Origin of the sequence: Ellagibacter isourolithinifaciens, from assembly GCF_008831035.1 — a bacterium.
Taxonomy (GTDB): Bacteria; Actinomycetota; Coriobacteriia; order Coriobacteriales; family Eggerthellaceae; genus Ellagibacter; species Ellagibacter isourolithinifaciens.
The window spans coordinates 1-40,971 of sequence record NZ_WAJR01000020.1; the positions used below are offsets into that span (position 1 = coordinate 1).

The window sequence follows — 40,971 nt, forward strand, 5'->3', positions numbered from 1 at the left end:
CTTAGCAATCATAGGCGGATGACGCGGAAACGGCCCCTCCCGGGGCCGTTTCAGTTCCAGATCGTTGTTTTCGCCCGCTGAGCTGGGCCTATGCCGGAATCTCTCCCACAGAAACCACCGAAGAGCCCCAAAATGTCCCCCTTGAAAAGGTTGTTCACGATATCGCAACCGTTCACCTCGTTTTCACCTTATATAATGTCGCTCAGAGGAAAGTTGTTCAATCTGTAGCAGGAAAGGCATTTTATGAACACCATTGCGAAAAATACCTTTATCGCGATGGTTTCGCTCGCGCTCTTCTACTTCATTTTTCTCGAGAGCAACTCGTTTTACCTCTCAAGCATGTCGTCCTTTTCGCTTGAGTCAAAAATCGCTACAACGATTGTCCCTATAATGGGACTCAATGCCCTGGGATTCCTCTGCTATCCGCTCTACAGCTTGAAGCTTTCTCGAAGAAAGCGGCGAGGCACGGCTCTCGTTTTCGCCATCCTCTGGATCGTCTGCCTCATCATCGCGGCAACAGTTTCTTCGCCCATCGCCATTGTCGGAGCTGGCTACCTTTCGTTTTTCATTATGGGCGTACTCGGCGGCAACGCCTATTTCGGTGTGGCGATGATGCTCGCGCAGAGCAATCGACTGATTACGAGTGTCGCGCTCGCGCACGCCGCAGGAATCCTCCTCCATCTGATTTGCTTTCACATTCCGCTGGGAAGGGCGGGAGACGCTGCTTTGCTAGGCCTCGGCATCATCGCCTTCTCGCTCGTGGCGCTCTTCGGCTGGCCATCGCTTCAGGTACCCCGCGAGGGGGCAGCGGTGGACCGCATGGGCAACCCGATATATCCTCGCAAGATTCTCGATCTTCAGGGAGCCGTCGCACCGCCCAATCTTCAGGAACCGCGAGGGTTCGCTATCCAGCTTGTCGCGCTTACCATTCTGCTCGCGGTGCTATTTAACGTCCTCAACAGCGTAACTTCACTCGGAACCCCCTGGGTCAACCAGTACGCCGAAGTCTGGCCGCGACTTGTTGTTGCGGTCTGCGGAGTCGCTGCAGGCGTTTTCTTCGATATTGATCGCCGTCGCCATATGGGAACGGTGGTTCTTTGCGTCGCATTCCTCGCAATGGCCGCAGCGCTCGCCGCGGGGTCAGGCTTGAATATCACGGTCTGCCGCGTTGTGTTCTACGCAGGATCGGGGATCTTCGCCGTTTTCTACCTATCACTGTTCATCTGGCTCGCGGCTTATATGCGAGTTCCCCAACTTTGGGCGGGAATGGGGAAAGTTATCAGCAACGTTGTCGCGCTGGTCGTCACGATTCCTTCGGCCGCCCTCGCGCAAGCCAATGACCAGGCGCTCACTTCGCTCGCCTTTGTGCTGTTCGCGGCTGTTCTCATCTTGATGACGCGCGCAGGAATGCTCGCCCCCGACTATGAAGAACGCATCTCATCGTATTCCGAAAAATCAACAGACGCCGAAGAAACGCCCGACCATGAGAGTGCGGAGAAGCCCGACCAAGAATCCCCCGAACAGGCTTCCCCGCGAAGCCCCGAGGAGGCCCTTGCGGCGTTTTGCGAATCGTATGGACTCACGAAGCGGGAAAGCGACGTTCTCGCTGCAGTGGTCTCGGATGAGCGGCCGCTCAAGCACGTCGCAGCAGAGCTGGGCGTGGGCTTGCGCACTGTTCAGCACCATCTCACCTCGCTGTACAAGAAGACGGGCACCCAAACGCGCACCGGCCTGACCGCGCTTTTCATCGAGGAGTCGCAAAACGGCGCGCAAGCAAGGGAGAGCCACGAGGAGCAGCCCAGCGAGGCAACGAGGGGAGCGAGCACAGAAGGTGCCAGCGGCGAATAACGCAACCTGCGAAAGTTCCGCATCGTAAACGACCCTCCCCCTTCGCAAGGAATCGGCGAATTGCTTACGCGGGGATTTGGAAGTTTTGCTTCTCTTCAGCGTCGGAAACTTTTTTCGCATGTGCCAGCGCTCGGTCTCGAGGATGCCGGAGCGTCATCACGGAATCAATTCCCCACTAAAAAAGCCTGACGGCATTAACCATCAGGCCTTTCATTTTGGAATCAGTTGGGTCCGAAGCGTGTTCGCACCCGTTTCGCGCTAGCCGATCTTGCAGACCCAGCCGTGCTTGTCCTCGAGGGCGCCGTCCTGAATGCCCGTGAGCGTTTCGCGAAGCTTCTTCATCACCGGGCCGATCTCGGTGCAACCAGCAGGGAAGACAACTTCTTGGTCGGCGCCGTTGACCTTGTTGTCGATCTGACCGACTGGGGAGATAACCGCCGCGGTGCCGCACAGGCCGCACTCAACGAACTCGCCGCCAGCGACTTCTTCCCAAGTGACATAGCGCTCGTCGACCGTCATGCCCAAATCCTTCGCAACCTGAACAAGGCTGCGACGCGTGATGGAAGGCAAGATGGAGTCGGTGTGGGACTTCGGCACCACGAGCGTGCCGTCCTCCTTCACGAACAGCACGTTTGCGCCGCCCGTTTCCTCAACGTAGGTGCGCGACTCGGAGTCGAGATAGAGGTTCTCGGCATAACCGCCGCGGTGCGCCTCCATCGTCGGGCGCAGCGACATGGCATAGTTCAAGCCCGCCTTGATGTTGCCCGTGCCATGCGGTGCGGCGCGGTCGTACTCGGAGACACGCAGCTTGATCGGCTTCAGGCCGCCCTTGAAGTACGGACCGACCGGCGTGACCAGGATGCGGAAGGTGTACTCGGGAGCCGGGGCAACGCCGATGACCTCGCCCGAACCGATCATGAACGGACGCACATAGAGCGTAGCACCCGAACCAAACGGCGGCACCCAAGCGGCGTTCGCACTCACAACGGCCTTCACGGCCTCGACGAACTTGTCCTTCGGGAAGCCGGGCATCTCGAGACGCTCGGCAGAATTGAACATGCGCTCGGCGTTCATGTCGGGGCGGAAGCAGACGATTGAGCCATCTTCGGTGGTGTAGGCCTTCAGACCCTCGAAGACCTCCTGGCAATAGTGGAAAATGCCCGCACACTCGGAAAGGTGCAGGTCGTGATCGGTAGTCAGGCCACCCTCGTCCCATTCACCATCTTTCCAATGCGCTTCAAAGCTGTAGTCGGTCTTATGGTAGCCGAAATCGAGGCTGCCCCAATCCAGGTCTTTTTTCTCGACGGTCATCGTTTGCTCCTCATAAATACTGGCGCGAATTCATATACGCATTTTGCACGATACAACGAACTTTAGCCGCGTAAAGCAAAATTTGCCGAACGGACATATTGAACCGCTATGAATTGCAATGATAAAGCGAGCGTGGCGCAGGGCGTCCCGAGCGCGGGCGAAGGCGAGACGCTGGGGGGCGGGAGCGCAAAGGCGGGGGGCGCCGCCGCGGACGCTGAACGCGGGCCGCGGGGCGCAAGACGAGGCGCCGCCGGGACGCAAGCGTCCAAAGGAGACTTGGAGAATTCCGACAGATGGCGCCGCATCAATCAAGCACCTGATATAATCTGGTCTCACTGGAGGAATGGCCGAGTGGTTGAAGGCGGCAGTCTTGAAAACTGTTGAGCCGCAAGGTTCCGTGGGTTCAAATCCTACTTCCTCCGCCAGGTCAACACACGCCCGAGGCTCTCGGGCGTTTTTCATGCCCTCAACGCAGATGGGCCCCACTTGTCGCGAGACCCATCCGTGAGGCTACATCTCAAAGGGAACGCCGTCGCGTTCGCACTGCAGCTTCTTCTTGCGCATTTGGCAGATGGAAACGGCTTTGCCGTTGTAGATGTTCATCTGCTTGTAACCGCAGTTTCCATAGCCGCTGCAAGCACGGCATTTCAGCTGATCGAGCGTGAACCCGTCGAGGTCCTCGTCGGTCATGAGCCGCACATTGCCCTTCGGAAATTTCGGCGGCATGCGCACCTCCTCTCCCTCTTCCAACTCCTCCTGATAAGGGCATTATAGCGCCCTTACCAACAAAAACTAGCGCTCGGAGATCGGCGTGTACGGACGGCTTCCGCTGCGCGTGCTCTTGTATGCCGGGCGGATGATGCGCTTACCCGCAACGATCTCCTCAAAACGGTGCGCAGCCCAGCCCGCCATGCGGGCGCAGGCGAACAGGGGCGTGTACAGGTCTTCCGGAATCCCCATCATGGAGTACACGAAGCCAGAATACATATCGATGTTCGCACACATATCTTTCTTCGTGCCGCGCTCGCGCAGAATCACCTCAGGCGCCAGGCGCTCGATGCTCTCGAGGAGCCGGTATTCCGCTTCGAATTCCGTTCCCTCGGCGAGCTTCTTCGCATACTTCTTGCAAATTATGGCGCGCGGGTCGGAGAGCGTATACACCGCATGTCCCATGCCATAGACCAGGCCCGACTTGTCGTAGGCCTGCCTGTTCACGATCTTTGCCAGGTAGTCGGCGACCTCGTCGTCGTCTTCCCAATTCGCCACATGCTGCTTGATGTCGGCTTGCATGGCCCTGACCTGGTGGTTCGCGCCGCCATGTTTCTTTCCCTTAAGAGAGCAGATGGCCGCCGCATACACCGAGTAGGGATCGGTGTCGGCCGAGGACATGACGCGCGTGGTGAACGTGGAATTGTTGCCGCCGCCGTGCTCGGCGTGCAGACACAGCATGACGTCGAGCATGCGCGCCTCTTCCGGCGTGAACTCGCGATTGGGGCGAAGCATCGACAGGATGGTCTCGGCCGTCGATTGACCAGGGATAAAGCGATGCATGATCATGGAACCATTGTGGTAGCGCGCCTGCTGGGCGTAATAGGTAAGGACCATCATGCGCGGCACGCGCGACATGAGGGAAATTGCCGTATTGATCTCGTGCTCGGGAGAGCGGTCCTCCGCGTCGGGATCGTAGGCATACAGAAGAAGAATCGAACGGGCCAGCACGTTCATGATGTCAGGCGGGGTGTCCTTCAAGATCATCGATGCGGTGAAGCCATCGGGCAGCTCGCGCTGCGCATCGATAGCGGCGATGAAGGTGTCAAGCTGGTCTCGCGTGGGCAGCTCACCGAGAAGGAGCAGGTAAGCTACCTCTTCGAAGCTGAAACGAGTCGTGGAGCTCTCCTCGCCGAGCAGGTCGGTGATCTCGTAGCCGCGCAGGCGCAGCGAGCCCTCGTCCGGCAGCTTGTCGCCATCGGAGAGCAGATAGCCGTGCACGTTCGAGATGTTCGTCATACCCGCGAGCACGCCGGTGCCATCGGCATTGCGCAAGCCTCGCTTCACGCGGAACTTCTCGTAATAAGATGGGTCGATGCAATTGATTCTCTCGAACTGCTTATAGAGATCGATACGCTCGTCGTTCATGCGCGTCACCTTTCATTCTCGTTTCACCATGATAACGCCTTGCAGCGCTTGACCGCTCATCGCTCCCGGGATTCGGTAAATCTGCGCGAGAAGTAACCTAGGCGCAGTAAGGAGAAGAGGACACCTCGGAAAAAGCGACGGTAATAAGTAAGACGAAACGGCCTCACGAGCAGGCGATTCGATTTCGCTCCCATTTTTTGAAAAAAGTTGTTGACACCTTCCTCATCCACTGGCATAATATCCGTTGCTGTTTAGAAGTGCGCCATTACCTCAGCTGGATAGAGGGACTGACTACGAATCAGTACGCCGGGGGTTCGAATCCCTCATGGCGCACCATTTCAGCTTATTACTCCGCAACGATTGGGTCACCAACACGTGCGGTTTTTTTATTGTTGGAGGAAAGGTCCGTACTTGAAGGTTCGAAAACATAAGCCTCACAGTATGTAACCCTTCGGCTCCCCGCGTCGGCAGTCGAGGGTCGACTGCAATGCGCCAGGCCTGACAAAGATTTTACCTGGGAATATTCTCCTAAGTGGTACGATTCCAAAGCACGGCCTAACGGCGCATCAGAACGTAAGGGAGCGCCATGCTTTATCTGTCCCAAATGCTGGGGAAGCCTGTTGTGGATTCCGCTGGCGAGAAAATCGGCACGATCTCCGACCTCGCGATTTCAACCGGCGAGGTCTTTCCCCGCATCACGAGCCTCGCCTTCCAAGGGCCGGGCAAAGTCCCCTTCATGATTTCCTGGCGAAAGTACGTCGACGAGTTCGACGGCGAGGGCATCAAGCTTTCCGTCGATTCGCCCGACATCCGCTTCAGCTACTTGCAGCCCGACGAGGTGCTTCTCGCACGCGACCTCATGGATCGACAGATCGTCGACACCCAGGGGCTTAAGGTCGTGCGCGTAAACGACCTTAAGCTCTCGAAATCGGGCACGCAGCTGCGACTGCTCGGCGCCGAAGTGGGCATTCGCGGCATTCTGCGAGGCCTTGCCCCCTGGCTCGAGCGCGCCGTCGTATCCGTCGCGAAAACCTTCCACAAGCAAATCGACGAGCGCATTATCGCCTGGAACTACATGGACCTGCTCGACCGAGACCTCTCGGAAGTACAGCTGTCCGTCACGCACAAGCGCCTCGACGAGCTGCACCCCGCCGACGTGGCCGACATCTTGGAGCAGCTCGATCCGCAGCAGCGCGCGAACGTCTTTAAACACCTCGATGAGAGCCAGGCGACCGAGGCCATCTCGGAGATGGAAGACGAGTACCAGGCCGACTTCATCGAGGATCTCGACGACGCCAAAGCCGCAAACGTCCTCGGCAACATGGACCCCGACGACGCTGTCGACATCGTCCGCGACCTCTCCTATGAGAAGGCCGAAGCACTCTTACGTCTGATGGGTGTGGAAGACGCCGCCGAGATTCGCCGCCTTTTGGGATACAAGGACGGCACCGCGGGCGGTATGATGACCACCCAGTTCGTCGCCGTGCCGGAAACCTTCACCGTCCGCGAGACGATCGAAGTGCTGCGCGAGCTGCCCGAAGAGCACCCGACGGTCCACTACGTCTACGTCCTCGATGAATACGACAAGCTCGTCGGCGTGCTGTCGCTGCGCACCCTCGTCTTGACCGACGACAGCAAGGTGATGCACGACATCATGTACACCGACCTCATCACCGCCTCCCCCGACGAAACGGAAGACGACGTGGCGGCGGACGTCTTCAAGTACGACCTCCCCGCAATGCCCGTCGTCGACGAGCGCGGCAAGCTTTTGGGCATCGTCACCACCGACGACGCGTGGGATGCCATCGAAGACGACGTGAGCGGCGACAAGACAAAGAAGAGCGTCCTGCTCGGCCTGGGCGCCACCGCGGCGGCTATCCTCTTTTTGGTACTCTACACGCTCGTGCTGTTCCAGATCATCGGTTACTCCTGGAGATAAGCCATGGTGTTCGGAAAGAAGAAAGCAGACGCCGCGAGGGGTACGGCAAAGACCCTTGCCCCCATCCCCGGCAAAGCCTTCGGCGTCAGCGGCAAGCAGAAGAAGGCGACGGGAGCAGCACTCCCCGGCAAGGCGAGCGTTTCAGAAACCGACAGCCAGGACGGCAAGAAGAAAAATCGGCTGCTGCTCATCCTCGCAGCGATGGGCCCCGGCATCGTCACTGCCATGGCGGGCAACGACGCGGGCGGCATTTCGACGTACTCCACGGCGGGCGCGAAGTTCGGCTTCACAACGCTGTGGGTCATCCCCATCATGTGCATCCTGCTCATCGTGGTGCAAACGACCGCAAGCCGCATGGGCGCGACCACCGGCAAGGGCTTTGCTGCGCTCATCCGCGAGCGATTCGGCATTCGTCTCGCGGCACTGGCCATGTTCGCCCTGCTCGTCGGCAATGTTGCCACCACATTCTCGGAGTTTGCCGGCATCGCATCGGGCATGGAGATGTTCGGTGTCTCGAAGTACGTCTCCGTTCCAATCGCCGCGGTGACGGTCTGGCTGCTCATCGTCGGCGGCAGTTACAAGCGCGTGCAGAACGTGTTTCTCGCGTTGTCGTTCGTCTTCGTGACCTATATCATCGCGGCAGTGCTCGCCCAGCCCGACTGGAACGATGCTCTCACCTCGACCGTCGTTCCACAGGTTACAGGCGGCGTGAGCTGGATATCGCTCGTCATCGCGATGATCGGTACGACGATCGCCCCGTGGATGATGTTCTTCACGCAAAGCAACGTCGTCGAGAAGGGCACTACGACCAACGAGCTCTTCGAGCAGAAGATCGACGCCGTATCGGGAACCATCGCCGCCTGCCTCGTCGCATGGTTCATCATCGTGACCACGGGAGCTGTGCTCTACCCGCAAGGCATCGAGGTCGACAGCGCCGAGGCGGCAGCACGCGCGCTCGCCCCGTTCGCCGGGCAATACGCCGAAGCGCTCTTCGCCATCGGCCTGGTCGCAGCCTCGTTCCTTGCAGCCTGCGTCTTGCCCCTCACCACGGCTTTCGTTATCTGCGAGGCATTCGGCTGGGAAGCAGGCGTGTCGTTCAAGTGGCGCGAAGCGCCCATGTTCAAGAGCATCTTCACGTTCGTCATCATCATAGGCGCCGTGGTCGTGCTCATCCCGAACGTCAACCTCATGGGAATCATGCTCACGGCCCAGTTTGTGAACGGCATCATCCTGCCCGTGCTCCTCGTGTTCATGGCCATCATCGCCTCGGACAAGCACATCATGGGGGCCTTCAAGTCGGGCCGCCTCTCGCAGATCCTCATCTGGGTGACGGTCGCCATCGTGACCGTGCTCACCGTCGCGCTCCTCGTGATGCAGGTGCTCGGCATCGAATAGAGCGAGCGGCCCCGAGCAGGGACGTCAGGCGTACCAACTCATTTCTAGCAGAGCCCTTGCTTGCTCCCTTTGAGGCGAGAAGTTCCATCCCCGCAAGAAGTGAATCCCACCAATCGGGAAGGGCTGGCAGCGCAATTGCCATCGCACCGATATCTCGTTTAATAGGATTATTTTTCGATAGAATTGTTCGCACTTTTAATATTCAGCTATAAGATTATTCTCCCTTACGCAGATAAAACAAGAATGGCGGCCCCCTCTCGGAAACCGCCATTCTCGCATAGCCTTTGGGGCGCGCCCCTCAAGCCGCTATTTGCCAATGAGAAGCTATGCCGTCTCGCCCTTCTTCACGCCGAAATTCAGCTTGTGAAGCGTAATCACTGCAACGACGATGATGACCGCACCGAGCGCGAGCGAGATCCACGGATTGCCCGTGAAGCCAGCCACGATGTAGCCGATGAAGCACGTGATCATAACGAGCGTCGCGTAGGGAATCTGCGTGGCAACGTGGCGCAGGTGGTTGCACTTTGCGCCCGCAGAGGAGAGGATCGTCGTATCGGATATCGGCGAGATGTGGTCGCCATAGACTGCACCTGCGAGCGTCGAGCCGACGGCCACGAGGAACAGCGGGTCGTCGGTGGGGAACACGCCGATCACAATGGGAAGGATAAGCGCGATCGTGCCCCAGGAAGTGCCCATGGCGAAGCCGATGAACGCCGCCACCAGGAAGATGATCGCAGGCAGAAGGGTAAGCCCCACGCCAAGCCCGTTCAACACGCCGCTCACAAACTCGCCCGTTCCCAGCAGATGACGGCACAGGCCGCCCAAGCTCCATGCCAGAACGAGGATCATGATCGCGCCGACCATCGAGCGCACGCCTTCGGAGATGCCTTCCACAAAACCCTCGAGCGTCGTGAGCTTACGGGGCAGGAACATCGCAGCCGAAACCACGAGCGCCACACAAGATCCGATGCACAGGCCCGTCACCGGGTCCTCGCCGACAGCGGTAGCGAAGTCGACGCCCTCGAAGAAACCGCCCACGTACATCATGCCGAGAATCGAGAACACGATCAGCACGACAATGGGGACGATCAGGTCGAACACGCGGCCATTCTCGGAGATGTTGAGTCCCTTGTACTCGTCGATCGCGCCCGATGCTGCGTCGTCGATGTCGGCCTCCTCGGTCACAACCGAAGGCACGCCCGGATGATCGCCTTCGTATGCTTCGACGTTTTTCTCGGGAAGACGGGTCGTCGAAACCGCCGCAAGGGCGCTTCCCTCGCGCGGAATGTCGTCGACGTCGTGCCCCTGGGCGCAGGCTTCCTCAGCCGCGCGCATCGAACCGTAATCGAGCTTCGTGATCAGCATGAAGAACACGAAGAAGACCGTGAGCAGGGCATAGAAGTTGTAAGGGATGGACTGAACGAACGTCGAGAAGCCGTCTTCTCCCAGATAGCCGCCCACGGCAACCGCCCAAGAAGAGACCGGCGCAATGATGCACACAGGCGCCGCCGTGGAGTCAATGATCCACGACAGTTTCTCGCGGCTGATATGGAAGCGGTCGGTGATGGGACGCATGACCGCGCCGACCGTAAGACAGTTGAAGTAGTCGTCCACGAAGATGAGGATGCCGAGAACCGCCGTGAGAATCGAGGCGAGGCGCGCGTTCTTCACGTGCTTCGACACCCATTCGGCGTAGGCGCGCGAGCCGCCGGCGATCGCGATGACCACCGTGAGCGCGCCCAATAAGGCAAGGAACAGCAGCAGCGCTCCGTTGTCGGCAATCTGCGTCGCCATCATTCGTGGAACCATGGTGAACGCCGCGATAAACTGATCGACGCCAACCCCCGCGAGAGTGAACTGGTAGATCACCATGCCCATAAGTACGCCGATGGTGAGCGACGAGTACACTTCCTTGGTGATGAGCGCGAGCCCGAGCGCCAAAAGCGGCGGCACGATTGACCAAGCGCCCGTACTGATAAGGTCGAAACCTTCCACAGGAACCCCTTCGTTGTGAGCTGATACTTCCCCTGCATAATTGCAGGCCGTTTCAGTATGCCTTGATTTTTCGGCTGCGGGGTCCACATGTGCGTTTTTTTCGGAGAATGTAACAAGGTTTGCGAGCACTCTATACTTGCAGGCATGGATATGAAGGAAGAAACAAGGCGCCTCGTCATCGCGCGTCGTAACGCTATCCCCAGCGACGAGCGCATCGCTCGTAGCGAGAAGGCATGCGAAGAGCTCGAGCGGTACTTCGGCCGCACGGTTGCATCCGAGTCACGCATCGCCGCCTACCATGCGCTGGGAAGCGAGGTGGACATCGCCCCGTTCGCGAAAAGCGTCCGCTTGCATGGGTGGACCTGCGCCTTTCCCGTCATGATGCGAGACGATAACGACGCCAAGGCCCGCATGACGTTTTGGGATGTCCCCCTCGACGGCACGCGGCGCGCCTTCTTCGACAAACCCGCCCGCGCCGTGACCCCCGACGATCCCTCACTTGCCGATTGCATGCCATGCGATCCGCGCGAGATCGACGCCGTTGTCGTTCCGATGGTCGCCTTCGATGCGGGCAACATGCGCCTCGGCTATGGCGGCGGCAACTACGACCGCTTCCTGCGCGAGCTTCGAAGCGACGCTGCCGTGTGCGGCATCGCCTTTCGAGAACAAGAAGTCAAGGCTGTGCCGACCGAGCCGCACGATCTCGCCTTGCCGAAGATCATCGTCGCCTAAACACAAGAGGAGACCGCCGAAACGAACGGTCTCCCCTTCCAAAATCAACTTGAAGCGCGCGCCCTTCAGCAGGGGCCTTCAGCAGGCATTCGACAGCGGGAGCTCGAAAGCGTGGCTTCGCAAGCGAGAAGGCTATTCCGCAGAAGCCGCTTTCGCTTCCTTTTCCTTTTGCAAATGCAGTTCGCGGACGTACTCGCGATCGATTGCACCCTCCGCGCTCGGCGGGTTCACGTTGAAGGGCACCGGCTTGGTGACAAGGCTCACCAGCGGCACGATGACAAGCGAGAGTATCATCGCGATGGCACCGCAGTTGATGGGGCTCGCGATAAGCGGCGTGCCCACGAATCCCATGATCATGTTGCCGGTCGTGAGACCCACACCCACGATAAAGCTCGCCCATACGGCGGCCTTCGACACGCGGCCCCAGTAGAGGCCCCACAGGAAGGGACCGAGGAATGCGCCGGCGAGCGCGCCCCACGAGATGCCCATGAGCTGTGCGATAAACGTAATCGAGGAGTGGTACTGCACAAGCGCGAGGGCCGCCGAGATCACGATGAACACGATGATGAGCACGCGCATCGTTGAGAGCTGTCCCTTCTCGCTCATATTCTTCACGACGTTACCCTTGAGCACATCGAGCGTCAGCGTCGAGGAGGACGTGAGCACGAGCGAGGACAAGGTCGACATGGAAGCGGAAAGCACGAGCACGATGACGATGCCGATGAGCAGATCAGGCAGGGTAGAGAGCATCGTGGGGATGATTGAGTCGTAGATAGGCTGACCGTTCGCTCCCATCTCGACCTGGCCGGAATACAGGCGACCAAACCCACCCAAAAAGTAGCTGCCGCCCGCGACCACGAAGGCGAACAGCGTCGAGATGATAGCACCCTGTTTCACCGCGGGGCCGCTCTTGATGGCGTAGAACTTCTGCACCATCTGGGGAAGTCCCCAAGTGCCAAGACTCGTAAGAATGCACACACCCAAAAGGTTCAGCGGGTCGGGGCCGAACATGCTCACGAACGGGCCCGCCATGTCAGGCGCCAAATCGGAGGACATCTGCGAAAGCTCGGTGATTGCGGGCATAAAGCCGCCGTTGTTGAACAGGACGGCCACAATGACGGCGATGATGCCGACCAGCATGACGATTCCCTGCAGAAAGTCGTTCATCACCGTGGCCATGTAGCCGCCAACTACGACGTAGATGCAGGTCACAACTGCCATGCCGATAACGCACCACTCGTAGGGCAAGCCGAACGCCATACCGAACAAACGGGACAGGCCGTTGTAGACGCTCGCCGTGTAGGGGATGAGGAAGACGAAAATGATGGCCGCGGCGGCAACGCGCAGGGCCTTCGAATCATAGCGGAGGCCGAAGAACTCCGGCATCGTGGTAGCGCCTAGGCGATGCGTCATCTCGCGCGTGCGCGGGCCGAGCACCCACCAAGCAAGCAGGCTACCGAGAATCGCGTTGGTGATTCCCGCCCAGAATGCGGCGATGCCGTATTTCCACCCGAACTGACCAGCGTACCCGACAAAGACGACAGCCGAGAAGTAGCTCGTGCCGAACGCGAAGGCGCTCATCCAAGGGCCAACGCTTCGCCCGCCGAGCACGAAGCCGTCAACGCTTGCCGTCGAACGGCGGCAGTAGATGCCCACGCCCACGGCAACGCCGATGAAAATGAGCACCATGCATAGTTTTGCGATCATTGCTGTTTCCTAACGATTCTCAAAGGGTTTCACGTGAAACGTTTTCCTTTACCGAGTTTGAACAGGGAAAACATGGGAGGCGCACACGACGCGAGACTTTCCTTGCCAACCTGCGCGCCCATGCGCGCAACAAGCCAGGCCTCGTGTGCTAGAGATATCGATAGGAATAATAATAGTAGAGGGGTGCAGAAAAGACATCGGTCGCAGCCGATGCAACAGTGTGCGCAATATGTCCCTCACCAAAATTCATGCGGCTACTTTATCACACTATAGCGCTCGGAAAGGCGGGGAAATCGAAAACCCGCCTTTTTGAGCGAGGTTTGCCCACCGACGCACAGCCCCTCTCTCTGCCGCGCGCGGGAACAGCCACGCAACATCAGAACTTCTCGCTAAACACCAAACGGTACATCTTCCTTGCCAGAGGACCGACAAGCGCCACATTTGCGGCAAGAGCAGCAGGAAGAGTTGTCACGTACGTGAAAGCCCACAGCGGCAGCAGGTCTTGCGAGATGCCAACAGACAGGAGAGAAGCGAAGAACGTCATGAAGGGAACCATTGCGTTGACCTTGCAAAACGGAATGATATGCGAGGCGATCCATCCAGAAGGAGACGCTATTTTCCGAACAAGCGGCATCAGCACGCGCTTCGCAATGACATCGCCAATCGTAAGGGAGACAGCAAACGCGATCGGCCAGCGAAGAAGCATTCCGGAAAGCCAGTCGAAAAGGGTGAAATTGAACCAGGTGTGCAATGCAGTGTTATACAGGCTCATGAGCGTTACCATGCCGCCCGTCATGAACAGCGTAAAGGCAAGCTGCTTGTGAAGCGGCCGTTTTTTCGTGGAGGGTTTTGCAACAGCGACATCACCTGTCGCATTTTCGTCAACATCAGGTGCGGGAACAGGAACAGCGGCGCCAAGGCGCACACTGCTTGAAGGCATGCTCAAGTCAGTCATGTGCGTACATCTCTCTTAATCTTCAGTTGGGTGGATTTCGATTCTTAGAATACCAGAGCGCAAATCAGATGAGAGCGATTCACGAAACAGCCTGATTCGTCGCGGCAAACGGGGCGATGCGGGAAATCAACGGAAAAGACCCCGCCGCTCGCCATCGGTAAACGGCGTGCGACGAGGTCTTTCGTAATCAATAAAAGAAACTATTCGATCCTACCCTTTAGTAACGGCTGTCGAAGATGCGCTTGGTCTTCTTCTCGCTACGCGGCAACTCGCCGATGGGCACGCCCTTCGCCTCGGGGGTGCAGCCGATCTTCGCCTTGAAGATCGCCTCGAGCTCGCGCTCGCACTTATCGCGGTCCTCGCCCGTAAGCGCAGTCTCGAACAGGAGCGTGATAACATCGCGGCCGTTAATCGCCTCGATCATCATCTGGTACTCGGACGAGGTGCCCTCCGTGAAGTTGATGACTTCCTCGATCTGCGCGGGGAACATATTGCATCCCTTCACCTTCACCATGTCGTCGGTGCGGCCGACGATGGTGTCGATACGCGGGTGATGGCTACCGTATTCGCAGGTGCAGGCACCGGGAATGATACGTGAAAGGTCGTGCGTGCGGTAGCGGATGAGCGGCGCGCCCTGCTTGCGCAGCGTGGTGAGAACGATTTCCCCCACCTCTCCGTCGGGCAGCACCTCGCCCGTCTTCGGGTCGACGATCTCCACGTACACGAAGTCTTCCCAAACATGCATACCGTGGTGAGCCTCGCAGGAGATGCCGATGCCCGGGCCGTAAATCTCGGTCAGGCCATAGATATCGAAGATTTCGATGCCCAGCTCGTTCGCGATGCGGTGACGCATCTTCTCGCCCCAGCGCTCGGAACCGATAACGCCCTTCTTCAGGTCGAGCTTGTCGCGCAGGCCGCGCGTGGATATTTCCTCGGCGAGCAGAAGCGCATAGCTCGACGTGCCGGTGATGACCGTGGAATGCAAGTCCTGCATCATCTTAAGCTGCTTCTCGGTGTTGCCGGGACCCATCGGAATCGCCATGGCACCTAAGCGCTCGCAGCCAAGCTGAAAGCCGATACCCGCGGTCCACAGGCCGTAACCTGGGGTAATCTGGATGCGGTCGAGATTGGTGATGCCCGCGGTTCGGTAGCAGCGCTCGAACTGGATTGCCCAATCGGTCACATCCTGGGCAGTGTAGGGAATGATGACCGGCGTGCCCGTCGTACCCGAAGAACTGTGGATGCGCACGACTTCCTCATCGGGAACCGCCTGAAGCCCAAGCGGATACACGCGGCGAAGGTCGTCCTTTTCCGAGAAGGGAAGCTTCTCGAAATCCTCCTGCGTGCGCACGTCAGAGGGATCGATGTCCTTGAATTTCTCAGCGTAAAAGGGAGAGCAATCTTTGATGGTGGAAAGCTTGGTGGTAATGAGCTTGAGTTGCTCGTCGGTCATTTGCATGATGGTCCTCTTCTCATGACATGGTCGCATTTCGACGCGATCGAAATGCATTGCGGCGCAGCAAATGCTGCAAAACTGAGAGGCGCTTCAAGATCGTTGCGAAAATAGCCCAGAATGCTTTAAGGCTCGCTTACGAGTCTTGAAGCTAGAGCCATCGACCAGCCAACGCGTTGCGCGCGGCTACGGAAAGGAGGATGTCGGCTGAGTTCGTCATAAGCCCATTGTAGGCGAACGACACGCGATTTCAAGGGCAAGGGCCGTTTTGGTCGAGAGGGGGATTGGGCCGCGAGCCCGAACGACCCTTCGAGCCATGCGCCCGCCCTCGCACCGTACGAACTTTGCGTGCCGCGTTAGCGTCGTAACGCCTGCTACTTCGCGGTTGTCGTTTTCGCGTTATCGAGCGCTTGCAGCATGCCCATCATCCTTGCGCGCGTAAAGCTCACCTTCGAGTCGGCCGCTTCCGCTTTGGTGACAATCCCTTGCTCGCAAGCCCAATCGAGGGCAACTTTCTCCTCTTCCTGGGAAGAAGGCTTCGAAGGGGTTTCCCACTTGGTATCCTCGCCCGAAAGTGTGAGCGCCCGCGATGCTTCGCTCGACGCATCTTCTACAAGATAGGCATAGCGCAGCATAGCCAAGCAGATTTCCTGAATGGTGATCTTATCTTCGGCGCGGAAGTTGTTCCCCGCCGCAATTTCATCGTCTTCCAGCCACCGCACCGCGTCAGCGCAAAACGAGTCAGCACTGACGTCACTCGAGGGATCGTCAAAGTAATCGTAGCGCAGGGGCAACATGCCCGGGCGCCCCGCATAACGCCAGAAGAACTCGGCCGCTTCCGCGCGAGTGGTACTGTTTTCGGGGCGGAACTCATTGTTGCCGCTCGCCCCCACATGCGCCACATTGCGCGAAAGGGCCCACTCGATCGCCGCAGAACTGGAAGGATCCGCCAGCACGTCGGTATACATCTGGTCGACCGTGGCGTTTCGAACCAGAATGCGAACAGAATGCTCGACGAAGGTGAAGGCGTAGTCGGTATACAGCTCATCGTCTGACTTTTTGGGCTGGTCAGACACACAATAATCGTACACAACGTCGTACGCGCGATTGCCGCCGAAGTTGATCAGGTTTCCCCATGCTGTGCAGTTCGTAACCTGGAAACCCTTCGCGCGGCGCGCCCCGACGCCATTCAAGCGATAGAGGGATTGATGCTCGAAGAAGAACCCAAACTTCGTGTTCGCCGACGATGTGCAGTTCTCGATGACCATCGACTCATCTTCGGAAAGACCCACGCCCACGCCGAATCCCGAGGCACCGAAGGAATCCTCCGTGGCGTTCTTTCCGCAACCGATCGCCGAGCAATCGCGCATCACGCAGTCAACGGGATAATCGGCGCCGAAGCCCGTACCGTCGGTGTTGCGTACCTCGACACGTTCCCACGTGCAGCCGCGGAACAGCTTGAAGAAAAACCCCTTGCCCGAGGCGTTGTACCCACGAAGCGACCCCTGCGTGCTCTCGCCGTCGATGGTGAAGTCGTAGAACGAGGCGTTGTCGAGGTAGCGGCGGTCGTCGAAGCCGTCGTAGTAGAACATGTCGATACCATGAGGGGCCTCACCGGTCATGGCGTAGCGGCCGAGCGGCTTGAGAATTGTCGCATCCTTGCCGCTTCCCCGCACCTCGACGTTGTCACGCATCTCGACGACGCAATTGCCCTCATCGGTAGCTTTCATCCACGCAAAATAGAACGTTCCCGGACCCAGATGCACCGAACCGCTCTTCTTCGAGGCGTCGTCAATCGCCTGTTGGAGAAGCGCCGAATTGTACGCGGCTTCCTCTTGCCCCTCCCTCAGGGGAATCACATCGAGAAACGCAGCCGTCTGCTCGGCGTTTGCGCCCTTGCCCGTCTTCGAGCACGCGGTCATGACGCTGGCGGCGGCAGCCGAAGTCGCGCAAGCGAGGGAAGCGATGAACGCACGGCGGGTGAAGGGGCGAGACATGCGATTACTCCTTGCTTTCCACCAGGTCGATCGCCGCAAGGTTCAGCTCGACGAACCGAGGCTTCACGCATGCGCGAATCGCGTCGCGCAAATCGTCGAGCGAAAGCGGCAAATGTCCCGTTTTAAGTGCAAAGGCAAGAAGCACAGTATTGAGCGCCTTCCTATTTTCCACCTGGGATAACACGGCCTCATCATCGACGAGGACGAAACGGGCGGGCGCTTCGGCACTCCCATTGAGGCGTCCCCTCAACGAGGCAATCGTCGCCTCGGCAAGGTACGGCTCGATCGAAAGGGCTGCCGTGATAGGCTGGATGGACGTGGTCGCGCTCACCATCACGCCATCGGGCGCAAGGTAGGGAAGCACCCGCGCGGCCTCGGCCGGCTCGAACGCGATGATCATGTCGGCGGTGCCTTTCGCAACGAGCGGAGCGATTACTTCCTCCCCGTTATCGCCCATACGAACATGAGAGACCACGCTGCCGCCGCGCTGGGCCATACCGATCGTCTCGGCAGTGCGAACCTGCCATCCCTTTGCCTGGGCCGCCTGCGCGAGAACCTTCGCGGCGAGGACCGTTCCCTGCCCGCCAACGCCAGTCAAAAGCACGTTACGCATGGGGCGCCTCCTTCTCCTCCGCGTTTCCCGGCAGCTCGATCGCCTTGAAGGGGCACACCTGAATGCAAAGGCCGCACCCGTTGCACAACGAGGCATCGACGAACGCCTGGCCGCGATCTTTGCTCTTCGCGCCCTTGCGGGTCTGGTCGAAGCCCAAGCCAGGGCAGCCGATTTCGGTGATGCACTTCTTGCATCCCGTGCACGTGTCGGTGTTAACGCTCACAGACTCTTTCGGTTTCACCAGCTGAACGCAAGGGGACTCGAACAAAATGGCCGAAGGACCCTCGAAGTCGATTGCGCGCTTCGCCGCGCGGGTCGAGCCTTCCAGGTCAAGCGGGTCGGCATGGACAATGCATTCCACGCCGAGCGCCTTAAGCACCGCCTCGATGCTGATAGGCTTGCGATGCGGGCCCATGAGCGTCACACCGGTCCCCGGGTGGGGCTGCGACCCCGTCATGGCGGTCGTCGCGTTGTCGAGCACGCAAACGGTGATGTCATGGCCGTTATAGACTGCGTTCGCGATGCCCGTGAGGCCGCTTGCGAAGAACGTCGAGTCACCGACGAAGGCGAGCTGCTTCTTGTCGGGCTCCACGACGGAGAATCCCTGAGCCATGGTGATTCCCGCACCCATGCACAAGCACGTATCGACCGCATCGAGCGGCTTCGCGTTGCCGAGCGTGTAGCAGCCGATGTCGCCGCAAAGCACGGCGGGGGTCTTCCTCAACGCGCGCTTCACCGCGTAGAAGCTACCCCTGTGGGGGCACCCGGCGCACAGCACCGGCGGACGAACGGGCAAGGGCTCGTCGAAGGGAGCCGGCACTTTCAGGGACTCGCCCAAAGAATCGGAGAGGCCGAAGAAGCTGGCCAGACGAGTGATTGCGTCGTCAACGTCGTTTTCCCCGCGATCGCGCGTGTCGCCCGTCAGTTTGCCGAGCACTTCAAAGCTCGCGTGGGTGCGGCCCGCGCGCACGGCAAGCTCGTCCTCGATCACGTGGTCGAGCTCTTCGAAAACGATGATGCGGTCCAGGCCGCAAGTGAACTCATCGGCAGCCACGACGGGGAAGGGGTACGGCGTCCCTACCTGCCAGAAGCGGTAAGAAGGCATCTGTACGCCCTGTTCCCCGCAAAGCTCCTCAAGCCGGCGAAGGGCTTCGCGGACATAGGATGCCGAAACGCCGCCCGCTGCAACGCCGAGGCGCAGCGGCATGCTCGCGTCGCCGCGCTGCTCCTGCGGATTGAAGCTCGCGAGGGGCTCGTTTTGCGCGTAATCCTTCGCGATGCTGATAAGGCGCTCGTTAATTTCCCCGTGACCCTCAAAGGCGCGGCGGGGGAAGATGACCCAGCGGGAACTGCGCTCGAAGCCCTCTTCGGGAATCGGCTTCGCGAAGGTTTCATCCTCCACCTCGAAAAACGTCGATGCATGGCAGATGCGCGTCGTCGGGCGGACGATGACGGGCGTCCGATATTTCTCGGAGAGGTCAAACGCGGCCTTCATCATGGCGAAGCCCTGTTCGGGTGTTGCAGGGTCAAGAACAGGAACCTTCGAGAACGCCCCGAAACGGCGGGTATCCTGCTCCGTCTGTGAAGAGATGGGGCCCGGATCGTCGGCGACAAAGAGCACGCAGCCGCCCTTGATCCCGACGTAGTTCAGACTCATCAGAGCGTCGGAGGCAACGTTTAGCCCAACCTGCTTGCAGGTGAACAACGTGCGTGCGCCGCAGTACGACGCACCCGCAAGAAGCTCGAGCGCCGCCTTCTCGTTCGTCGACCATTCCACGTGAACGCCATGAGCCTTGCCCGCAGCATGCAGCTTCGCGACGGTCTCAATCAGTTCAGACGACGGCGTCCCGGGGTATCCCGCGACAACCCGCACCCCCGCCTCAAGGGCGGCGTGGGCGAACGCTTCGTTGCCCATCAACAGTTTCTTCGACATAGTCCCGCCTGACTCAAAAACCATTCCGCCGACCTCGCGGCCGGCGGAATTCCCCCTATTTCTTAGCTGCCTTCTTGCGGTCGACCGCGGAGAGAAGGCGCTTTCTCATGCGCACGTTCTGCGGCGTGATCTCGACGAGCTCGTCATCGGTGATGTATTCGAGCGCCTCTTCGAGCGTGAAGGTGCGCGGAGGAGTGAGCTGCACGGAGATGTCGGAAGTGGAGGAGCGCTGGTTGCCCAGGTTCTTTGTCTTCGCGACGTTCACCACCATGTCGCCCGGGCGAGCGCTTTCGCCGACGATCATGCCCTCGTAGCACGCGTCACCAGGAGCGACGAACAGCGTGCCGCGCTCCTGCAGCGTGCCAAGCGCATAGGCGACCGCCTTGTCGGTGCTCATGGAGATCATCGCGCCGTTCTTGCGGCCGCCGATGTCGCCCGCGTAGGGACCATATTCCAGGAACGTGTGATAGAACACGCCGTCGCCGTGGGTGACATTGAGGATGCGGTTCTTAAGGCCCATGATGCCGCGGGTCGGAATCTTGAACTCAAGATGCGTGACCAGGCCCGACGCGTCGAGGGAGACCATCGTGCCGCCAGCGGTGCCGAAAATCTCGATAACCTTGCCCGAGTACTCTTCGGGACACTCGACCACAGCCTGCTCGATCGGCTCGATCTTGTTGCCGTTCTCGTCCTTCTTGAACAGAACGCGCGGACGGCCCACCTGCAACTCGAAGCCCTCGCGACGCATCGTCTCCATCAGGACGGAAAGATGGAGAATACCGCGGCCGGAAACCTCGATGCCGGACTTGTCCTCAAGCTCTTCGATCTTCATCGTCACGTTGTTCTCGCGCTCGAGCATGAGGCGCTCCTTGAGCTGGCGTGCGCCGACGATATCGCCTTCGCGGCCGACGAGCGGGGAGGTCGACGGCTCGAACACGATGGACAGCGTCGGCGGATCGATCTCAATCGGATCGAGGGCGATGGGATTCTCGGGGTCGGTGTAGACGTCGCCGATGTCGGTGCGCTCGATGCCGACGACAGCTCCGATGTCACCCGCTTCAACGACGTCGCATTCCTTGCGGCCAAGGTAGTCGAAGGTGAACAGCTGGCGAACCGTCGCGGTCGACTGGGTGCCGTCATTCTTCACGACGAGGATGGTATCGCCCGTATGGATGGATCCGGAATACACGCGGCCGATGCCGATGCGGCCGACGTATTCGGAGTGATCGATCGTCACGCACTGCATGGCAAGCGGACCATCGGGGTCAACCTCGGGCGCGGGCATGTCGTCGAGAATCATGTCGAGCAGCGGATACATGTTGTCGTTGTCGTCGGCGGGGTCAAGGCGGGCGAAGCCGTTCATGGCGCTCGCGTACACCACATGCTCCATGGCGAACTCGAGCTGCTCGTCGTTCGCGCCCAGGTCGGCCATCAAATCGAGGCAGTCGTTGTACGCCTTCTCGGGGTCGGCACCGGGGCGGTCGATCTTGTTCACAACGATCATGATCGAAAGACCCGCCTGGATAGCGTGACGCAGCACGAAGCGCGTCTGGGGCATGGGACCCTCAAACGCGTCGACGAGAAGCAGCGTGCCGTCAGCCATCTTGAGGACGCGCTCGACCTCGCCGCCGAAGTCGGCATGGCCAGGAGTGTCGATGACGTTGATCTTCACGCCCTTGTACTCGATGGAGATGTTCTTCGCCAGAATGGTGATGCCGCGCTCGCGCTCCTGGTCGTTGGAGTCGAGCACGCGCTCCTCGACCTTCTGATTCTCGCGGAAGGCATCGGTCGCGCGCAGAAGCTTGTCGACGAGGGTTGTCTTACCGTGGTCGACGTGAGCGATGATGGCGATGTTGCGAATGTTCTCTTGTTTCACCTGTGTTCCTTTTTCTACAATCTACCTGCCTGTTTGCGTCTTCTCTTCGACTGTTTCACGTGAAACCCCCGAAGGGAAGACGCATCTTCTTCCTTACCCTATCTCGTCAAGACGCGCGAGGAGCTGCTTCTTCTCAGCGGCGAGCTCGTCGAGGTGATCGTTGAGGATGCTCGCGGTTTTCTGCGCGCTCACCACTTTCACGATGCCCCACACCGCACACGCCACGCCGATGCTCGCGACAACGGCGAGCACGCCGAGCTTGCGCCCGAATACGAGTGCCACCAAAGCGCCGATGCCCGCCATCGCGAAACCGCTGCGACGCTCGTCGAGAGCGACGTCGCGCTGCGTGAGCAGCTGTTTGCGAGCGGCGGAGATGCCCGCAAGGCGAGCGTTGAGTTCCGCTTCCTCGGCAGAAGAGGCGACCGTTCCACGAGCACGCGTGGAGGACCCCTTCCCGCTTGTCAACACCTCATATGCTTCCTGAAGGTTTTTGAATTGCTCGGTGGCCCGCTCCTGAAGCTTCTTGTTCGAAGCAAACCGATCCGGATGCAGAATCTGAGCCGTCTCGCGGTATGCCGCCTTCACTTCTTCGGACGCGGCGTCCGCAGAAAGCCCCAGCAGGCGCAGTGCCTCGTTGCGGTTCATCTTCCTCCTTCAATCATGACGCTTCATTGTACAACGCGAGAAGGAGATAACATGAAAGCCCCTTGTAAGAAGCATATATCGGTCGGTCACCGTCAATTGCGATTGAGTTGCAGCAAAGCCCGCAGAGTTGTCCAACCCTCACGGGGCTCAATCACCACCGAGCAGAAATAAAAAAATCGCCGGTCGATTGTTCGACCGGCGATGGAGTTGATGGTGGAGAATAGGGGGATCGAACCCCTGACCTCAGGCTTGCAAAGCCCGCGCTCTCCCAGCTGAGCTAATTCCCCGAATGACTTTTACCTCATGATATTAATAAACGCTCCACCGGCTAACTCGGCTCACGGTGGAGCGTTTATCGCAAATCATGGTGGGCCCGAATGGATTTGAACCAGCGACCTCACGCTTATCAGGCGTGCGCTCTAACCAACTGAGCTACGGGCCCTTGAAAAGTGCCTGATTATAGTAACCCGACGACCAGATATCGTCAACCCATAATCTGCTAGAATTTGAAAAAAATTTTTGATTGAGGAGACGGCATGATCCCTTTGAAAGTTCTCACCCTCATCGTTTTGAATTCCATGCAACCAGCAGCCCTGGTCATGGAGCCAATTGAGGAGCATCAGCGAACGAAATCGCGCATCGTGCCGGTATGGGTCGGGCCCGCTGAAGCCATGCAGCTCGGCATGGCTGTCGAGCACATGAGGACCCCGAGGCCCCTCACCCACGACCTCATGCTCGATGCCCTCACCAACCTCGACGCGCGAATCGATCACGCCGTCATAAACGATGTGAAGGGGACGACCTTCTTCGCGAAGCTCTATTTAAAGCAAAGCGACCGGATGATCGAGCTCGACGCCCGGCCAAGCGACGCCATCGCGCTGGCCATACGCGAAGATGCACCCATCTACATCGACGAAAAGACCCTCGATAAGGGAAGCTACCCTTACATCATCAGGGAAGACGCATCCGAAAGCGAGATAGAGGAGTTCCATAGCTTCCTTGAGAATATCTCCCCTGAAGACTTTCAAGCGTAAACGCTGAAGGGGAGTCCCTCCAAAGGAAGGGAAGTCCTGCCACAGGAGCGACAGGGGCCCTTCGCTGCGTCCCGAAAACAAAAGAGGGGGCTTACAGCCTGCCAGCCGTAAGCCCCCTCGCTAACAACTTATAACGCTTGAGCGCCGCACCTGCGCCTAATCGAGGTCGTCTTCGCCAAGCTCCCCTTCATCGGCCAGCTCAATCTCGTCGATGTCGTCGACGTCGTCTCCCTCGGCCTTCTGGTCGCGCTTCTTCTTGCCAGTGCTCGAGATGGCGACAGCCGTCACGCGATCCTTGTCCGCGACATTCATCACGCGAACGCCTTGCGTCGAGCGTCCAAGCTCGGAGATTCCGCTCACCGGAGTGCGAACAACGACGCCCTCCTCGGAAATGATCATAATCTCGTCGTTGGGTTTCACGATCTTCATCACCGAGAGCAAACCCTTCTTGTCAGTCATTGTGATGGTGAACACGCCCTGACCGCCGCGATGGTGCTCGGGATACTCATCGATCGAGGTGCGCTTGCCGTAGCCCTTCTCCGTAATCACGAACAGGTCGCTTCCCGGCTTGGCAATCTCCATGCCAAGCACATGCGCGTCAGCAGGCACTGTCATACCCTTCACGCCCATGGTGTCGCGGCCCATGGCGCGCACTTCGCCCTCGCTCCACATGATGGCCTTGCCGGCGCTCGAGACCATGATGACCTTCTCACCGACTGCCACCCGGCGAACGCTAATCAGCTGGTCGCCCTCTTTCAGGTTGATGGCGATGAGTCCGTCACGGCGTGTGCGGTCGTAGAGGTCCATCGAGGTCTTCTTCACCATGCCATGCTCAGTGGCGAACATGAGATATTCGTCCTCTGGAAAGTCCTTCGTCGCAATGACGGCGGAAATTGTCTCGCCCTTTTGCAGAGGCAGCAGGTTCACGATTGCAGTGCCGCGAGCGTGGCGCGATGCCTCGGGAAGCTCATACACCTTCAGGCGATATACCTTGCCCGCAGTCGAGAAGAACAGCATGTAGGAATGCGTCGAGGCGACGAACAGGTGCTCGACGTAGTCGTTGTCCTTCAGGCTCACGCCCTGCATGCCCTTGCCGCCGCGCTTCTGCTGGCGATAAGTGGTCACGGGAAGACGCTTCACGTAGCCCGCCTTCGTCATGGTGACGACCACGTTTTCCTCGGCAATCAGGTCCTCGACGTCGATATCCTTCGCGTCACCTGAAAGCTGCGTCTTGCGCGGGGTGCCGAACTTCTTTTTGATTTCCTGCAGCTCGTCTTTGATGATCTGCTTGAGCAGGCCCTCGTCCTCGAGCACGCGCTTGTAGTACGCAATCTTCTCGCGAAGGTCGGCCAGCTCCTGCTCGATCTTCTCGCGCTCCAAGCCGGTCAGACGGCGCAGGCGCATCTCCAAGATAGCGTCGGTCTGCTTCTTTGATAGCCCGAAACGCTCGGTCAAGCGCGCTCCCGCCTCTTTGTCGGTCTGGGACGAGCGAATGATATGGATGACCTCGTCGATGTTGTCGAGCGCGATGATGTAGCCATCGAGGATGTGAGCGCGCTCCTCGGCCTTCTTCAATTCGAAGCGCGTCCTGCGCTCGATGACTTCCTTTTGATGCTCAATGTAGTAGAAGAGCATTTCCTTCAAGGAAAGCACGCGGGGCACACCGTCGACGAGCGCCAGCATAATTACGCCGAAACCCACCTGCAGCTGCGTGTGCTTGTACAGCTTGTTCAGCACGACCTGGGGCAACGCATTCTGCTTCAAGTCAATTACGATGTCGATGCCATGACGGTCCGCAGCGTCGTGAATGTTGGAAATCTCGGGCAGCTTCTTGTCGCGCACGAGCTCACCGAGCTTCTCGAGCAAGCGCTTGCGGTTCACCTGGTAGGGAATCTCGCTGACCACAATCGACGATTTACCGTTCTTGCGATCCTCGATCGTGCACTTCGCGCGAACGGTAAGCGAGCCGCGGCCCGTCTCATACGCATCGAGAATGCCCTTCTTCCCCATGATGATGCCGCCGGTGGGGAAATCAGGGCCGGGCAGTGCGGTCATGAGCTCTTCGGTCGTAATATCGGGGTTGTCGAGCATCATGCAGGTGGCGTCGATCGTCTCGCCGAGATTGTGCGGCGGGATGTTCGTCGCCATGCCGACTGCGATGCCGTTTGAGCCGTTGACCAGCAGGTTCGGGAAGCGCGCGGGAAGAACCTTCGGCTCCTCGAGGCTCTCGTCGTAGTTCGGCTGGAAATCAACCGTCTCCTTGTCGAGGTCGCGCAGAAGCTCCATAGCGGCCTTGTCGAGGCGCGCCTCGGTGTAGCGCATTGCTGCTGCGGAGTCACCGTCGATCGAACCGAAGTTGCCATGGCCGTCAACCAAGGGCACGCGCATCGAAAAGGGCTGAGCAAGGCGCACCATCGTGTCGTACACTGCGGAGTCGCCGTGTGGATGGTACTTGCCGATGACGTCGCCGACGGTACGCGCCGACTTCATGTGCGGGCGGTTCGGGGTGTAGCCGGACTCGTTCATCGCGTAAAGGATGCGGCGATGAACTGGCTTCAAACCGTCGCGCACATCGGGAAGCGCTCGCGAGACAATAACGCTCATGGAGTATTCCAGGAACGATGCCTGCATCTCTTTGCCCAGGTAGGCACTGCGAACGGTCGTGCCTTCGCCGCCATTCGCGCCCTCGATAATCTCTCCGTGGGCGGTCGGCATGTCGACGAGCATCGACTGCGCGAGCTGCTCTTCAGATACTGCAGAGCCGACGGCGGGAGTGGCGGAATCTTCCTGCGATTCCTCTTCCTCGGCTTCAGCCTCAGCATCCTGCTCGGCACGGGAAAGCATCTCGTTGAACGCATCGTCGCGCTCGGGCTGCTCCCCCTCCGGCGGGGTCATGTCGTTATTTTCTGCCATTAGAATCCTTTCGAGATTTCAGGCTCAATCACCGTAAGGCACGATGCCCTAGATATCGAGGAAACGAACATCGCGGGCATGCTTCTGGATGAACTCCTTGCGCGGTTCAACCTGATCGCCCATAAGCTCGCTTACCGTGCGCTCGGCTTCGGCGGCGTCGTCGATATTGACCTGCAGAAGCGTGCGCGTCGCGGGCTCCATCGTGGTTTCCCACAGCTGCTCGGGGTCCATCTCGCCCAAACCCTTGTAGCGTTGGACGTCAAACTTTTCCGAACCACCCATTTCGGCGAGCGTCTCCGAAAGCGCGTTCTCATCGTAGATGTAGCGCTCGATCTTCGTAGAACGCGAATTTTTCTTCTTCACGCCGAAAATCGGCGGGCAGGCAATGTAGACGTAGCCGCGATTGATGAGCTCAGGCATATAACGATAGAAGAACGTGAGCAGCAGGATGCGGATGTGCGCGCCGTCGACATCGGCATCGGTCATGATGATGATGCGGTGGTAGCGCGCCTGATCGGCATCGAAATCTTCCCCAATGTTCGTGCCGATTGCCGTGATGAGAGAGCTAATCGTCTCGCTTGAAAGCGAACGGTGAAGGCCTGCGCGCTCGACGTTCAAAATCTTGCCACGAAGCGGCAGAATTGCCTGCGTTTTGCGGTCGCGCGCCTGCTTGGCGCTGCCACCTGCGGAATCGCCCTCTACGATGAAGATTTCGGAATCTTCTGCCTTCTTAGAAGAACAGTCTGCAAGCTTGCCCGGCAGCGCGAACGAGTCGAGCACGTTCTTGCGGCGTGTCATCTCGCGAGCCTTGCGAGCAGCTTCGCGGGCCTTCAGAGCCTGCGTCGCCTTCCCGATGATCTTCTTGGCAGGGGAGGGGTTCTCCTCCAGATATTCTGCAAGGCCCTGGGTCACGGCGTTTTGCACGAGCGGGCGAATCTCGGTGTTGCCGAGCTTCGTTTTCGTCTGCCCCTCGAACTGCGGGTCATGCAGCTTCACGGAGATAATCGCCGCCAAGCCCTCGCGCGTATCGTCGCCCGAGAGGTTGGAATCCTTCTCCTTCAAAATGCTCTTGCTGCGCGCATAGTCGTTGATGGTACGCGTCACGGCCTGCTTGAAGCCGTCGAGGTGCGTGCCACCCTCGTGCGTGTTGATGTTGTTGGCAAAAGCCATGACAGAGTTCGTCGAATAGGATGTCGACCACTGCATGGCCACTTCCACCGTTCCGTCGGCATTTTCGGCCGAGAAATAAATAGGCTCGTTGAGCGTTTCCTTGCCCTTGTTCAGGTACTTGACGAAGTCGATGATGCCGCCCATGAACTGGAACACTTCCGTGCGCGGCTCGGCGGCCTTCCCGGAAATAACCTCACTCGGGTTCTCGCGCTCATCGTGCATCGTAATCTTGAGGCCCTTGTTTAAAAACGCCATCTCGCGGAAGCGTGCCGCGAGCGTGTCGTAATCGTACACCGTGGTTTCCGCGAAGATTTCGGGGTCAGGCCAGAACGTGACCTTCGTTCCCGTGCGGTCCGCTGCTCCAATCTCATGGAGCTTCGTCTTCGTGCGACCGTGGTCAAAATCGATCTCATATTCTTTTCCGTCGCGCCTCACATTGACCTCGACGCGCGAGGAGAGCGCATTAACGACGGACACGCCGACGCCGTGCAAACCACCCGAGACCTTATACCCCTCGCCGCCGAACTTGCCGCCAGCATGGAGAATCGTCAGAACGACCTCAACCGTCGGAATCTTCTCCTTCGGATGCATGTCTACCGGGATACCGCGGCCGTTGTCGGCTACCGTGATCGAGTTATCGGGATGAATCCATACCTCGATGGAGTCGCAATAGCCGGCAAGCGCTTCGTCGACGGCGTTGTCGACGACCTCGTACACCAGATGATGCAGGCCGCGCGGGCCCGTAGAGCCGATATACATACCAGGGCGCTTGCGCACCGCTTCGAGACCTTCGAGGACTTGAATGTCAGAACCATCGTAGTGATCGGGTTTGTTAACCACTGACATGCTCCTTTTCGGTACGTTTGGAAGATGCTTCGCGCAGAACGCGAACTGACCTATTGTACCATAGAAGAATAAAACGAAGCGTTTGAGCGGTCTCTAAGGCCTTCTAACGGATGATTCTGCATTTTTTCGCCATTTATGACCTTTCACCCTTCTTCCATTCCCTGTCGGTTACCATCGCCTTTTCCAGCGCGCGCCTGAGCGAAGGGTTCTCCACAGATGACACCATCTGCTCAACTTCGGTTTTTTCCTCGGGAGAAAGCGGAACCGAGCGGGAACTTTCAGACTTCGTTTCGCACACATCCCTGTAAGGATGGCGCTTGCGCATGTCAAAACGGGAAGGGTAGGTCTTGAACTCGTCTATCCTCTCGCCGAAGCGCTCATGGAGCCGAAGCATGATCAGATGCTGCCGACAGTGGACATCCGAACGGAAGTTTCCATCGTCCATATACACATACAGCGAGCGGATTCCTTCTTCTTCTTTTATATAGACAGCGTTCACGTGGTCGAGGACGTAGGGAGCATTCTCCTTGTATACATACTCGATTGCATCTTTCCACATCGTGCGAACCTCGGCGGCCCGGCGAGCGATGAGCGTCTTCTCATCAGTCGGCAGCGAACTGAACAGACGCGCCATTTCTTTCCCAATCCTAGCCACGTTTAGCCTCCTCACCCAACTGCACGACACTCGCATTTTTGAGAAGGGAATCATCGAAGTAGGCAAGGTTCGCCGTCGTGATGAACGTCTGCATGTCTCCAGAAATGAATTCCACCAGTGCATGTCGTCTATGCTCGTCGAGTTCGCTCATCACATCATCGAGAAGGAGCACCGGCTTCTGGCTGAGCATATCCTCGATAATCGACGCCTCGGCAAGCTTGCAAGCAAGGACAATAGAGCGTTGCTGCCCCTGACTTCCATAGTTTCCCGCATTCTTTCCCTCGATGTAAAAACCAATCTCGTCGGAATGAGGCCCAACGACGCTCTTTCGGCGGGCTAATTCCTCGCCACGGCGCGCTTCAAGGGCAGAAGTGAGCGCATCGCGCGCCTCATCTCGAGAAAACGAGGCAACTCCGCACGGTGTTTCACGTGAAACAGGAGCCATCCAGGAAGGAACATACGTCACTTGCAGCTTCTCACCTTGCGCGATGTCGGCGTAGCGGCGGGAAATTTCTGGCGCAAGCTTCGCGAACAAAGCCGCGCGATAGCACGCAAGCTGTGCACCGCAGGTCACCAGCGTCTCGTTGATACTGTCGATGAGCGCAACCTGGGCTTCCTCTTTCAGGAGCCTGTTCTTGTAGCGAATGACCTTCTCGTAATCTTTCTTAATAAGGTAGTGATTCGGCGAGAGCTGCGACCCCAAAGCATCGATTGCGGTGCGCCGGACGCTCATCGAACCTTTCACCAAGTCAAGATCATCCGGCGTGAAAGACACGGAAGGGATGAGCCCCTTCAAATCAGCAGGCCGTCGTGCTTTGCCATTCAACGTGTACTTCCGCTTATGGCTTTCAAGCAGCATAACAATATCGAGGACCCGATCGTCTCCTGTCACGCGCGCCTCAGCGCGGGCATACCTTTCCCCATGCTTTATTACCTGGTCGATGAGCGGATGGCGAAACGAGGAAAGCGCCGTCATAAGCTGAATTCCCTCGACAATGTTCGTCTTCCCGACCGCATTCGGTCCCACGAACAAGGTGAGCGCCCCGATATCGTTCAGCTCGAAGCGCTCGTAATTGCGAAAGTTAGTAAACCCTATATGCTCGATGGACAGCGTCACGAGATGCGCACCGGCATGACAAGATACAGGAAGTTCTCAGGGGCTTCCGCCTTGAAGATACCCGGTTCACGGGAGGTTCCCACCTCCAGATACACCGAATCACTCGAAACCGACGAAAGGCCGTCGAGCACGTAGGCGAAGTTGAAGGCGATTTCCGCGTCGTCACCCTCGATGGAGCAGGAAAGCGTCTCCTGAGCGGATCCGACGTCCTGGGAAGCGGCGGACAGCTGAACCGTCTGAGATGCCGCATTCAAATCGAACTTAATCGGCGTGGAAGAAGAACCAAGAAGAGACGTTCTCTTCACCGCCGCGACGAGGTGGCTGACGTCGATCTTCGCGCGCGTCCCATGCTTCCCCGAAAGCAGCTGTTTGTAATTGGGGAAATTGCCCTCGATTCGACGGTTGATGAAAACGGTGCCCTCGCAGCTGACAAGAATCTGATTTTCGGCGAGTGCGATTTGTACGTTAGACTCAGTTTTTGGCAAGGACGCAATATCCTGCAAAAACGAGCCGGAAATCACCGCCTCGAATTCATCGGCGGCAGAATCAGAGAGCTCCACCTCGGCCAAGGCCAAACGATACGAGTCGGTCGCAACCATCTTGAAATGGTTCTCCTCGAGCGTCACCAAAGCACCGGTGAGAATCGCGCGGCTTTCATCTTTCGAGACGGCACGCGCAACCTTTTTAACCATCGCAGCAAATTTTGTAAAGGGAACCTCAATGCGCTGCGAGGCCTCCACGTGGGGAAAACCAGGGAAATCCTCATAGTTGAGCGCCTTGATCGAAAACGAGGAACTATCGCAGGTGATGAGCGCATTCTCTTCGTCTGCCTCAACATGGACTGCGGCGTCGGGCAGGTTTTTCACGATGTCGGAGAACAACTTGCCGGGAACAACTGCCTTACCCTCCTCTTCCACGAGTGCAGCCGTCGAATACTGGATGGAAAGCTCAAGGTCGGTCGCCTGGAGAACGAGCGAGTCACCCGTTGCCTCGAGCAAGATACCGGAGAGAACGGGCAGAGTCGAGCGGGTGGACACACCTTTAATAACAATTGCGAGGGCATTCTGGAGTTCGCTTTTGCTGATGCTTAATTTCAAGGAAACCTTCTCTCTTTCTTTTCTGCTGCGCGTCATTATACAGGCTCGAGCAGGCGCGGATAATCTTCAACTGAAAGCATCCGAAAATTCAAAGCTCTCTTTCACCCAACTCCTTTTTTCACCTCGCTGAAAGGTGAAAAATTGGCTTTTCCCTTTCATTTTTATCCACAATTCCTTCTCATACATCGTTTTCCACCAGATAAGGCTCTTCCCGTTGTGGAAAATGTTGAAAAACGGGCATTCATGCATAAAGAGCTGTGGAAAAGTCGTAATTTACCTCATTTTTATGTAGTTTCCTATCTTTAATTGCTCAACGTTTGCGACCTGGTGTTTTATAAAGAAACAAGATGTTGACCAGGTCGTTTATTAATTCACAACCGAAGGAGAGCATTCTCAATTCCCTCCTTTGAAGGATCAAAAATCATTCACCTGGGGTTTTGATTTTACGCGCGCCTTTCATCAGGCAAAACCGATTTTTTTTCTCAAGTCAATGAAAATTTCAACAATCCTCTTTCTCAACTTTTTGTTTTCCACCGTGCTTTTTCAGAGTTTTCAACTTTTATTGAATGAATTGTTAAAAAGTCTGAAAGCACCTCGTAGATTTCCCCAATTCTTTCAACCGAAAGTGAATTTCTTTCTTTCTCAACCAAGAAATGGGCAGGTGGTCTTCTTTCATTGTTGAAAAAAGGCTACAATTCATCTGAATAAAACTAAAAACGCTGAATAAATGGAACACGGTTTTGGAAAAAACGAACAACACCCCACATGACGAGCCAATGACCCAGCCCGAAGGCGAGGGGTCCTACGATTACACCTTCGTGACGTCGGTCGCTCGAATCGCACTTTACGACGATTTGCGCAGCGCGCCGCGCGTGACCGAGATAATGCCGGCATCCACGCCCGACTACATCGAGGCGCTCGCGTCGACCATCTACAATCAAGCGAAACAAGCAGGGGGATCGATTCCCTATACCGTAGTGCGCGAAGTGTCGGAAAACTTCATCCACGCTCGCTTCACCGAGATCATCGTCTCCATCCTCGATGGGGGAAACACCATTCGCTTCGCCGACCAGGGACCGGGCATCAGCGACAAGAAGAAGGCCCAGTTGCCAGGATTCTCCTCAGCGGTCGAACCGATGAAGGGATACATCCGCGGCGTCGGGTCGGGCCTTCCGATCGTATGCGATTATCTGGACTTCACCCATGGTTCCATCTCGATCGACGACAACATCGGACAGGGAACCGTCGTCACCATCAGTATGAATGGCGAGGCGGACGCCGGCGATGGCGAAGAGCACGCGCAAGTGGAGCTTCCCGTGGGCAAATACGCGCCCAAGGAGGACCAATTCGTCGCAGAACGAATCGACCCCGGCACCGTACTACCCACGCAACCCGTGCAACAACCTATGCAGCAGCCCATGCAACAACCGGTGGCGCCGTACTACCCGCAGCAGGGGTATGTTCCCCAAGTTGTTCCCACATATGCGCAGATACCTGCCCAACCTTACCTGCAGCAGGTCACGCCCCAGGTCATGCAACCAGTTGTTAACGCTTACCAGCAGCCTTACACCCAGCCGCAGCCCCGTTCGTACGCGGCGCCCGCCCTCAATCCGCGAGAGAAGGCATTCCTCAACGCTCTGCTCGCCGAAGGCCCGCTTGGCGTGACCGACCTCGTCAGGCTCACGAGCACACCTCAAGCAACCGTTTACACCACGCTCAAGAAGCTCCAGGAGGAAGGTCTCATCGAGATGGTTCCTGGGCAGAAGAAGCGAACGCTCACGGCATTCGGCATGGAAATAGCCGAGACAATGTAGCCTGCACTTCATCTGGATTACCTTCGCATGCCGCGCGCGAAACGGTCACGCGCGGCGTTTTTTTGTATACAATTGCAGATACTTCGAATAGGCTCGGGAGACTTATATGGACAGCTCTGAACTCAACCATAATTGGAACAACGTTTGCGAACAGGTGAAGACGTACAACAACGTCGACGCATCGCAGGTCAACGCCTTTTTCTCGCGTCTCGTTCCCCAGGCGATGAGCGAGGGTTTTCTGATGCTTACAGCCGATAACGACTTCATCAAGTCGTGGGTCGAGCAGCATTACCTCGAAATCATCAAACAGGCGCTGAATGATCTTTTCCACGTGCCTTTCAACGTCATCCTCGCTGTAGACGCAGCATCGGCTGCACCCGCGGTGGCGCCGTCAAACCCTCAGACAACCACCCGCGAGCCTCAGAGCGCTCCTGCGAGCCCGGCAACAATGCCCCCAAGTGCTGCCGTTGCCCCCGCACACGAATATTCACCGACGACCGTCTCGTCCTTTCCTTCGGGTGACCAGTCTCAAATCGCACAACCTCAACCAGAGCAAGAACGACGATCGGCTCTCGACGATCATTTCGAATCGTCCTTGGTCGAGCATAGCGCAGAGGAGCAGCCGCCCGCACCCACGACCCCTCACAAACGCGCGGAGGGGCCTGCCTCCCTCACTTTCGAGAACTTCGTCATCGGCGACTCCAACCGAATGGCCTACTCGATGGCTGTCGATGTCGCGGAAACTCCCGGCAAGATGCACCTCAATCCGCTTTTCATCTATGGCAAGAGCGGGCTGGGGAAAACACACCTTTTGCGCGCTATTCAAAACTATATCAACGAGACGCGACCGCAGCTGAAGGTGACCTACGTAGACTCCGCAGAGCTGCTTTCGGATTACATGGAAGCCTCTGTGGCGCACGACAAGGAGAAATCGAGCTACCGCAACTTCAAGCAGCGCTACGAGGAATCCGACGTGCTGCTTATCGACGACGTGCAATACTTCCAGGGCAAGAAACAGACGCTCGATATCGTTTTCCAAATTTTCAACAAGATGACTGACCAGGGAAAACAGGTTGTTCTTTCCGCTGACCGCGCGCCTAAAAACATTGATATCGACGAGCGTTATATCACTCGATTCAACTCCGGCGGAACCTTCGACATCCAGCCGCCCGAAATCGAGACGAAGCTCGGAATCGTGAAAAGCTTCATCGAGGAATACCGCGAAAGCGAAGGGGATCCGGCGTTTTCCATCTCGAGCGATATCCAGATGTACATCGCCGAGAACTCCAGCTCGAATATTCGCGAGCTGAAAAGCGCCGTCACCAAAATCATCTACCAGATGGCGTTCACCCACAACTCCGACTTGACGCTCGACGACGTGCGCGGCGTGCTCGAGAGCCACTTCTCCGGCGGCCCCTCGAAAAGACTTGCCGTCGCCGACATCCAACGCGAGGTGGAAAACTATTACAAGATCAGCCACAGCGATATGGTGGGGAAGAAAAGGCCACGTCATATCACCTACGCAAGGAAAATCGCGATGTACCTCTGCCGCCAGATGCTTGATTTGCCCTTCAACGACATCGGTAAGAAATTCAATCGGGATCACACGACCGTGCTGTACTCAGTAAGCGACGTCGAGAAGCAGCTCAAGGAAAGCCGCGACATGAACGAGGAAATCGAAGCGCTGAAGATGATCATTCGAGACCTGTAGAACAATCAACCATTCCCCTTTCGCCTGCTCAAACCCCTCAAAATAGTGTTAATAGCGAGGGGAATAGGGAGTTTCGAGATCAAGCAGGGGAAGGCAAGTAACCGCGCGGACTCATGACGGGCGGCACTCAGCTTCGGTCCATGCTTGAAAACCTACTCAAGAATCGGGGAAGAATCAGTAGAAAACCGACGGTTTGCAGTGGAGTGATAACGAAAGCGATAATTCACGTTGGAAAGAAGAACACGCTCTCTACCGAGGGAAATGGATGAGAATAGCGATTTCACCTGGGAAGATGCTTCTTTTTCACCAATCCCCCGCGCTTATTATCATTACAAAGAGAAACATATATACAAAGAAAAAAGGGCGAAGAATAAGAAGGGCATCATTCCGCTTGCGGGCATGCGGTTAAGCAAAGGGCCAGCTTAGTGTGAAATCTTTCTAAAAAGCTCTGTTCATCGATGGCTTCTGTGTTATATAATTCAGAAGTTACTCTGCATCCAGCTTGAATTAACAGATCATGAAAGGGATAGAGATATGAAACGTACGTATCAGCCGAACAAGCGCAAGCGTGCTAAGTGCCATGGCTTCCGTTCTCGCATGGCAACCAAGGGCGGCCGTGCCGTGCTCAAGGCTCGCCGCAACAAGGGGCGCAAGCGTCTCTGCGTGTAGCGAGGCTTTTCGTTGGATATCATTAAATCCAGCGCAGAGATCTCCGAGATGTTCTCGCGAGGAAAGCGGATTCATACTCCTTTTCTCACGATAGTCTACGCCTCGGAGAAAACAGAGGGGGCAGTGCAACACGACCTAAGGGGTCGTGTTGCTTTTATTGCAGGGAAAAAGCACGGCAACGCAGTATGGCGCAACTCTGCGAAGCGCCGCATGCGTGCCATCTGTCGAGATCTGCAAGGCCCTTGGGCGGGCTATGATGTGATATTTCTTGCAAAGTCGCCCGTCACCCGCGCTTCTTATAGTAAAGTGCTAACGGCATGCGCCAAGGTAGTCGAAGGATCAGAATTGGTCGCCAAAGGGGATTAGCCATGGTCGATATGCGCAGTACGTTGAAGGGGCTGCCGGTCAAGCTAGCTCTTCTTCTCATCAAGTTCTATCGTGCTGCCATCTCGCCGTTATTCCCTTCCTGCTGCCGATTCACGCCGACGTGTTCGGAGTACGCTCTGATTGCGTTTCGCCGCTACGGCTTCAAAAAGGGGTTTGTCCTCACTGCGAAGCGCATCTTGAAGTGCCGTCCGGGAGGGCCTTACGGATACGATCCTGTTCCGTAAGGTTCCCTTTGGTATACAGAAGGGAATACTATGTGGGATGTCATTAAGGACTGGGTCTTCGATGTAATCCAGTTCTTCTACAATGGCGTGGGCGACTGGGGTATGGCGATTATCATCATCACCATCATCTTCCGAATCATCGTTGCTCCGCTTGTTCACAAGTCGACGACTGCAAACTTCGCTATGCAGAAGGTTCAGCCGCTGCTTCAGGAGATTCAGACGAAGTTCGCCGACGATCCTGTTCGCCAGCGCGAGGAGATGCAGCGCCTTTATGCGGAGACCAAGTTCAATCCGCTTGCTGGCTGTCTCCCGATGCTCATCCAGATGCCTGTCTTCATCGCGCTGTATCAGGTGCTCTATAGCATGGTCGATCGTATGCCCGAAGGCATGACGTATCAGTTCTACCATCTCGTACCTGACCTGACGAAGAATCCGGCAACGGCGATGGGAGAGGGCGTTCTTGCCTTCATTCCCTACCTCATCCTCATGCTCGTCTTCGCGTTTGTTACCTTTGCTCCTATGCTCCTTCAGCAGAAGAATAGCAAGGACCAGAATCAAAAACGCCAGATGCTCATGATGTCCGGCATTATGTCGCTGTTCATGCTCTGGATTTCCTGGTCCGCTCCCGCAGGCGTGCTTTTGTTCTGGGGCGCTTCTTCGGTCTTCGCGGTTATTCAGCAGCAGCTCACGATGCATTTCCTGAAGAAGAAGGACGCTGAGGAAGAGGCTGTCGCTGAGGTTGCGCCGGTGAAAATCGACGTTACCCGCAAGGTGAAGAAGCCTCGTCCCACCAAGAAGCGTTAATTGTTTCACGTGAAACATGAGGAGTAGCTATGAGTGAAGATCAGATCGAAGTCACGGAAGAAGAGCTCGACGCTATCGCCGATACCGCTATTGCCGCTTTGCAGGACATCCTGAAGTATTTCAATGTTGGCGAAGTGACGATCGACGAATATGAGGGTGACGAAGGGGAACTTATCCTCGATATCACCGGTGACGATCTTGCGATACTGATTGGTCGACACGGTCGTACGCTCGATGCCCTGCAGTTTGTCGTTTCCGCCATCACTGTCCGCTCGATGGGCTTTCGTTATCCTGTTATTGTTGACGTCGAGGGGTATAAGAGCCGTCAACGTGAGAAGCTCGAATCCATCGCGCGCTCCACTGCCAATAAAGCTGCAAGCCAGCATCGCAGCGTGAAGATGCGACCGATGACTCCTTATGAGCGTCGAATCGTTCACATCGCGCTTCGAGACGATGATCGCGTCGATACCGCTTCCGAGGGCGAAGGAAGCGCCCGGCATGTGGTAGTCGTTCCCCGTTAAACTCACTTGAAGCCGGGATGTTTCGAAGAGAAGCATCCCGGCTTTTTTGTTATAAGGAGCAAGGATGGATATCATCGAGCGTTACCTTGAAGAGGTGCTTGTGGCGAACGAGACTACTAACCTCACTCGCATCGTGTCCCGCGAAAGCGCGGAAATCCTGCATATCGAAGATTCCCTTTCGGGTTTGAACTACATAAATGAGGCCCCCGGTGGGCCTTATGTCGATTTAGGCACTGGTGGAGGATTTCCTGGGGTACCGCTGGCGGTGAAAACGGGTCGAGACACCCTGCTCGTTGATTCGGTTAAAAAGAAGACCGCAATCATACAAGGGATTGTGGACAAGTTGGGTATCAGCAACGTTTCCACTTATGCGGGGCGTATTGAGGATTTGGGTCGAGAAATGCCCTCTCATTTTGCTGTCGCCACGGCGCGCGCTCTTTCGCAGCTTCCTTCTTTGATGGAGCTTGCCTCTCCGCTCCTCTTCGAGGGAGGATTGCTTATATGCTATAAATCTCATCTTTCTGACGAGGAACGAAACCACGCGCTCTCTCTTGAAGATAAGCTGGGGTTGAAGTGTATTCATGAAGATACATTCACGCTGTCGGATGGTGAAACGACTCGTTGTATGTTCGTGATGCAGAAGTTCAAGGATGCTGAAGTGAAATTGCCTCGCAAAACGGGTTTAGCTCAAAAACGTCCCTTGAAATAATCGATTCTCGCAGAATCGTTGCAGGATGTTTCACGTGAAACATCTATACTTAATTGAAGTTCAAGAAAGGGGGCTATAGGTGGGTTGGTTCGATAGTCTAAAACGTGAAAGAAAAGAAGCTCAGGCTGTCACTGAAGTTAAAGAGCCGGTTATTGAGTCGGTTCCTGCCGTGGACAACAAAGAGGAAGCGGTGGAAGAGGAATATCAGGTGATCGAAAGGGAGCCTGCTCCTCAAATTGAAGACCAGTCCCGCACGGTGCCCGTGAAAACCTACGCCGAAAAGAAGGCAGTGACCCACGTTGTGGGGCAGACCAAGGTTATTGCCATCATCAATCAAAAAGGTGGCGTTGGAAAATCAACGACGGCTATTAATCTCTCGGCAGCACTTGGGGAGATGGGAAAGCAGGTTCTTCTTATCGACCTCGACCCGCAGGGTAACTCTTCGAGCGGTTTAGGTGTTGAGAAGAACAGGGTTTCCCGCTGTATTTATGATGCGCTTCTTAACGATATTCCTCTGACCGACATCATCATTCCTGATGTGTCGAAGGGGCTCGATGTCGTTCCGGCAACAATCAATTTGGCTGGTGCCGAAGTTGAACTTGTTTCAGAAATGGCTCGCGAGAATCGCCTTAAGGACGCTATCGGTCCGATGCGCGGACGCTACGATTATGTATTCATCGACTGCCCGCCTTCACTTGGCTTGCTTACGATTAATGCACTCGTCGCTGCCGATAAGCTGCTTATTCCTATTCAGTGCGAGTTCTATGCATTGGAAGGTGTGACAAAACTTCTCGACTCGATGAAACGTGTCAAATCGCGCCTCAATCCGTCGCTCGATATCTACGGTGTTCTCCTTACGATGTCCGATAACCGCACGACGCTTTCGCGTCAGGTTTCCGATGAGGTACGTCGTTATTTTGGGAAGATTGTCTTCGAGACCTCCATCCCGCGTACGGTAAAGCTATCCGAGGCTCCCAGTTTTGGGCAGCCGATTACACAGTATGACCCGACGGGCAAAGGCGCCCAGTCATATATCGATCTAGCGAAGGAAGTGATTTCCCGTGGCTAAATCCACGAAAGGCGGCTTAGGTCGCGGACTCGATGCTCTTCTTGGCTCGTATGAGGATACCGTCAAACCTGCTCCATCTCCTGCTCCTGCAGCTCGTCCGGCTCAGGTTCCTGCTCCCTCCCAGCGTCGGTTGAAGGAGGAAGAAGTGCTCGAGCGCGAGGAGATTAACGAGACCTATCCTGAAGATAACATTCATATCAAGGGAGTTGTTCAGCGCCGTGCTGCCGTTCAAGCTTCCACTCCTGCAGCTGCGAGCGAAGTTGTCTCCCATGAACCTTCATCGCGCGTTGTGGAGAAGGTTTCGAATGAGGTTCCCATTGACTCGGTCCGCCCGAACCCCGATCAGCCTCGAACCCAATTCAAGAAGGAGGAGCTTCAGGAGCTTTCGTCCTCTATTGAGGCTCATGGTCTTCTGCAGCCCATTCTTGTGAGGAAAACGGGTGCGGACACGTATGAGATTATCGCTGGCGAGCGTCGTTGGCAGGCATGCAAGATGGCTGGCCTTAAGAAGATTCCCATCTGCATCAAAGAGGCTGATGATGATAACTCGCTTGAGCTCGCGCTCATCGAGAACATCCAGCGCTCGAATCTGAACCCCATCGAGGAAGCATACGGATATCGCCGCCTTATGGAGCGCCGCAATATGACGCAATCCGAGGTCGCGCAGGTGATGTCCAAGGGTCGTTCCACGGTGGCCAATGCACTTCGTTTGCTTGATCTTCCCGAGCGCGCCCAACAGCTGCTGTTTGAGGAGAAGATCACTGCCGGTCATGCGCGCGCCATTCTCTCCATTCCCTCGAAGGAAGGGCGCGAGAAGCTGACGCAGAAGCTTGTCGATGAGAAGCTATCGGTTCGCGAGACGGAGGCAATCGCCCGCCTGCTTTCAGGAAAGAAAGAGACGAGCGAATCTACGCCGCGCACGCCGACGCCCGCAGCGTTCAAATCGGTTGCTAAATCGCTGCGCCGCGCGTTTGGGACTAACGTTCGTGTTAAGACCGTAAAAGGTAAGAACAAGATTGAGATTGAATTCAAGGATGAAGAAGATCTTGAGCGCATCTTTAAGGAAATGACCTCTTCTAACGACCTGTAAGGCAAGATAAGACTCTTGTTTGAGTAAGGAGTCGAAAAAACTCCCTCGTCCCTTAGATTAGACGAGGGAGCTTTGTTTTTAACCCAAGCTATTGAGAAGATCTTTTCTCGAAACACAAAAAGAGAGGTTATCGACTTTTGTCGATAACCTCTCTTTTGCGCTCTTATCGTTCTTCCTATGAGATCAAGATTTGACCTTATAGGAAGAAGTGATTCAAGGGTCGCTACTTGGCTTCCCAGAGTTTCAAGTTATTGTCCGCAGCGAACTTTTCGACAGTCGTGTCCATGCCAGCCTTATGGGCAGCGTCGTAGTCCGTTGCGAATTCGACGCCCTCGAGGAAGGCATTAACGGCGGCATCTTCGAGCGTCGTCTCATAGAGGGTTACTTCAGCATACAGTCCTTCGGTGATGTCTGTGTACAGAACAACGCTCGGCTGTTTGTTCCAGGTGAAGTTTAGCGTCTTCCATGTGTAGTTACCCTGGCTAGTAGCCTTTTGCGGTACCGTCAGTCAGCGAAAGACGGTACCGCAAATCGGCTAATCACGGTACTGGCTAGCCGCTCTCCTCGTCCTTCTTACGCTTCGCGAAGTACTCGCGCATGTTCGGC

34 protein-coding genes and 4 tRNA genes are annotated in these 40,971 nt (G+C 57.0%); 19 read left to right on the forward strand and 19 right to left on the reverse strand.

Features of this window, described 5'->3' with window-relative positions:
- Window positions 1-390: 390 nt before the first annotated feature.
- A complete protein-coding gene (locus F8C90_RS07780) occupies window positions 391-1,848 on the forward strand; it encodes a helix-turn-helix transcriptional regulator (RefSeq protein WP_170264603.1) in 1,458 nt (485 codons plus the stop codon).
- A gap of 258 nt (window positions 1,849-2,106) precedes the next feature.
- Here F8C90_RS07780 and F8C90_RS07785 read toward each other — a convergent pair whose 3' ends face one another.
- Window positions 2,107-3,159 (reverse strand): branched-chain amino acid aminotransferase, encoded by a 1,053-nt coding sequence (locus tag F8C90_RS07785; protein WP_158049957.1) that lies wholly within the window; start codon window positions 3,157-3,159, stop codon window positions 2,107-2,109.
- A 337-nt stretch (window positions 3,160-3,496) separates the two neighbouring features.
- Between F8C90_RS07785 and F8C90_RS07790 the strand changes: the two genes are divergently transcribed.
- Window positions 3,497-3,584, forward strand: a tRNA-Ser gene (locus F8C90_RS07790).
- Between the two features lie 85 nt (window positions 3,585-3,669).
- Here F8C90_RS07790 and F8C90_RS07795 read toward each other — a convergent pair.
- Together F8C90_RS07795 and F8C90_RS07800 are read right to left on the reverse strand one after the other, a co-directional pair.
- A complete protein-coding gene (locus F8C90_RS07795) occupies window positions 3,670-3,885 on the reverse strand; it encodes a hypothetical protein (protein WP_158049958.1) in 216 nt (71 codons plus the stop codon).
- Window positions 3,886-3,951: 66 nt separating this feature from the next.
- Window positions 3,952-5,295, reverse strand: coding sequence for a citrate/2-methylcitrate synthase (locus F8C90_RS07800; protein ID WP_158049959.1), 1,344 nt, complete (start codon window positions 5,293-5,295; stop codon window positions 3,952-3,954).
- Between the two features lie 259 nt (window positions 5,296-5,554).
- Here F8C90_RS07800 and F8C90_RS07805 point away from each other — a divergent pair.
- The 3 genes from F8C90_RS07805 to F8C90_RS07815 all read left to right on the forward strand — a co-directional run bounded on the left by F8C90_RS07805 (window position 5,555) and on the right by F8C90_RS07815 (window position 8,629).
- Window positions 5,555-5,631 (forward strand) — tRNA-Arg (locus F8C90_RS07805).
- A 250-nt stretch (window positions 5,632-5,881) separates the two neighbouring features.
- Window positions 5,882-7,234 (forward strand): magnesium transporter, encoded by a 1,353-nt coding sequence (locus F8C90_RS07810; protein ID WP_158049960.1) that lies wholly within the window; start codon window positions 5,882-5,884, stop codon window positions 7,232-7,234.
- 3 nt (window positions 7,235-7,237) lie between these two features.
- Window positions 7,238-8,629, forward strand: coding sequence for an NRAMP family divalent metal transporter (locus F8C90_RS07815; RefSeq protein WP_158049961.1), 1,392 nt, complete (start codon window positions 7,238-7,240; stop codon window positions 8,627-8,629).
- Between the two features lie 324 nt (window positions 8,630-8,953).
- Here the strand turns inward: F8C90_RS07815 and F8C90_RS07820 are convergent, their stop codons facing one another.
- Window positions 8,954-10,624, reverse strand: a complete 1,671-nt coding sequence (locus F8C90_RS07820) for a Na+/H+ antiporter NhaC family protein (protein WP_158049962.1) — start codon at window positions 10,622-10,624, stop codon at window positions 8,954-8,956.
- A 150-nt stretch (window positions 10,625-10,774) separates the two neighbouring features.
- On the opposite strand from F8C90_RS07820, the gene F8C90_RS07825 reads away from it, so the two are divergent.
- Window positions 10,775-11,356 carry a 5-formyltetrahydrofolate cyclo-ligase gene (locus tag F8C90_RS07825; RefSeq protein WP_170264604.1) on the forward strand — a complete coding sequence of 194 codons (582 nt, stop codon included), beginning with the start codon at window positions 10,775-10,777 and terminating at the stop codon, window positions 11,354-11,356.
- A 132-nt stretch (window positions 11,357-11,488) separates the two neighbouring features.
- On the opposite strand, the gene F8C90_RS07830 is transcribed toward F8C90_RS07825, so the two are convergent.
- From F8C90_RS07830 to F8C90_RS07875, 10 genes are all read right to left on the reverse strand, one after another.
- A complete protein-coding gene (locus F8C90_RS07830) occupies window positions 11,489-13,063 on the reverse strand; it encodes a sodium:solute symporter family protein (protein WP_158049964.1) in 1,575 nt (524 codons plus the stop codon).
- Window positions 13,064-13,439: 376 nt separating this feature from the next.
- Window positions 13,440-14,018 carry a DUF2798 domain-containing protein gene (locus F8C90_RS07835; protein WP_158049965.1) on the reverse strand — a complete coding sequence of 193 codons (579 nt, stop codon included), beginning with the start codon at window positions 14,016-14,018 and terminating at the stop codon, window positions 13,440-13,442.
- A 217-nt stretch (window positions 14,019-14,235) separates the two neighbouring features.
- Window positions 14,236-15,477 (reverse strand): phenylacetate--CoA ligase family protein, encoded by a 1,242-nt coding sequence (locus F8C90_RS07840; RefSeq protein ID WP_158049966.1) that lies wholly within the window; start codon window positions 15,475-15,477, stop codon window positions 14,236-14,238.
- 368 nt (window positions 15,478-15,845) lie between these two features.
- Window positions 15,846-17,468 (reverse strand): S-layer homology domain-containing protein, encoded by a 1,623-nt coding sequence (locus F8C90_RS07845; protein ID WP_158049967.1) that lies wholly within the window; start codon window positions 17,466-17,468, stop codon window positions 15,846-15,848.
- A gap of 4 nt (window positions 17,469-17,472) precedes the next feature.
- On the reverse strand, window positions 17,473-18,081 hold the full coding sequence (locus F8C90_RS07850) for an indolepyruvate oxidoreductase subunit beta (RefSeq protein ID WP_158049968.1): 609 nt from the start codon (window positions 18,079-18,081) through the stop codon (window positions 17,473-17,475).
- The gene (locus F8C90_RS07855) at window positions 18,074-20,014 is read right to left on the reverse strand and encodes a thiamine pyrophosphate-dependent enzyme (RefSeq protein ID WP_158049969.1); all 1,941 of its coding nucleotides are present in this window, start codon (window positions 20,012-20,014) and stop codon (window positions 18,074-18,076) included. The genes F8C90_RS07850 and F8C90_RS07855 overlap by 8 nt, the downstream gene beginning before the upstream one ends.
- 55 nt (window positions 20,015-20,069) lie before the next feature.
- Window positions 20,070-21,890 (reverse strand): translational GTPase TypA, encoded by a 1,821-nt coding sequence (typA, locus tag F8C90_RS07860; protein ID WP_158049970.1) that lies wholly within the window; start codon window positions 21,888-21,890, stop codon window positions 20,070-20,072.
- A 93-nt stretch (window positions 21,891-21,983) separates the two neighbouring features.
- Window positions 21,984-22,535, reverse strand: a complete 552-nt coding sequence (locus tag F8C90_RS07865) for a J domain-containing protein (protein WP_158049971.1) — start codon at window positions 22,533-22,535, stop codon at window positions 21,984-21,986.
- 211 nt (window positions 22,536-22,746) lie between these two features.
- Window positions 22,747-22,822 (reverse strand) — tRNA-Ala (locus tag F8C90_RS07870).
- A 78-nt stretch (window positions 22,823-22,900) separates the two neighbouring features.
- Window positions 22,901-22,977, reverse strand: a tRNA-Ile gene (locus F8C90_RS07875).
- 94 nt (window positions 22,978-23,071) lie between these two features.
- On the opposite strand from F8C90_RS07875, the gene F8C90_RS07880 reads away from it, so the two are divergent.
- Window positions 23,072-23,569, forward strand: a complete 498-nt coding sequence (locus F8C90_RS07880) for a bifunctional nuclease family protein (RefSeq protein ID WP_158049972.1) — start codon at window positions 23,072-23,074, stop codon at window positions 23,567-23,569.
- 156 nt (window positions 23,570-23,725) lie between these two features.
- Here F8C90_RS07880 and gyrA read toward each other — a convergent pair whose 3' ends face one another.
- From gyrA to dnaN, 5 genes are all read right to left on the reverse strand, one after another.
- A complete protein-coding gene (gene gyrA, locus F8C90_RS07885) occupies window positions 23,726-26,482 on the reverse strand; it encodes a DNA gyrase subunit A (RefSeq protein WP_281350327.1) in 2,757 nt (918 codons plus the stop codon).
- A gap of 48 nt (window positions 26,483-26,530) precedes the next feature.
- Window positions 26,531-28,498, reverse strand: a complete 1,968-nt coding sequence (gyrB, locus tag F8C90_RS07890; protein WP_211361068.1) for a DNA topoisomerase (ATP-hydrolyzing) subunit B — start codon at window positions 28,496-28,498, stop codon at window positions 26,531-26,533.
- Between the two features lie 133 nt (window positions 28,499-28,631).
- The gene (locus tag F8C90_RS07895) at window positions 28,632-29,168 is read right to left on the reverse strand and encodes a pescadillo ribosomal biogenesis factor family protein (RefSeq protein ID WP_158049974.1); all 537 of its coding nucleotides are present in this window, start codon (window positions 29,166-29,168) and stop codon (window positions 28,632-28,634) included.
- Window positions 29,146-30,270, reverse strand: coding sequence for a DNA replication/repair protein RecF (recF, locus tag F8C90_RS07900; RefSeq protein WP_158049975.1), 1,125 nt, complete (start codon window positions 30,268-30,270; stop codon window positions 29,146-29,148). The genes F8C90_RS07895 and recF overlap by 23 nt, the downstream gene beginning before the upstream one ends.
- Window positions 30,267-31,403 (reverse strand): DNA polymerase III subunit beta, encoded by a 1,137-nt coding sequence (gene dnaN / locus F8C90_RS07905; RefSeq protein ID WP_281350328.1) that lies wholly within the window; start codon window positions 31,401-31,403, stop codon window positions 30,267-30,269. Before dnaN ends, recF begins: the two co-directional genes overlap by 4 nt.
- 704 nt (window positions 31,404-32,107) lie before the next feature.
- Between dnaN and F8C90_RS10960 the strand changes: the two genes are divergently transcribed.
- From F8C90_RS10960 to F8C90_RS11150, 12 genes are all read left to right on the forward strand, one after another.
- Complete coding sequence (locus F8C90_RS10960; RefSeq protein ID WP_170264605.1) at window positions 32,108-33,181, forward strand: ATP-binding protein; 1,074 nt, start codon at window positions 32,108-32,110, stop codon at window positions 33,179-33,181.
- 106 nt (window positions 33,182-33,287) lie between these two features.
- Complete coding sequence (dnaA, locus tag F8C90_RS07915) at window positions 33,288-34,892, forward strand: chromosomal replication initiator protein DnaA (protein ID WP_158049977.1); 1,605 nt, start codon at window positions 33,288-33,290, stop codon at window positions 34,890-34,892.
- Window positions 34,893-35,153: 261 nt separating this feature from the next.
- Window positions 35,154-35,318: a hypothetical protein gene (locus F8C90_RS10965; protein WP_170264606.1), complete on the forward strand. Its 165-nt coding sequence runs from the start codon at window positions 35,154-35,156 to the stop codon at window positions 35,316-35,318.
- A gap of 108 nt (window positions 35,319-35,426) precedes the next feature.
- The gene (gene rpmH / locus F8C90_RS07920) at window positions 35,427-35,561 is read left to right on the forward strand and encodes a 50S ribosomal protein L34 (RefSeq protein ID WP_158049978.1); all 135 of its coding nucleotides are present in this window, start codon (window positions 35,427-35,429) and stop codon (window positions 35,559-35,561) included.
- Window positions 35,562-35,573: 12 nt separating this feature from the next.
- Window positions 35,574-35,927, forward strand: a complete 354-nt coding sequence (rnpA, locus tag F8C90_RS07925; protein ID WP_158049979.1) for a ribonuclease P protein component — start codon at window positions 35,574-35,576, stop codon at window positions 35,925-35,927.
- An 11-nt stretch (window positions 35,928-35,938) separates the two neighbouring features.
- Entirely contained in the window at window positions 35,939-36,172 is a 234-nt protein-coding gene (gene yidD / locus F8C90_RS07930) for a membrane protein insertion efficiency factor YidD (protein ID WP_158049987.1), read from the forward strand.
- A gap of 30 nt (window positions 36,173-36,202) precedes the next feature.
- Entirely contained in the window at window positions 36,203-36,976 is a 774-nt protein-coding gene (locus F8C90_RS07935) for a YidC/Oxa1 family membrane protein insertase (protein ID WP_158049980.1), read from the forward strand.
- Between the two features lie 29 nt (window positions 36,977-37,005).
- Window positions 37,006-37,497: a Jag family protein gene (locus F8C90_RS07940; RefSeq protein ID WP_158049981.1), complete on the forward strand. Its 492-nt coding sequence runs from the start codon at window positions 37,006-37,008 to the stop codon at window positions 37,495-37,497.
- A gap of 64 nt (window positions 37,498-37,561) precedes the next feature.
- Window positions 37,562-38,206: a 16S rRNA (guanine(527)-N(7))-methyltransferase RsmG gene (rsmG, locus tag F8C90_RS07945; RefSeq protein ID WP_158049982.1), complete on the forward strand. Its 645-nt coding sequence runs from the start codon at window positions 37,562-37,564 to the stop codon at window positions 38,204-38,206.
- Between the two features lie 208 nt (window positions 38,207-38,414).
- Window positions 38,415-39,275: a ParA family protein gene (locus F8C90_RS07950; protein ID WP_425481731.1), complete on the forward strand. Its 861-nt coding sequence runs from the start codon at window positions 38,415-38,417 to the stop codon at window positions 39,273-39,275.
- Window positions 39,268-40,365, forward strand: a complete 1,098-nt coding sequence (locus F8C90_RS07955; RefSeq protein ID WP_158049984.1) for a ParB/RepB/Spo0J family partition protein — start codon at window positions 39,268-39,270, stop codon at window positions 40,363-40,365. Before F8C90_RS07950 ends, F8C90_RS07955 begins: the two co-directional genes overlap by 8 nt.
- 208 nt (window positions 40,366-40,573) lie before the next feature.
- Window positions 40,574-40,822 (forward strand): hypothetical protein, encoded by a 249-nt coding sequence (locus F8C90_RS11150; protein WP_158049985.1) that lies wholly within the window; start codon window positions 40,574-40,576, stop codon window positions 40,820-40,822.
- Window positions 40,823-40,971: the final 149 nt, after the last annotated feature.

What these genes read in the sequence shown, in the direction of transcription:
- F8C90_RS07780 (WP_170264603.1), top strand. Translation starts at nt 391, where the DNA reads ATGGGACTCAATGCCCTGGGATTCCTCTGCTATCCGCTCTACAGCTTG.
- F8C90_RS07785 (WP_158049957.1), bottom strand. Translation starts at nt 3,159, where the DNA reads ATGACCGTCGAGAAAAAAGACCTGGATTGGGGCAGCCTCGATTTCGGC.
- F8C90_RS07795 (WP_158049958.1), bottom strand. Translation starts at nt 3,885, where the DNA reads ATGCCGCCGAAATTTCCGAAGGGCAATGTGCGGCTCATGACCGACGAG.
- F8C90_RS07800 (WP_158049959.1), bottom strand. Translation starts at nt 5,295, where the DNA reads ATGAACGACGAGCGTATCGATCTCTATAAGCAGTTCGAGAGAATCAAT.
- F8C90_RS07810 (WP_158049960.1), top strand. Translation starts at nt 5,882, where the DNA reads ATGCTTTATCTGTCCCAAATGCTGGGGAAGCCTGTTGTGGATTCCGCT.
- F8C90_RS07815 (WP_158049961.1), top strand. Translation starts at nt 7,238, where the DNA reads ATGGTGTTCGGAAAGAAGAAAGCAGACGCCGCGAGGGGTACGGCAAAG.
- F8C90_RS07825 (WP_170264604.1), top strand. Translation starts at nt 10,775, where the DNA reads ATGAAGGAAGAAACAAGGCGCCTCGTCATCGCGCGTCGTAACGCTATC.
- F8C90_RS07830 (WP_158049964.1), bottom strand. Translation starts at nt 13,063, where the DNA reads ATGATCGCAAAACTATGCATGGTGCTCATTTTCATCGGCGTTGCCGTG.
- F8C90_RS07835 (WP_158049965.1), bottom strand. Translation starts at nt 14,018, where the DNA reads ATGACTGACTTGAGCATGCCTTCAAGCAGTGTGCGCCTTGGCGCCGCT.
- F8C90_RS07840 (WP_158049966.1), bottom strand. Translation starts at nt 15,477, where the DNA reads ATGCAAATGACCGACGAGCAACTCAAGCTCATTACCACCAAGCTTTCC.
- F8C90_RS07845 (WP_158049967.1), bottom strand. Translation starts at nt 17,468, where the DNA reads ATGTCTCGCCCCTTCACCCGCCGTGCGTTCATCGCTTCCCTCGCTTGC.
- F8C90_RS07850 (WP_158049968.1), bottom strand. Translation starts at nt 18,081, where the DNA reads ATGCGTAACGTGCTTTTGACTGGCGTTGGCGGGCAGGGAACGGTCCTC.
- F8C90_RS07855 (WP_158049969.1), bottom strand. Translation starts at nt 20,014, where the DNA reads ATGTCGAAGAAACTGTTGATGGGCAACGAAGCGTTCGCCCACGCCGCC.
- F8C90_RS07865 (WP_158049971.1), bottom strand. Translation starts at nt 22,535, where the DNA reads ATGAACCGCAACGAGGCACTGCGCCTGCTGGGGCTTTCTGCGGACGCC.
- F8C90_RS07880 (WP_158049972.1), top strand. Translation starts at nt 23,072, where the DNA reads ATGATCCCTTTGAAAGTTCTCACCCTCATCGTTTTGAATTCCATGCAA.
- gyrA (WP_281350327.1), bottom strand. Translation starts at nt 26,482, where the DNA reads ATGGCAGAAAATAACGACATGACCCCGCCGGAGGGGGAGCAGCCCGAG.
- gyrB (WP_211361068.1), bottom strand. Translation starts at nt 28,498, where the DNA reads ATGTCAGTGGTTAACAAACCCGATCACTACGATGGTTCTGACATTCAA.
- dnaN (WP_281350328.1), bottom strand. Translation starts at nt 31,403, where the DNA reads ATGACGCGCAGCAGAAAAGAAAGAGAGAAGGTTTCCTTGAAATTAAGC.
- dnaA (WP_158049977.1), top strand. Translation starts at nt 33,288, where the DNA reads ATGGACAGCTCTGAACTCAACCATAATTGGAACAACGTTTGCGAACAG.
- F8C90_RS10965 (WP_170264606.1), top strand. Translation starts at nt 35,154, where the DNA reads ATGGATGAGAATAGCGATTTCACCTGGGAAGATGCTTCTTTTTCACCA.
- rpmH (WP_158049978.1), top strand. Translation starts at nt 35,427, where the DNA reads ATGAAACGTACGTATCAGCCGAACAAGCGCAAGCGTGCTAAGTGCCAT.
- yidD (WP_158049987.1), top strand. Translation starts at nt 35,939, where the DNA reads ATGCGCAGTACGTTGAAGGGGCTGCCGGTCAAGCTAGCTCTTCTTCTC.
- F8C90_RS07935 (WP_158049980.1), top strand. Translation starts at nt 36,203, where the DNA reads ATGTGGGATGTCATTAAGGACTGGGTCTTCGATGTAATCCAGTTCTTC.
- F8C90_RS07940 (WP_158049981.1), top strand. Translation starts at nt 37,006, where the DNA reads ATGAGTGAAGATCAGATCGAAGTCACGGAAGAAGAGCTCGACGCTATC.
- rsmG (WP_158049982.1), top strand. Translation starts at nt 37,562, where the DNA reads ATGGATATCATCGAGCGTTACCTTGAAGAGGTGCTTGTGGCGAACGAG.